Origin of the sequence: Actinoplanes subtropicus (assembly GCF_000721705.1) — a bacterium.
Lineage (GTDB): Bacteria > Actinomycetota > Actinomycetes > Mycobacteriales > Micromonosporaceae > Actinoplanes > Actinoplanes subtropicus.
On sequence record NZ_JOJL01000047.1, the window covers coordinates 1 to 54424 of the forward strand.

Genomic DNA, 54424 nt, shown 5'->3' on the forward strand with positions numbered 1-54424 from the left:
CCAGCGAGACGATGTTCGCCCGGTGCCTGGCCAGCACGTCACCGACGGCGGCGACGATGCCGGTGCGGTCCTTGCCGTACACGATCAGGGAAGCCTGATCGCTGGGCAGCATGGTGATGGGTTGCGGCGCCAGTGGGGCGAGAGTCACCTCGGCTGTCCTTTCGATCTGCGGTTCGCGGTGCGATGAGCGGCAGGGAGTCAGCCGGCCGCCGGCCGGGCGATCGGCCAGGCGCTGGCGATGTCCGGGTCTTCGCCCTCCAAGGCGATCGCCAACGCCTTGAGCTGGCCGATCAGTTCGTCGCGGGCGCCGTCGGGCAGCAGATCGGTAAACAATGCGTCCACCTCGGCGATCCGTTGCCGGCCCTCGGCCACACCGGCCAGGCCCATCTCGGTGAGCTCGTGCAGGACGACCCGCCGGTGCACCGGGTGCGGGCGCCGGCGTACCCAGCCGGCCCTCTCCAGTTGCGCCAGCGCGGTTGTCACGCTCTGCGGGGTCAGATGGAACCGGCGAGCCAGCTCCGACGCCGACATCAGGCCCAGCTCGTCGAGGTGGACCGCCAGTCCCAGTTGGGTCAGCGTCACGTCGAGACTGTCGATCGCCGCCTGGGCCCGCCGGTGCACCGCCTGCTGTGCGCGGTAGACGACGTACGGGAGGCCGTCCTGCCAGTTCGCCATCGAGTGTCTCCGTTCATCGGCACATTGCAACAGGCAGCTTACTTCATTTCAAGGGCTTTAATAGTTTTCAGGTGTCTGTTAACTTCGCCGAATGACTTCCCTGGACGAAGAGATCACCAAGGCCGGCGGCGCGATGCAGCTGTTGCGCCAGGGGCGCTCCGGCGCCTACCCGTTCCCGATCCAGCCCGAGTTCACCAACTGGCGCGACGAGCAGGAGGCGTGGCGCAACTCGGCCGCGCTCATGGACCTCTCGCACCACATGACCGACCTGATCGTGCGGGGCCCGGACACATACCGGCTGCTGGAGCGTCTCGGCGCGAACAGCTTCAAGGGATTCGGCCCCGACAGCGCCAAGCAGTTGATCACCTGCCGCCCCGACGGCTACATGATCGGCGACTGCATCCTGTTCGGCATCGCCGACGACCACGTCCGCATCGTCGGCCGCCCGCCCGCGCTGAACTGGGTCGAGTTCAACGCGGTCACCGGCGACTGGGACGTCGAGGTTCGCAAGGATCTGCGGACCGTGCAGAACCCGAAGGGCCGCGAGCTGTTTCGGCTCCAGTTGCAGGGCCCGCACGCCGCGGCGATCTTCGAGAAGGTCAACGGTGGCCCGATGCCGGACATCCCGTTCTTCCACATGGGCCGGTTCAAGGTCGGCGCCCACGAGGTCCGGGCACTCAACCACCGAATGTCCGGCTTCCCCGGGTACGAATTCACCGGCCCCTACGCCGAGTTCGAGGCCGTCCGCGACGCCATCGTCGAGGCCGGCGCCGAGTACGGGCTGCGGCTGATCGGCTCCCGGGCGTACGCGTCGGTCGCCACCGAGTCGGGCTGGATCGCCAACACGTTGCCCGCGACCTACACCGGCGACGACACCAAGGCATTCCGCCAGTGGCTGCCGGCCCGCTCCTTCGAGGGCAACCTCGCCCTCGGCGGCAGCTGGGTCGCCGACGACATCGAGGACTACTACCTCACTCCGTGGGATCTCGGCTACGGCCACGTCATCAAGTACGATCACGACTACATCGGCCGCGAGGGCCTCGAGGCCCGGCGCGACGAGCCGCACAAGCGCAAGGCGTGGGTTCTCTGGGACCGCGACGACGCGGCCAAGATCGTCGCCAGCTACTACAACCCGGGCACCGAGCGGTTCAAGTACCTGGAGATGCCGGCCGCGTTCTACACCGCCTGTCAGTTCGACCGGATCGAGAAGAACGGCGAGCTCGTCGGCGCCGCGATGCTGACCATCTACTCCGCCAACGTACGCGGATGGATCTCGCTCGGGCCGATCGCACCGGAGGCGGCGGACGGCGACCGGGTCGAGATCGTCTGGGGGGAACCGGACGGCGGCTCACCGAACCCGGCCGTCGAGCGGCACAGTCAGACCCGTGTCAAGGGCACCGTCATCTCCCGCCCTTTCCCGCAAGGGCACTGATCGCCATGGGCCCTCTACAGGACGGCATCGACCGGACCGGTCACCCATGAAGCTGCTCTGGGAGCCGAACCGGAGCAACCGGTCGTGACCATGGACCTCGTCGCAGCCGAGAAAGCGGCCCGCGACTTCCTGAGCGCTCTCGACATCTTCACCGACGACGAAACGATGAGCGAGACACCGCGGCGGATGGCCAAGGCGTACGCGGAGTTCTTCACCCCGCGGCCGTTCGACCTGACCACGTTTCCCAATGACGACAATTACGACGAGCTGGTGGTGGCTCGCGACATCCCGTTCCACTCGGTGTGCGAGCACCACCTGCTCCCGTTCCACGGCCGTGCCGCGGTCGGCTACCTCCCTCGCGGACGCATCCTCGGGCTGTCCAAGCTGGCACGCGTGGTGGAGAAGTTCGCGCTGCGCCCGCAGGTGCAGGAGCGGCTGACCAAACAGATCGCCGATTGGCTGCAGATCCAGCTCGATCCCAAGGGCGTCGGCGTGGTCATCGAGGCGGAGCACACCTGCATGACGCTGCGCGGTGTGCAGGCCATCGGTTCCACCACGGTCACCTCGACGATGCTCGGCAGGCTGCGCAGCGATCCCCGCTCGCGGCAGGAGTTCCTCTCCGTGGCCCGGCACTGATCTCCTCTCGGTCCCACCGGCGTCTGGCGCCTTGCCCCCGGCTCCGGACGCCGGTGCCGCGCTAAATCGAGTCAGTACAGTTTCTGGAGGTACGCCATGACATCGGTACCCGCCGCCCCGGTAGCGGCACTCACGACGCTGTTGCAGGACTTCTCGCTGGAGATGACCGGTAAGGACGTCGACGACCTCGCGGCGGCACGGGGAGTCATCCCAGCCGGCACCCGAGTCAACGTCACCTTCCTCGGGAACGAGGACCTGGCGATGCGTCTGTCGGCCGCGCGTGCGGTCAAGGCCACCGGCCTCGTCCCGGTCCCGCACATCTCCGCCCGCCGGCTGACCTCCGCCGAGATGCTGGCGGAGTTCCTCACCACCATGTCAGCCGAAGGGCTGGCCGACAGCGTCTTCACCGTCGGGGGCGACCCCGCCACCCCGCACGGCCCCTACGGGGACGCGCTCTCGGTCATCCGCTCCGGGCTTCTCGAGACGCACGGGGTGCGCCATGTCAGCATCGCGGGCTATCCGGAGGGACATCCGGACATCCCGGCCGAGGTGTTGTGGCCGGCCCTGTCCGACAAATACGCGGCCCTGCAGGTACGGCATTTGGCGGGCGACATCATCACCCAGTTCGGTTTCGACGTCGACCCCGTGCTGGACTGGATCGCCGCGGTCCGCGAACGCGGCGTGCACGCCCCCATCCGCATCGGCGTGCCCGGCCCGGCCGGCATCCGCCGGCTGATGCGTTACGCGGCCCGATTCGGCGTCGGCACCAGCACCAGCATCGCCAAGAAGTACGGCTTCTCGATCACCAACCTGATGGGCACGGCCGGACCGGACCGCTTCCTGCGCGCCCTGGCCACCGATTACCACCCGCAGGTGCACGGCGAGGTGAAGCTGCACTTCTACACCTTCGGCGGACTGCGGGCGACCGCACAGTGGATCGCCGACTTCCGGAAGACGAATTGACATGATGACCACCCGGGAAGCGCCCGTCCCGTCCGCCGCACCGGCCGTCAGGCCCGGCCGGGCGGTGCTCTCGCGCGCGGTGCTCCGGCCCAGCGAGGACCGCGGCATCCGGCACGCCAACCGGACCATCGTCGTCGCCTCAACCCGCGGGAGAACCCAGCCATGACCACTTATATCGACGGCAAGGCAATCGCGTTACGGGTCCGCGATCAGGTGACCGCCGACGTCGCCGCCGCCTACCCCGACCCGGACACCGCGCCCGGGCTGGCCACCGTTCTGGTCGGCAACGACCCGGCCAGCGCGGTCTACATCGCAGGCAAACGGCGAGCGGTCCGCGAGACCGGCATGCGGGATCTCCACCGATTTCTGCCGGCCACCACTACCCAGTCCGAGGTCGCCGCCGTCATCGACGAACTGGCCGCCGACCCGGCAGTACACGGAATCCTGCTGCAACTGCCGCTGCCCGCCGGCCTCGAAGCCAACCCGCTGATCGACCGCATCCCGGCCACCAAGGACGTCGACGGCCTCACTACCCAAAGCACCGGGTTACTGTCCCGCGGTGAGTACGGCCTACGCCCCTGCACTCCCAGCGGCGTCATCGAGCTGCTGGAGACCGAGGGCGTCAAGATGCGCGGCGCACACGCGGTCGTTGTCGGCCGCTCGGCGCTGGTCGGTCACCCGATGGCCGAAATGCTGCTGCAGCGCGACGCCACCATCACCATCGCCCACCAACTCACGACGAACCTGGCAGCGGTCGCCCGAACGGCGGACATCCTCGTCGTGGCCGCCGGCGTCCGGGGGTTGATCGGAGCCGAGCACGTCAAGGCGGGGGCTACCGTGATCGATGTCGGCATGCACCGCACTGCGAACGGCCTGTCCGGCGACGTGCGTACCGAGGAGCTGGACGGCATCGCCGCCCGCGTGACCCCCGTACCCGGTGGCGTCGGCCCGATGACCATCGCGATGCTGATGGTCAACACGCTCCGCGCCGCCCAGTGGGTGCGTTGACCTCGGCCGGAGCCCGAAGCCGCACGACGCCCGGCGCATCGTAAAGATGCGCTCGGTGGGCTGTGCCGGGTGATCGCCGTGTTGATACCGTCCGGCGTCGCCCCACTTTCGCCGTTGGGAGTTCGCATGCCTGTGCCCTTGCCCGACGAGGACGGCGATCTGCGCGTCGGATCGCCCGCCGACCATGCGGCCGGGCGCGCGGCGGTCCAGGTCAGCCTGACCCGGGCGGTCCGGCAGATGGGCGTCGCCAAGGCCGCCCGCAACCTGCTGGCGCTCAACCAGTCCGACGGCTTCGACTGCATGAGCTGCGCCTGGCCGGACCCGAGGGGTCACCGGCACACCGCAGAGTTCTGCGAGAACGGCGCCAAAGCGCTGTCGTGGGAAGGGGTCCGGACCACCGCCGGGCCGGAGTTCTTCGCCGCGCACACGCTCGACGATCTCGCCGCGCAGACCGATCACTGGCTGGAAAGCCGTGGCCGGCTCACCCATCCGATGGTGCGCCGGCCAGGCGCGGACCGCTATGAGCCGATCTCCTGGGACGACGCGTTCGCGCTGATCGGCAGTCATCTCGGCGGGCTGGCAGGCCCGGACGAGGCGGTCTTCTACACCTCCGGGCGCGCCAGCAACGAGGCCGCGTTCACCTATCAGCTGTTCGCTCGCGCGTTCGGCACCAACAATTTGCCGGACTGCTCGAACATGTGTCACGAGTCGACCTCGGTCGGGCTGGCCCGGACCATCGGTGTCGGCAAGGGTTCAGTGTCGTTGAACGACCTGCACGAGGCCGACCTGATCGTGGTCTCCGGTCAGAACCCTGGCACCAACCATCCGCGGATGCTGTCGGCGCTGGAGACCGCGAAGCGCAACGGGGCACGGATCCTGGCGATCAACCCGCTGCGCGAGGCGGGCCTGCTGCGGTTCGACAACCCGCAGAAGGTACGCGGACTCGCCGGCCGCGGCACCGACCTGGCCGACCGCCTCCTGCCGATCCGGTCCAACGGCGATCTGGCACTGTGGCAGGCGTTCGGACACCTGCTGCTGCTGGCCGAGGACGCGGCTCCCGGAACCGTGCTGGACCGCGACTTCATCGACCGGCACACCACCGGCTTCGCGGCGTGGGAGCGGCACATCCGGCAGCTGGACCGCGACGCCGTACTGCGTGCGACCCGCCTGCCGTGGTCGGAGATCGAGGCTGCCGCGGCGATGCTGGCCCGCGCCGAACGGGTCGTGCACTGCTGGGCGATGGGCATCACCCAGCACCACAACGCGGTCGCCACGATCAAGGAATTCGTCAACGTCGCCCTGCTGCAAGGCATGATCGGCAAGCCGGGAGCCGGCCTGTGCCCGGTCCGCGGCCACTCCAACGTGCAGGGCGACCGCACGATGGGCATCTGGGAGAAGGCGCCGGAGACGTTCCTCGACGCGCTGCGCGACGAGTTCGGCTTCGAGCCACCCCGCACGCACGGCCACGACGCGGTCGGCACGGTCCGGGCGTTCCGCGACCGGCGGGCGAAGGTCTTCGTCGGCCTCGGCGGGAACTTCGTGGCGGCTATGCCGGACACCGAGGTCACCGCCGAGGCGATGCGCGGCGCCGAGCTCACCGTGCAGATCTCCACGAAGCTCAACCGCAGCCACGTCGCCGCCGGCCGCACCGCCCTGATCCTGCCCACGCTCGGACGCACCGAGCGGGACCTCACCGGTGGCCGCGTCCAGCGCGTCACGGTCGAGGACTCGATGTCCGAGGTGCACGCCTCCCGCGGTCGCTCGGCGCCCGCTGGACCGCTGCTGCGCTCCGAGGTGGACATCGTCTGCGGCATCGCGCGCGCCACACTCGGCACCCGCCACGGCATCGACTGGGCCGGCTTCGCCGCCGACTACGACCAGATCCGGGTACGCATCGGACGGGTGGTCCCCGGCTGCCAGGATTACGCCGAGCGGATCCGCCGAGGCGCCTTCACCATGCCGCACGGACCCCGCGACTCCCGGACCTTTCCCACGCCCGAGGGCAGGGCGGTCTTCACGGTGAGCCCGCTGCAGGTCCTCGAGGTGCCGGCCGGCCGGCTCGTGCTGCAGACGGTGCGCAGCCACGACCAGTTCAACACCACGGTGTACGGCCTCGACGACCGGTACCGCGGTATCCGAGCAGGGCGGCGCGTGGTCTTCATCAACGCCGACGACCTGTCCGAGTTGGGCTTCGCCGACGGCGACGTCGTCGACCTGGTCTCGGAGTGGACCGATGGCCGGGTCCGCCGGGCCGAACGTTTCCGCCTGGTGTCCTACGCCACGCCGAAAGGTTGCGCGGCGGCCTACTTCCCCGAGACGAACCCGCTGGTCCCGCTGGACTCCCAGGCCGCCGAGAGCGGAACCCCCACCTCGAAGTGGATCGTCATCCGCCTGGAACGCCGCTGACCCGATCCACCTCCCGTTCCGCCTGCCCCTCCGGCCCGGCCACAGCATGGGGCCGACCGCGGCGGGGGCGTAGGCCGACGGCCGGGCCGGCGACCTACGCCGGCAGGATCAGCCGCGCCGGTAAGCGGTGCGGGCGTGCTCGTTGAACGGGGCGGGCTGCACCGTCGCCCGGATCCGCGGGAACTCGATGTCCACGCCGGCGCCGGTGGCGTCACCCCAGACGACCTCGACGGCGGTTCCCGGCACGGCGTGCTCGAGGCCGATCAGCGAGAGGGAGACGACCGCGTGATAGGGGTGCAGCGAAGCGGTTTGGTAGGTGCTGCCGACCAGGTCACCCCCGGCGGTCTCGATGCGTTGCCGGGCATAGCTGAGCACGAAGCCGGGATCGCCGCCGGCGCCCAGCACGCGACGAACGTCGTCGCTGTCGAAAACCAGGGTGACCTTGGCGAAGCGTACGTTTTCCTTGGCTTTGACCAGCGCGTCGCGACCGATGAAATCGTGATCGAGGTGGATCAGCTTGCCGTAGCCCAGTTCGTAGGGCGTGACGTAGTAGTCCTCGATGTTCTCGTAATAGAGGCTGCCGTGCAGCGGCCGCTGTCCCTCGATGCCGTAGAACGGCAGCCAGCGGCGGTAATCGGCCAGCTCAGGGTCGGTGTAGACAGCCGGTATGGGCGACGGGATCCAGCCGCTCTCCACCGACGCGGTGGTGTAGGCCAGCGCGCCGACGTGCACGATGCCGAAGGGCTCACCGGCCTGGAGCAGAGTCTCCTTGACGTACGCGCCGTCGGCCCAATCGCCGATGAACTCGTACCCGGCCTGCCCGGCCATCCCGTGCCGCAGGGCACGGAAGCTCCGGCCGCCGAGCGTGACCGGCGTGGTGTGGAAGAACTTGGTGGGCGGCAGCGGGCCGCCGAAGACGCTTTCGATCAACTGCTGCGCGAGCGGGCCTTGGACCTGGAAGCGGAACAGCGTGGGATCGCCGCCGCCGGGCCGGTACGCCGTGGAGGGGTCGCAAGTGAAGGACACATCGTATCCACCCTGCTCGCCGTGCCACTGGACCCAATGCTGCGAGGCGGGCACCCCGCTGAGCGTGTACTTCTGCGGGCCGAGTCGAGCGAGGATACCGTCGGTGATGATGTAGCCGTCGCGGTTGACCGGGACGATCTGCTTGGCCTGGCCGATCGCGAACTTCTCGTAGTTGTTGGCGCTCACCGCGGCGAGCAGCTCGGTGGCATCCGGGCCTTCGATGAACAGGTCGTACATGTGATGCGAGAGGTCGGAGATCGAGACGCCCTCGTGCCAGGCGGTCTGCTCCTGCCGCCAGCCGACATATTCCCTCTGCACGACCTCCGGCGTCCACGGCGCCGCGCCGGGCTTCCACAACATCCTGACCGTCGAGCCGGCCTTGTCGATGCCGTCCTGAAGACTCGGTGCTCCCATATCTGCTCCTTCCGGGCCTGTTATGCGTAATATCGCATATGCGGTGAATTAAGCTAGTTATGCTTTCGCGGGAAGCGCGACGCCGAGTTGCTCCGCCGCCGCCTGCAACTCGGCCCAGACCTTCGGGTTGACCGGGACACCGTTGGCAGCTCGCTCCTCCGCCGCTGCGGCGCTGTGCTCGCCCGGGTAGCGGATCGCCGCCGCCGGGTCGGCAGAGGGCAGGCCGTGCAAGGTGTCGAGGGTCTCGGTGACCGACGCGGTGAACGTGGCCGGATCACCGAACGCGGCCGGATCGAGGACGACGAGCAGGGCGTTCTGCCGGTGCGCCCGCCCGCCTGGGTCGGCGCCGTGGAAGGACGACAGGATGGGTGCGCCGACCAGGACGCTCGTGAGCAGTTCGAAGGCCAGCGACATGCCGGCGCCCTTGGCACCGCCCAGCGGCAGCGGCATGGTCGCCAGCGCGGGATCGGTGGTGGCGGTGCCGTCGGCGGTCGCGGCCACCCCTTCGGGCAGTTGCCGGCCGTTGTTGCGGTACTGGGCGATCTTGCCGAGCGCGATGCCGGCCGTGGCCATGTCGAGGAGCACGGCGGGTCGGTCACCGGTCGCCGGGACGGCGATCGACAGCGGGCTGGTGGCCACCGCGACGCCGGTCACGCCGGGGTAGCTCATGTTCGGCATGCCGGCCACGAACGCGATGCCGATCAGCCCGGCGTCGGCGATGCGCGAGGTGTAATAACCGATCGCGCCGGTGTGCACGGTGCGGCGGACCCCGACCGCGCCGATCCCCCGGCTCCGTCCCCGGCTGACCGCCTCGTCGGCGGCCGCGGTCAGCGCGACCGGCCCGGGCGCGCGATCGGCGTCCAGGACCGCGACACCGGCGGCGCCCGCGGTGAATCGCATCCGCGCGTTCGCGTTGGCCTCGCCGGAGGCGAGCAACTCCAGATACCGCGGCACCCGAGCGACGCCATGCGAGTCGACGCCGCGCAGGCTGGCCCAGACCAGCACATCGCTGATCGTGCGGGCCCGGCCGGGATCGGGGACCACCTCGGTGAACAGCGCGGTGACGAATTCGGCCAGGTCGGCGGCCGGGATGACGACGGGCACGGCGGAACCCCTCAGCGGGAGACGCGGACGTTGACAATCGCGGTCGTGCCGGCGCGCACGGACTTGAGCGCCCGGTCGAGGGCGGCCGCGAGTTCGGTGGCCCGCTCGACGGTCTCGCCATGCATGCCGAATGGCTCGGTGAAGGCGGCGAGCTCAGGTTGGGCGCTGAGGCCGCTGCCGAGGAACTCGCCGGTGTCCACGGCCGCGCCCCGCGGGTAGAAGCGCAGGTGGTTCAGCTTCATCGAGCGGTACTCGCGGTTGTTGAAGACGACGACGAGCAGCGGCAGGCCGTTGTCGCGGGCGGCCTGCAGCGACGGGATGACCGGGTTGTAGAGGAACGCGCCGTCGCCGATGGTCAGCACCACCGAGCGGTGCGGGGCGGCCAGTTTGACCCCGAGCGCGACCCCGATGCCCTGGCCGAGGCCGCCCTGCACGTAGAAGTACGAGTCGGGAGCGGTGCACCGCAGGTGCCGCTGGACGACCCGGCTGTGCGTGATGGTCTCGTCCACCACGATCGCGTCGTCGCCGGCCAGAACGTCGCGCAACGTCGCGGCGACCAGCACGGGGTCGATGCCGCCGGCCGCGGCGGCCTTCTGCTCCGCCGCGCGGACGGCCTCGGTCTCGGCGTGGTGGGCCTCGACCCGGGGCGGGCGAGTGGGTACCCCGGCGTTACGGGCCAGCGCGCGCAGCGTGGTGGCTACGCCGCCCTCGAGGTACGCGTCGGCCCGCAGCACCTGGTAGGCGATGTGCGGCCGCTGCGGCACGTCGTCGATCACCACGATCTTCGCCCGGGCCGGCGTGCGGCTCGGCGGGTAGAACGGCGCCCGGCAGCTGACCAGGATGATCAGGTCCGCGGTATCCATCCAGGGCTCCAGGTCACCGCCGGCATGCAGCTGGTGATCGCGCGGGAAGTTGGCGCAGACCGCCGAGGTCGGCTCCACCACGGGAATCGCGAGCGCCTCGGCGAACTCGACCAGCGCTGCCATGCCGCCGGGCTCGCGGCCGGCGGTCTCGGTGACGATCACCGGGTTCACCGCGGCGCCGATCAGGTCGAGCACCGCCGTGATCTCCTCGGCGGGGCTGACCGTGGTGCCCGCCGCCGCGACCGGTTTGACAGGTCGCTCCGGCCACGGTTCGAGCAGCACCTCGAGCGGGATGTTGAGGTAGACCGGACCGCTGGGGGCGCGGCAGGCTAGCTCGGCGGCCCGGGTCACCATGGTGGGCAGGGTGTGCACACTGGCCGCCTGGTTGGCCCATTTGGTGAACGGCGCGGCGATGGTGTGCGGGCCGCCCACCACCGACAGGTTGCGATACCACTGGCCGCCCGGGTCGGGCCCGGGACCGTCGCCGTAGGTGGTGGACTCGGAGGAGGCGACCACCATGGGCACGCCGGCCAGCAGCGCGCCGTGGATGGCGACGGAGCCCTGCAGCAGGCCGGGGCCGGCGTGCAGCAGGACGCCCTGGGCGCGGCGGGTGACGAGGCCGTAACCGGTGGCCATGCCGACGGCGACCGTCTCGTGCAAGAGGTCGAGGTACTTTGGGCAGGGCAGGCCGTCGCGGTGCCGGCGAGCCAGCGACTCCCAGACCGGGGCCCATTCCGAGCCAGGCGAGGAGAAGACGAAGTCGGCCCCCGCCGCGATGAAGGCGGCCAGGACGGCATCGCCGCCGTCGGTGGTCACGCCCGCGCCGGTGCTCACGACGCCGCCGGGATCGGCCAGTCGAGGCACTCGCAGATACCCCGGCCCATGATCAACTCAAGCTCCTCGGCGGTGAAGTCGAAGTGCTTGGTGAATTGCTCGATGGTTTCCACATAGCTGAGGCCGTGGCCGAGCAGGCGGGTGATGTCGGTGCCCCAGAAGCAGCGCTCGGGGCCCATCTTGTCGACCATCTCGCGTACGTACCGCTCGATGTTGAGGTTCGGGAACGGGTGCGTCGAATACCCCGGCAGGGCCGACACCTTCACGTAGATATTGGGATGCTCGTGCAGATCGGCGGTCTCCTGCACCCAGTAGCCGATGGCGTCGTCGACACAGCGCGCCATGATCCCCATGTGGTCAATTATGATCTTGAGTCCGCGGTGGCGGGCGGCGATCTGACCCAACTCGGCCTTCCACACCGGCGCGTGCACCATGGTCGGGATGTTCAGCTCCTCGGCCACCGGCCAGTACCAGTCGTTAGTGCCGTCGATCATCCAGTTGCGGTCCTGCGGGCGGTGGAAGGTGAGGCGAGTGCCCTTGACATACGGGTTCTGCGCGAAATCGCGCAGCATGGCCGTACCCTCCTCGGGCTTGTTCTGCGGGATCCGCGCCATGATCCCGAACCGTTCGGGGTACGCCTCGCACGCCTCCAGCGCGTAGTCGATGCGATCGCCTTCCCAGGACGGCGGCAGGATGAGGGCCCGGTTGACGCCGGCCTCGTCCATCAAATGGAGGCATTCCTCATAGCTGAACGGTTCCTCACGGTGGCCGTTGAGGCGGATCCGCTCGCGGGCGCCGGGGACCCACGGACGGTCCGGGGTCTCCTCCTTCCAGATGTGCACCTGGGAGTCGACGACGAACATGGGCCTCTTCCTTCCTCTTCCGGCTGACGTGCCGGATGTGTCTTGACGCTAGTTCGGCAGTCCGGCGGTGCGGAGTCCACGGCGCGCAACCGCTTCTTGCGTGGCGCGTGTGCTTCCCTGCGGACGCGACTAACCGCCGTCGAGCACGTCCACCACGTGCTCGGCGATAGCCATGCTGGAGGTGGCAGCCGGCGACGGAGCGTTGCGGATCGCGATCACGGCGCCCAGCCGGTGGATCCGGAAATCGTCGACCAGGCTGCCGTCCCGATCCACCGCTTGGGCCCGCACCCCCGCGCCGGCCCGCACCACGTCCTCAGCGCCGATCGCGGGGACGTAACGCCGCGCGATCCGCATGTACGCCCGCTTCGACAACGAACCGCGCAACTCGCCGATCCCGGTGCGCCAGTGCCGCGCCACCATCCGCCAGGTGCCCGGCCAGGCGGCGATACCATAGACGTCGCGCGGCGACAGATCACCCCGCCGATAGCCCTCGCGGGCCGTGGCGAGAACCGCGTTCGGGCCGACTTCCACGCTGCCGTCGACCCGGCGGGTGTAGTGCACACCGAGGAACGGATACCGCGGGTCGGGAACTGGATAGATCAGGCCGTGGACCAGACCGGCTTTCTCCGCGACAACCCGCATGTACTCGCCGCGGAACGGAACGATCCGCGGCGCTGGCACGTCTCCGGCCGAACCCGCCACCAGATCGGACTGGAGGCCGGCGCACAAGATCAACTCATCCACGCGCACCGGCTCCGCGCCGCTGAACACGGCGAGACCAGCACCGGCCGGCGCGACTCGACGGACCGGGAACCCGAACCTGATCTCCCCACCGGCCGCCACGATGTCTCCGGCGAACGCGCGGGCAATCGCCGGATAGTCGGTGATCGCGGTCCTCGGCGAGTGAAGCCCGGCCAGCCCGGCGGCGTGCGGCTCGATCTCCCCTATCTCCTCCGGCCCGACGCGGCGCAAGCCGGGCACCAGATTCACCCCGGCACGCACGGCCAGCGCGCCGAGCCGGACCACGTCATCCTCGGTGACCGCCACCACCAACTTGCCGCACTGCTCGTACGGCAGCCCCCGGCCGGCGCAGTACTCCCGCAACATCGCACCACCCCGGGCGCACAGTCGCGCCTTGAGGCTGCCCGGCCGGTAGTAGATGCCCGCATGAACCACCCCGGAGTTGTGGCCGGTCTGATGAACCGCGACCCGATCCTCCTTCTCCAACACCACCACCCGCTCCCCCGGCCGGCGCCGAGCCAGCTCCCGGCCGACTGCCAGCCCCACGATCCCGGCGCCGACAATCCCGACCGTCCGCTCGGCCACCTCAGTCACCCGCCCGCACGGATCGCGACGGACTTGACGCGGGTGTAGAAGTGCAACGCCTCGGTGCCCTGCTCCTTGAACGGGGAGCCGGATTCGCGGAAGCCGCCGAACGGGTGGTGCACATCCCAGCCGGAGGTCGTGGTGTTGACCGCGACCTGGCCGCATTCCACCTCCTCGGCGAACCGGTACGCGGCCGCCAAGCTGCCGGTGAACACGGCCGCGGCAAGTCCGTAGCGGGAATCGTTCACCTCGGCGATCGCCTCCGCCAGCGCACCGGTCGGGCGGATCACGAGCACCGGGCCGAAGACCTCGTGGCGCCAGACGTCCATCTGGGTGGTGACGTCGGCCAGGATCGTCGGCTGGACGTAGCAGCCGTGGGTCAGTTCTCCGGCCGGCGCTTCGCCGCCCACCTCGACCCGGGCGCCCTGCTTGACCGCGCCGGCGATGTCGCGCAGCACGCCGTCCTGATGCGCCCGGCTGACCAGCGGACCCACCGCGGTCTCCGAGTCCTGGCCGGGACCGAGCCGCAGCGCCGCCACCCTCTCCCGAAGCATGGTCAGGAACGGGTCGTAGACGGCGCGTTCGACCAGTACCCGGCTGGTGGCGGTGCAGCGCTGACCGGCCTGGCCGAAGGCGGCAGCCACCACGGCGGTGGCGGCGGCCTGCAGATCGGCGTCGGCCAGCACCACGGAAGCGTTCTTGCCGCCCAGTTCGGCCTGGAAGCGGACGTTGCGCGGCGCGATCCGGGCCCGCAGCGTCTCGCCCACCTCGTTGCTGCCGGTGAAAGTGACGGCGGCTATCCGCGCGTCGTCGAGCAGGGCGCCCGAGATTTCGCCGACATGACCGGTGACCACGTTGAGCACGCCGGCCGGCAGCCCGGCATCGTGCAGCGCCCGGGCCAGGCAGAGGCCGGAGCCGGGCGTTTCGGAGGCCGGCTTGAGCACCACGGCGTTGCCGGCGGCGAGCGCGGGGCCGACCTTGCGGGCCGGGGTGAGCAGCGGGTCATTCCACGGGGTGACGGCCAGGACCACGCCGATCGGCTCGCGATGGTACGAGGTACGCGTGTCCGGGCGGGCGTCGTGCACCAGCGACCCGTACGCCTCCCGGGCCTGCGCGGCGTAGTACTCGAGGAAGTCGGCAGCCTTCTCGACCTCGCCGCGGGCCTCCTTGACGGTCTTGCCGTTCTCGGTGACCACGCACCGGGCGATCTCCGCGGCCCGGGCACGCAGCAGGGTGGCTGCCTGGCCGAGAATCTTCGCGCGGGCCAGGGCGGGGGTGCGCCGCCAGGTCGCGAAGCCGGCCTCGGCGGCGGCGTAAGCCCCGGTGACCTCCGCTGCGGTGAGCGCCGGCACGCGGGCGACGGGGCGCCGGACGTCGGTCGGGTCGAAAACGTCCAGCCACTTCCCGGACGCGAACCATCGCCCGCCGACGAGTGTCTCCAGGGATTGCACAACATCACCACTTTCGCAGTCAAGGCCGAACACTAGAAACGCGATCGTGGGTCGACAACGTGGTTCGCGGCATGCATTGCTTGCGGGTTCCGAACTCTGTGGCGGGCGTTTCGACCTCGTGGAACTGAGGTCGGAACGACGGCCGCCGGCATCTGCGGCGATCGTTTCGAAATGGATCAGTTTGCGCTCGCGGTCCTCAGGACAGGGCCTCGCGGACCCGGATGACGGCGGCGTTGAACAACTCGGGCGCCTCCCAGTACATCGAGTGCGGCGCGCCCGGGACCAGCTCGAGCCGGGAGCCCTTGACCAGGGCATGCGCCCGCCGGACCGTGGCGGCGCTGAGCACGGCGTCCTTCTCACCGGCCAGGAACGTGACGTCCAGGCCGGAGGCCACCACCTCGTCGACGGTCGGCCCGCCGGTGGTCAGGTTGCGGAGGTCTGCCATCTTGGCCACGTTGAACGTGCCCATCTGCTGGAACAGGAAGGTCCGGGCCGGTTCCCGCTCCTGGAACTCCCGGCTGAGCAGCCGGTCGAGGACCGGCAACCGGATCGCCGCGGCCCGGTCCACGTTGACCGACTCGGACAGTTCCGGGTCGGCGAGGCCGCCGAGCGAGTGGGCCAGCACCACCCCGGCCACCCGGTCGGGCCGGCTCAGCCCGGCCCGCAGCGCCGCAACCGCGCCGATCGACTGGCCGACCAGCAGCACGCCGCGCAGGTCCTCCTGGTCCAGGACGGCGAGGACGTCGCCCGGGAAGTCCTGTCCATCGAACTCCGGCATGGACGAGTCGGAGTTGCCGAAGCCGCGCAAGTCGACGGTGACCACCGTGTAGCTGCCGCGCAGGGCGGCGACCTGCTGCCACCAGGCGGCGTGGTGGCCGCCGGAGCCGTGCACGAACAGAACAGCCGGGCCGCGGCCGTGCCGCTCGTAGTAGATCGAGGTGCCCTCGGCGCTCGCGATACTCATCAGGCGGACCGGTTTCCGTGGTAGACGAGCTCGATCATGGTGTGGTCGGGGTCGTGGATATAGCAGAACTTCGACCGGTTCTCCGGCCGCTCGATCGGGCGGGTGTGCCGGATGCCAAGCTCGGCCAGATGGGCGAGGAAACCGTCCCAGTCGTCCACCTCGATGGCGAAATGGTAGGGCGCCATCCGGTCCATCTCCTCGACCGGGGTGAAATGCAGGTCGAAGTCGCCGCGCGTCATCAACACGACCTTGGTGTTGCTCTTCGGCGTGATCGACTTGAGCCCGAACACTTTCGCGTACCACTCTTTGGTGCGTTCGGGATCGGTGGTCGGGAAGTTCACGTGGTGGATGTAACGAGGCTTGTTGCTCATCACCGGCGGCCTTTCAGACTTCGGTTGTTACGGGGTGGGGACAGCACGACGACGCGGCTGATCTCGATGCGGCGGTGCCTCATCAGTCCACCAGCAAGTGCGAGATCCGCTTGGTGACCAGGTAGCCCTCGAGGCCCTCGGGACCGCCCTCCTTGCCGTAGCCCGAGGACTTGACACCCCCGGACGGCGCCTCGGGCACCGACCCTCCGCAATGGTTGATCGACAGGATGCCCGCCTCGAAGCCCCGGATCAGCCGCTCGGCAGTGGCCGATGAGCGGGTGAACCCGTACGCGGCCAGGCCGTACGGCAGCGAGTTGGCCGTCGCGAGCGCCGCATCGAGGTCGGTGAACGCGACGATCGGGGCGATCGGTCCGAATGGCTCCTCGCACATGACCCGGCAGTCGTCCGGCACGCCGGTGAGCACGGTCGGCGGGAAGAAAAAGCCGCGCCGGTCCAGGCGCTCGCCGCCGCGAACCAAGGTGGCGCCCCGGCCCACCGCGTCGGTGACGAATTCGTCCATCGCCTTGAGCCGGCGCTGGTTGGCCATCGGGCCCATGGTGACCCCGGCATCCAGCCCGTTGCCGACCACGACCCGATCGGCGGCCGCCACGAACGCCGCGACGAACTCGTCGTAGACGTCCTGGTGCACCAGCAATCGGCTCGGCGAGGTGCACACCTGCCCGGCGTTGACGAATTTGGCGGCCGCCACCTTGCGGGCCGCGGCGACCGGGTCGGCGTCCGCACAGACGATGACCGGTGCATGGCCGCCCAGCTCCATGAGGCACGGCTTCATCTGCGCGCCGGCCGCGGCGGCCAGCAGCTTGCCGACCGGGATCGAGCCGGTGAAGGCCACGAGCCGGGTGATCGGGGACGCGATGAGGTGCGCCGACACCTCGGCGGGCTCGCCGAAGACGAGGTTGAGCGCACCGGCGGGGACGCCCGCCTCGGCGAAGCAACGGACCAGCTCGCAGGCCGTGCCCGGAGTCTCCTCGGACGCCTTGATCACGATCGAGCAGCCGGCCGACAGGGCCGCGGCGATCTTGCGCATCGGTGAGCCGGCCGGGAAGTTCCACGGCGTGAACGCCGCGACCGGCCCGATCGGCTCGTGCCGCACGGACAGCACCGTGTCATCGGCGGAGGGGATGATCCGGCCGTAGGCGCGGCGGGCGTCCTCGGCGTCCCAGCGCAGCGCGTTGGCGACCCGCAGCACCTCGCCGCGCGCCTCGGCGAACGGCTTGCCCTGCTCGCGGGTCATCACCCGGCCGACGTGGTCGGCCCGCGCGGTGAGCCGGTCAGCGGCGTCGTGCAGGATCGCCACCCGCTCGGCGATCGGGACGGCCCGCCAGCGGGCGAAGCCATCCACCGCGGCTTCCAACGCGCGGTCGAGGTCGGCCGGGGTGGCCAGCGGCACCTGCCCGAGGACCTCCTCGGTGGCCGGGTCGAGCACGCTCGCGGTGCGCTCGGCGCCGCTCCACTCGCCCCCGATGTAGAGGCCGAGGTCGGCGTACGTGTCGGTCATGGATTTCTCCGTTCAGGATGTCCAGCGTCGCCGCATCCGGGTGGCGGCCGGTGCGCAGCACACGACTACTTCGACGGGGGCTCGAACGCCGGAATGGGGTTGGCCGAGAACCAATCCGTGAGGAATCTCAGGAACACCTCGACCTTGCGCGGCGCCTGCTGGGCCGGCCCGTAGATGGCGTAGAGCGACCGGCTCGGCACCGGCAGCTCCGGCAGCAGTACCCGCAGCGTGCCACTCATCAGGTCGTCGTACGCCGGGCGATGCGGGATCAGGGCGATCCCGCGGCCGTGCACGGCCGCCTTCTGCAGCGCGATGTACGAGTTCGAGGTGAACGCGACGTTGCGGATCTTGTGCAGGGTGCTGTCGTGCCCATGCCCGATCCGCCACACCGGGTCGTTCGAGTGCACCAGGCAGTCGTGGCTGCCCAGATCGTTAGGGTTGGTGAGTAAGCCGTGCCGCTCGATGTAGCTCTCCGCGGCGCAAAGCACGAACGGCAGAGACGCGATCCTCTTGAGGCGGACGCTCGAGTCGCGCAGGTCGCGGGTGTGGAACGCGACGTCGAAGCCGGAGTCGAGGAAGTCGTACGTGCGGTCGGACATTCCGCCCAGCTCGAACCGTACGGCGATCTTGGGGTGCGCCACGGAGAACGCCGCGATCGCGTCGCCGAGGTCGAGACTGCCGATCCATTTGGGGCAGATGATCGACAGCGGGCCCTCAGGCCGATCGTGCAGCTGCGCGATCTTCTCGTCCTCGGCGTCGATGTCGTCGAGGATCCGGTTGGCGAACTCGCTGTACCGCTGGCCCGGCTCGGTCAGGCTGACCGACCGTGCGGTCCGGTTGACAAGCCGGACGCCGAGCTGCTTCTCCAGATCAGCCACGTGCCGGGAGATGAGCGAGCCGGAGGTGCCCAGCTGCTTGGCGGCGCCGGCGAAGCTGCCCACCTTGGCCACCGTCACGAAGCTCCGCATGACGAGTATGCGGTCCATGGTTCCTCCCCAGCTTCGGCCGCGTCGTGACAAACACGCGGCCGAAGCGTCAGATCGCTAACTCCCGGAGGTGTCGGTCACCCGGCGGTAACCGCGGACGTCCGGAAACGGTGGCTCCCGGTCCGGCTGCAGATCCACCTGAAAGGCGTTGAGACACATGCCGAGCATGCTGAAGTTGCCGAGGGACCCGACCGCGTCGACCAATCCCTGCGGGCCGAAGTACGAGCGCGCGCGCTCGAAGGTCTCGTCGGTCACGAAATGCTCATCGAGCAGTTCCCGGCAGAACTGAAAGAAAGCCTCGTCCTCGGGATCGTCGAACTCCGGTGTCCTTCTCGCGGCAATCGCCTCGACCGCGGCGAGCGGGATTCCGGCCTCCACCGCCTTGCCGGCATGCGCGTTCCACGAGTACTGGGCGTCCCAGTGCCGGGCGGCCATCAGCAGCGACAATTCCCGTAGCCGCAGCGGAAGGCTGGACTCGAAACGGACGAAGGCCCCGAGTGCCTCCACCCGGTCACATAAGTCCGGACTGTACAACCACACCTGGAAAGGCCCGCGCACGGCGCCCCGCCGTCCCGCGATTCGTGCCCTCATCTCCTGCTGCCGTTCGGTCATCGCATCCGGCTTGATGACGGGAAGTCTCATCGGCGACCAGGCCCCTTGCCTTGTGATCCCGAGCACGCGGGATGGGTGTTTCGTACGAACGTAACAACCCGGTGGTATCAGCTCACACCTCATTGAGCGCAAGGTAAGGCTGCAGTTCCCGTATCGGTGGCCGACGGATGTCCGGCCCTACCCTCGAGACCTCGGCTGTCCGAGCGGAAGGGAAGACCATGACCGTGATCATCAAGGCCTCGCAGGTCGCCACGCTCGACCGGGGCGCGTCGATCGCCACCACCCCGCTGGTCACCACGGCTACCGCGGCCGGCGAGAACCGGATCACCAGCGGAATCAGCGTCTACCCGCCGGGCACCGGCGCCCCGATGCACTCGCACAACTGCGACGAGCACGTGACGATCCTCGACGGCGAGGCGGAGGTGCTCGTCGACGGGACCGTGACTCGGTTGAGCCGGTTCGACACGACGTACATCCCGTCGCCCATCGCGCATCTGTTCCGCAACGTCGGCGACCAGCCGCTGCGGATCCTCTGGGTCTACACCTGCGGCCTGGTCACCCGGACCTTCACCGAGACGGGCGTGACCGTGGAACACCTGTCTCCGCAGGACCGGATGAGCCAGGACCACTGATTCGCCGAGCATGGCCTCCGAGCGTGGCTGCCGGACAGGCGGATTCGTGGTGCACGAATCCGCGCCCTGAAACGCGCCAGCACACCCTTGGAGCGCGAGCATCTCGCGTTCGGCGCCGCACGCGCCGGCGCGGCAGCGCGAATATTCGTGACGCTTAGGTTGCGCCCATGTGACCTACGCAACAGGCAGCATCATGGCACCGGATGGGCTCCTCCTCGCGGTACCAATCTCCCCGCCTCACCGCTCGGCGATCAGCCGCGGCGAACGGCGATCCGGGACCGCTGGACGACCTGAGGATTGCACACCATCCGGCACCAGTGATCACCAGAGAGGAGAGGTCGGATGGAGGTGTGTTTCCGGCGGCGAAGGATCCGTGCGACTTTGCTCGCGCTCAGCGCGACCACAGCCATGATCATCGCGGGCTGCGGCGCCACGTCGTCGACCGCCGGCGCGAGCGGGATGCAGTCGACTCAAATGACGCTGCGTATCGCCTACAACCCGAACCCGTCGAACACGACCATCGTGGTCGCCGACCAGCAAGGCTTCTTCAAGAAGTACGGCCTCGACGTCGAACTCACCACGACACAGGCGTCCGCGGCGCTGATACCCAGCATCGGCAAGCAGTTCGACCTGATCACGGTCACGCCGCCGTCGCTGCTGCAAGCGGCCGCGCAGGGCATGAAGCCGATTCTGGTGGCGGCGCAGGACGTGGAGAACGCCACCGACCTGCGCGACAGCTACCTGATCGGAGCCAAGGGCATCTCGTCCGTCTCGGATCTGAAAGGTAAGACGATCGGTGTGCCGGGCTTGAGCGGCAACCTGTACGAAGGCACCGTCATCCTGCTGAAGAAGGTGGGGTTGTCGAAGACCGACGTGAAGTTCCTCCAGGTGCCCTTCTCGGACATGGCCGGCGGTCTGGGCGCCGGCACGGTCCAGGCCGTGGCGACGATCCTCCCGTACCAGAACCAGCTGCTCGGCATGGGCTTGAAGGACATCGGCGACCCGACCGACGTGACCGGCACGGGTGCGGAGGCACTGTCTGTCGGCTGGGTCGGCTACGCGCCCTGGATATCAGCGAACAAGAAGGCGGTCGACGCCTTCAACAAGGCGCAGGACGACGCCCTGGCCTGGATGAAAGCCAATGAGAACGCAACCCGGCAGATTCTCGTCACGCAGTTCCACCTACCCGAGGTTGTCGCAAAGACGTACCCCATCACCCAGTTCGTGTCGTTCCAGACCAAGGAGTCGCACCTGCAGGCCTGGATCGAGCCGATGAAGGCGATCGGCGACCTGCCCGCCGACTTCAACACACCGGCCAGTGAACTCATCTACCAGCAATAGGCAAGCGACCGACCGCCGGGGCGGAGCCCATCCCGCCCCGGCGGCGCAAGGAGCTCGACGGACAACGGAGCGAAACATGCGTAAAGGCCCTGTGGCGCCCGGCCGTTTGACCGCTTCCGACGACACCGCGGCCGGTAGTGTCGTCTTCGAACTGAGGGACGTGGATGTCGCGTTGCCGGTCGGCTCCCACGATCGCGACATCCTCCATCACATCGACGCAACGGTCCGCTCCGGTGAGATCGTCGGCATCATCGGTCCCTCCGGGACGGGCAAGACCACCCTGTTGCGGGTTCTCAGCGGACTGGTCCGGCCGACCTCCGGTACAGTCCTGCTGGGTGGCGAGCCCGTCACGGGGCCGTCACGGGACGCCGTCACGGTCTTTCAGGACTACGCCACGGCCCTGTTGCCGTGGCGCACCGTCGCTCGCAACGTCGGCTTGCCCCTTGAGGGTCGAATGAGCAAGGCCCAGCAGCGTGACCGGGTGCACGAAGCACTGCGGATCGTCGGTCTCACCGGGCACGACCGGGAGTATCCGTGGCGTCTGTCCGGTGGCATGCAGCAGCGGGTGCAGATCGCCCGCGCGCTGGTCGTCGAGCCGCATGTGCTGCTGATGGACGAGCCGTTCGGCGCACTGGACGCGATCACCAAGGGCTCGCTGCACGACCAACTGATGCAGGTGCAGGCCGCAACCGGCCAGACCATCATCTTCATCACCCACGACGTGGACGAGGCCGTGTACCTGTCGGATCGCGTCGTGGTGATCCACGGGTCGCCCGGCTCCATCGTCCACGATGTCACGACGCAGCTGCCGCGCCCGCGCGATCAGATCGCCACACGTGACCTTCCGCGCTTCCACCAAGTCCGGCACGAGCTTGCCGAGGTGTTGCGCTATGGGCGCCTGGCTTAGGCGAACGAGCCGGTCCGCCAACTGGGCCGGTGTCGTCGTCGCCGCCGCCGTCCTGACGATATGGCAGCTGCTGGTCACCCTGCGCCTGATCGGGGACCCGCCGCTCCCCGGCCCGATCGAGATCTGGCGCGGATTCCAGGAGCTCACCGTGCCCGGCGGTGGTATGTGGCCGGCCATCGGGCACACCGTTCAGGTCGTTCTCACGGCCTGGTCCATCGGCGCCGGCTCAGGTTGCGTCCTCGGTCTGCTTCTGGCGGCGAACCGGACGGTCGCGTCGTGGGCTGTGGCCACAGTGGACGTGCTGCGCTCGCTGCCCGTGGTCGCGCTGATCCCGATCGCGATCCTGCTCTGGGGCACCGGCAACCTGACGGAGGTGGCCCTGGGGGCCTATGCGGCGCTCTGGCCCATGCTGATCAACACTGCCGGAGGTGCGCGAGCTGTGACGCCACGACTGCGCGACGTCGCCCGCACGATGGTCCTGTCGCGCCCGGCGACGCTACTCAAGATCGTGCTACCCGCGACCGGGGCGTCCATGCTGGTCGGCGCCCGGCTCGCGCTGTCCACCACTCTGGTCGTGTGCGTCGTCAGCGAGATGCTGGGGCTGCAGAGCGGCATCGGCAACCAACTGGTCCTGGAACAGGGTGCGATGCAACCGGCTCGCATGTGGGTCTACGTGCTGGTCACCGGCGTCCTCGGCGTCGTCGTCAACGCCGGACTCATCCGGGCCTTCCGTGTCGCCTTCCCCGGTATCGCCGGCACGATGGGACGGAGGGGCAGGTGACCCTACGGACTCTTCGAGGGCTTCTTCCGGTTGCCCTCGTCCTCGCGCTGTGGCAGGTGTTCGGTGACAAGGAATCCGTCAGTGCTCCTCCGCCGTCGGTCTGGTGGTCGGCGTTCACCACGATTCGGCAGAGCGGGGCTTGGTGGCCCGCCCTCGGCACGACTCTGCGGTTGTTCGTCACCGGACTGACTCTCGCCACGGCACTGGGCGTGCTGCTGGGCGGCGCGCTGGGCGCGTCGCAACGCCTGAACCGGGCGCTCAACCCCGTGCTCGAGTTCATCCGCGCCACGCCGGCAGCCGCGGTCGTGCCGGCAGCACTCCTGCTGTTCCATGCGTCAGCACGCACTGAGGTCGGCATCATCGTCTACGGATCGATCTGGCCCGTCCTGCTCAACACCGCGGCCGGGCGGGCTGCGCTGCCGGCGATCCGACTCGAGATGGCGCGGAGCCTGCGACTGTCCACGGGGGAGCGATGGCGCAAGGTGGTACTACCCTCACTGCTGCCGGACATCGTCGTCGGCATTCGCGTGGCGGCGCCGGTCTGCCTCATCGTGACGCTGCTGGTGGACTTCCTGGTGGCGACCGGCGGCCTCGGCTACGTGCTGGTCATGTACCAGCAGAGTTTCCAGGTCTCGAGCGCGTTCGCACTGCTGGCCACGATCGGCGGGGTCGGGATAGTGATCAACCTGCTGATCGGCGGTGCGGAACGCCTCATCCTGCGGCGCTGGCCGGCGCAGCGCGGCTGACCCCGATCGACCATTCTCCTCGACCTGCCGAGCCATGCCTTCGGCACGCCGGACCGTTCCCACCGGCCGAGGCGAGATCATAACGTCCGGGATGCGTCATTCCTCGCACGACCCCCGTCAGTTCGACGACAACATATTCGAGGTTCAGGTTGTGCTCGCGGGCCATATCAGACCTCATTGTATTTGTCCCAGCGCGGCAGAAAAGATTCGAGTGCACCGCTCCCGTATTGGCATATCCAGCCGCCTTCACGTGCGGATATATACAGATCGTAGCGACCCGGTAACGCTGCCGTGCCAGTATCCGCATTGACTCTTTCCGGTCGTGCTGCTCTACTCATTTTCGCACCAAGGCCCGGCGTTATTCGTTCGAATCCGACCCCTATCGCGGACAGTCTCCCGCGGGGCGGAAATTGACATTAACATCCCCGGCTTCGGCGCGTCACGCCCCCCTTGAGGAAAGGAGAAACTCATGAATGTCGCCGTTTCGCCCCGTCAGGTGCTCATCGGGTTACTGATGGCTCTGGCACTCGTGGCCGGCGCGGTCGGTGCCGTGGCAGCCACCCATCAGGGCTCTCGAGCCGGCATCTCGGCGACCACCGGTGTCGGGAACGCCGACGCCAGCGGCCCCAGCGGCCGCGGCGCCGGCCACTGACTCTCGACTCCCTTGACGGCACCGCTGCCGGCCGGCCGGCAGCGGTGGCGTGGCCGACGGCTCGATGGCCACGTCGCAGGCGCCGGCCTGCCCGTCGCCGGCACCGACTGTCCGGACCACGTGAGGAGCCCCGGCCGTGAACCCCCTCGCCCCGCCACCCTCCCCGCCCGGACCTGCGGCCGGCGCCCCGCGGACCGGCAACGACCCGAGCCTGCCCCGCAGCGCCTACTTCGTGGGCCCGGTGACGGACTTCCTGGCCGTCGGCGGCGCGGCCCTGATGGTCTTCGCCTTGTTCCTGGCTCTGCCGCGGCTGGCCACCGCTCCTGCCGTGGGCTGGCTGGTCGCGGTCGGCTTGTGGGTGTGCAACTATCCGCACTTCGCCTCGACGAACTACCGGCTCTACAGCTCCCGGACGTCGCGGCGTGCCTACCCCGCCACGGCGTGGCTAACCCCCGCGCTGCTGCTGGCGGCCGTCGTCGCCTGCTTTCTGCGCCCGGCCACCGCCGCCGACCTGGTGCTGATCTACTTTCTCTGGTCGCCTTACCACTACAGTGCCCAGGCCATGGGGGTGGCGATGGTCTACAGCCGGCGCTGCGGGCTGGACCTGACCCGGGCCGAGCGCCGTGTTCTCGCCGGACTCTCCCAGGTCAGCTTCGTGACCGCCACCGCACACATCCAGGCCGACCGCCACACCTACCACTACTTCGGCGTCGCCTACACCGGGTTGGGCATCCCCGGGCTGGTCCCGCGGTTGCTCGACGTCGTGCTGTGGGCCAGCCTGCTGGCCGTCGCCGCCGTGATTGCCCGGCGCGCCTTGACCGGGCGCCGGATGATCCCCTTCATCGTCCTGCTCCCGCTGATCACCCAGTTTCTCTGGTCCACAGCGGCCACCCCGGGCTACTACGCCGTGATCATCCCGTTCTTCCACTGCCTGCAGTACCTGTTCATCGCGTGGAACTACCAGCTCGCCGTGGCGGCCGCCGCACCCGACCGGAGGCGGTCGACCCGGTTCGCCGTCACCGAGACCGCGCGCTGGGCCGCCCTCAACGCGGCCCTAGGTTTCGCGCTGTTCTGGTGCCTGCCCTACGCCGGCCACGTCCTCGGACGGTCGCTGGCGTTCAGCACCGCGGTCATCCTGGCAGCGGTCCAGATCCACCACTTCTTCGTCGACGGGGTGATCTGGAAACTACGCGCCCCATCCACCCGCCAACCTTTGATGTCGACCCTGTCGGACGTCGCCGGACGTGCGCCCCGGGCTCGGCCATCGGGCAGGGCGCTGGCCGCGTTGGCAGCCGGCGCCTCGGTGGACCCTGACCTGTGACGGGAGACGTCCGATGACCTGGCCACACCTTTTCCTGGCGCTCGTCGGCTTGATCCTTGCGGTGACGGCGTACGTCTGCGCCTTCCGGCTGCGCCCCGGCTGGGTCAGCTCGGCCGGCCTCGCCCTGGTGCTGGCCGGAGCCTTCATCACTTTCACCGGCACACCCACCGACATCCGCGCCCAACCGGCGGTGGGACTGGCCTTCTTCGTCGCCTGGATCGCCCTGTTCCGGCTCATGGGACGGTTCGAGAGGCCGCGGTGACCCCGGCACCACGGGCGGCACCGCGCCAAGCAACGCCGGCGACGACCGACCCGGCCGTCGCCGGCTCCAGGCGCGGACGCTCCGGGATGCGGCGCCGGCGGGCCCGGCGCCGCCTCGTGGTGCTGGCGGTGGCGGTGACGCTTGTCGTCGCCACCGCGGCGACGGCGCAGACCCGGTGGCCGGTGGAGCTGATCACCGCGACCGGCGCCGGCGTGGCCGACCCGGACGGCGCTGAGACCCTGCCGGCGGACGCGGAGGCGGCGCTGACGATCAATCTGCCCCTGCGCGATCTCGCCGCCGCCGAGCGGCTCGCCGCGCAGGTCTCCGACCCCGCCGATCCCGGCTATGGCCGCTTCCTGACCCAGGCGCAGTTCACCGATCGGTTCGCGATCCGGCCCGACCTGCTGGCCAGGCTTCGAGACTGGCTGTCGCACGAGGGCCTGACCATCACCGCGACATCGCCGTCCCGGCGGTGGGTCAGGGTGCGGGCCCACGTCACGGTCCTCGAACGGGCCTTCCGGACCACCTTCCGGCCCGCGCCGTCAGCCACGGTCGGCTGGGTTCCCTCGCGGCCGCCGACCGTTCCTCGGGAACTCGCCGGCGCGGTCGAGTCCCTGGGCGGCCTCACTCCCCTCGACCCTGGCGTCACCGAGACGACGGTCCCAGGCCCACCGCCGCCCGCGTTCCGCCGCCCGGACATCTGCTCGCCGGCCCACGGCTTGCGCCGAGCCGAGGACGACCCCCGCACCCGGCAGGTACCGCCTTCGTACGCGGGCACTCCGCTGGCCGTCTGCGGTTACACGGCCCGGCAGTTGCGTGCCTTCTACGGCGCCTCCGCGCTGACCGCCGCGGGCGTGGACGGACGCGGGGCAACGGTCGCCGTGATCGGCGCCTACCGCTCGCCAACCCTGGAGCAGGACACCCAGCGCTGGGCCGCACGCCAGGGGGAGCCGGTCCTGCGCCCCGGCCAGCTGCGAGTGCTGCCCCCGGCCCGGTTCTCCTACGGCTCCGCTGACCACCGCAATGGGGACGCTTGCGACGAGCCCAGCTGGTACACCGAGCAGACCATGGACGTCGAAGCGGTGCACGGGATGGCTCCGGGCGCCGACATCGCCGTCGTCCCGGCCGTCAGCTGTCAGCTCTCCGACCTGTACGAGGCCGTCCAGCGCGTGCTCGACGAAAGCCTCGCCCCGATCGTCAGCTGCACCTTCAGCACCCCCGCCGACGCCCTGACCGGCGCCGACCTGGCGTCGGCGCACGCGACCTTCGTGCAGGCCGTCGTTCAAGGGGTCGGCCTCTACGCCTCCAGCGGCGACGCCGGCGACAACCTGATCCGCCGCGGGGCCAGGACCGTCACCTACCCGGCCGCCGACCCCTGGGTGACCGCGGTCGGCGGGACCTCGATCGGCGTGTCCGCCACCGGCGCCCGAATCTTCGAAGTGGGGTGGCAGACGGCGGCGTCGGAACTGGTCGCCCGCCGGCGGACCACCGCCGCCTCCGACGCGTTCGACGCCGGCGGCGGGGGCGGCGTCAGCCGTACCTTCGCTCAACCGGCCTACCAGAAGGGCGTCGTCCCAGCCGACGTCTCCCAGTACTTCGGCGGCACACCGGGCCGGGCCGTACCCGACCTGGCCGCCGTGGCGGACCCCACCACCGGCTACCTGATCGGCCAGACCCAGCTGTTCCCGGACGGCCGAAGCACCTACGTCGAGCTACGCGTCGGCGGCACCAGCCTGGCCACACCCCTGGTCGCCGCTGTGATGGCCCTCGCCCAGCAGGCCCGAGGCATACCCCTCGGCTTCGCCGCTCCTGCCCTCTACCGGCTCGCCGGCACCCCCGCCTTCCATGACATCGTGCCGGCGCCCCACACGATCGCCGTCATCACCGCGTCCTACCGCAACGACCGGGACCCGAGCGGGGGCACCCAACTGCAGCTGCGCACGTTCGACACCGCTCAGACCATCCACACCCGCGCCGGCTACGACGACGAAACAGGACTAGGCACCCCCGATGCGCGACCCCTCGTCATGGCGCTGGCGCGGCAGGCCGCCGGCGCTGCTTGAGCTGAGGTGGCGGCGTCTCACGTGTTTCCGGTGAGTTCGATGCGGGCCGGAGCCTGTCCGGTCGCCGGATCATGTTCGTCACGGAACAGGTGATGGGCGACGTCCAAGGCCAGCCGCACGGTCAGGGAGTCCATCTCGGCCGCGCGCCCCAGCAGTTCCACGGCTTGCTTCACGCGGTAGGCGACCGTACCGCGGGCGATGTGCAGTGCCTGAGCGGCTTGAGCGCGGCTTCTCCTGCAGGTGAGGTAGACACGCAGGGTCTCACGGAGTTCGGCAGATCGGCGGCCGGGTTCTCCTAGCCCTCCGAGAGTGTGCTCGACGAAGGCGCGGGCCGCGCCCGGATCCCGCATGACCAGTGCCAGCATCGCCACATCGGTGTAGGTGCAGAGCCAGGAATCGCCGTGTTCGCCGAAGAACTGTTCACTCACCAGTGCCGCCTCATGACTGCGGCGGATGCCGTCGAGCCCCACGACCACCCGTCCCGCGCAGGCTCGCAGCCCGGGTGGCGGCGACAGCAGGGCACGGGCCGTGTCCGGGAAGGAGGGGCCGATGGGACAGTCCCATCGCGTCCACATCCACAATCGGCCTGCTCGCTCGGAAAGCAACATGGGCGGCCCGCCGCGGAGCACGTTGCTCAGGGCTACCGCGAACCGAGCCAGGTCATTCGACGATAACGGGCTGGCCGGGTCACTGGAGAGGAGCACGGCAAGGTGGCGGTCCGCCGGATCGATCCCGAGCACCCGTTCGGCCTGGTGCGGCAGCACGCAAGCGCCGGCCAGGATGTCGTGCACCAGTTGGCGGGCGGCGTCGCTCAAAACACCACGGACATGGCGGCCTTCCTCGAGCCGGTAGACGTCGGCGATCGCTTTGCTGTTCGACTCCGCACTGGCGGCGGCAAGGTCGGCCAGTTCCCGGTTGCGGCGGATCTGGCGGTCGGCGTCCACCAGTTCCTCCCGGCCGGTGAGCACCTCCCCCATGACATGGGTGTGCGCCAGCCAAACGCTTCGCAAAACCGTGCCCAACGGAACCAGCCGCCCGGCAAGAACCGAGATCGCCTCGCGGACCTCTTCCGGCAACGTGGCCGAAGACTGCCTGCCCACCTGCGGTGATCGGCCCACGGCCTGCCGCACAGCGAGTAGACTGTAACGGCACACAGTCGTCAGGGCCCGCAATGTCACGCCGTCCAGGCTCTCCCCGGGAATCTGACTGACGATCGACTCGGCCGTCCGGGCAAGACCCGACCCTTCCGATGCCCGATCGACCGGCGCCGGGGCACGCTCAGCGGCGGCGTCCGATAACAGGACCGCCTCACCGGACGACCGTCGTGGGTTACGAGCGCGTCGGTTTGAATCTGGCATGCTCATGGCTTGATAGATCCTCATCGATCATCAGCAACACCTGATCTGGTGGAAATGAGGCGCCAGCCCCACACGCGTCAGGGATCCGGGCACCCTTGGGCGGCTTGCGCCCGTCCGCCGGCCCCGCGCTCGACCAACCAGCAAGCGATCAGACGGGGCCGGGCGACCAGCCGGGCCCCGTCCGCAGCAGTAATCGGAGCTCAGGACTACAACTCGTTGCCCCAGTAGTAGCGGGCAACGGTCTCGACGATCTGCAGCTTGTCGCGCTGCCGATCCGCGTTGAACCGGGTGCCCGCGTGGAACGGGCCGTTGGTGGACAGCGCGATGCTGTCGATGTCCATAACGGTGGCCGCCTTGTCCACCAGGTCCACCAGTTCGTCCGCGGACTCCATCTCGGGTGTGCCGACATCCACGATGCCGAGAGCGACCACGCAGTCGGGACGGAGCTCCTCGATCGGGAACCGGCCGGCGTCAGCGGCCAGGTACTCCACGCACAACCGCTCGAACGGTTGACGGTCTAGGAAGCCTGCGAGGGTGCGGGTGTCATAGCCCTGGCCCGTGTCCAACTCGCCGCACGTGGTGATATCCAGCGCGACCCGGAAGTCGGCGGGCGCGTCAAGGTCGGACAGCACGGCCCCATCGGTGCTCAGGATCAGGTCCAGCGTCGCGTCCGGATCGATGCCGAGCCCGCGGGCGCGCTCTCGTCCTGCCACCGTGAGCAGGAAAGCGATCACCGGGTTGTGCAGTTGCACGTACTCGATGCCCTGCGCGGCGAGCGCGGCCACCTCGTCCCGCACGATCGCGGCCAACTCCTGCCCGCTGCCCTCGTCACCGGTGGCGCATAGGGCCGCGACGTATCCGGGCGAGGGCAGCGCCACCACGCGGTTGCGCTGCTTGCAGTGGGCGACCAGGAACTCGGCCTCGCGCTGCGCCAGGCGTTCCCGCGGGACCGGCGATCCGCCGAGCGCCCGCCGCACGGGGGTGAGGCGCTCGCCGAGCAGCTCGGCGATCGGACCGCCCTCAAGCGCCGCGGCGAAACCGTCGACGTGGTCGTAGAACACCGACAACGGGCTGCGACGCCGGTACTGCCCGTCACCCATGGCGATGAGCCCGAGCCGGCGCTGCAGGCGCAGGGCGTCGCGGATCGCGGAGTCCTCGGCGGCGCGCAGCCCCGCATCGTCCAGCGCGCCCCGATCGTGATCGGCCCGGGCCTGAAGCAGGTCGGCCGGGGGCACCAGGCCGACGTGGTGGTCGATGTGATACCTGAAGTCGTCAGCCATGTGGGTTCGTCTCCTGCTCGGTGCCGGCCCAGGCCGGGAAGTCGTTAGCGAAGCCGGCGGAGGTCACAATCGCCTCACACACGATCTGGTCCTCCTCGGGGCTGCCGCCGGCCACGCCCACGCCACCGAGGATCTCGCCATCTCTTTTCAAGGTGTAGCCGCCCAGAGTGGCCACGATCGGGTGGTGGCCCATCCGGGCCACCTGACTGAAGAAGACCGGTTCGCCGTTCGCCCAGCCGCGCAACATCTTGGTGGGGCGCTGCATGACCGCCGCCGAGTACGCCTTGGCGATCGCGATGCTCGGGGTCAGCGGTCGAGCTCCGTCCATCCGCTCCACGGCGACCACGAAGCCGCCGTAGTCCACCACGGCGACGCTCAGCGCCTTGCCCAGCCGCAGCGCGTGCTGTCGAGCGTCCTCGATCAACGCGCGAGCCTCCTCCAGAGTCGGTCTGCTCATTGTTGCTGCGCTCCCGTCGCCACAGTGGAATACACCCGGCACAGGAAGCGCTCCAGCGCCGGGTTGAACAATTCCGGGTTCTCCCAATACATCGCATGTGGGCCGCCGGGAACCAGCTCCAACATCGCCCCGGTCACCCGCTCGGCGGCCGCTTGCACGGTCTGCGGGCTGAGCGCGGGGTCGCTGTCACCGGCCAGAAAGCACATCGGGATGCCAGAGTCGATCACCTCCGGCACGGTCGGTCCGTCGGCACCCAACGGACGCAACTGGGCGATGCCGGCGGCATTGAACGTACCCATCTGCTGGAACAGGAAGGTGAAATCGGGACGATCGCGGCGGAATTCCGGTGTGAGCAACCGGTCCAACAGAGGCAGCCGCTCGGCCCGCTCCCGATCCCCGCGCACCCGCGCGCTCAGGTCCGGGTCGCTGATCGCGCCGATCGACTGCGCGAGCACCACACCGGTGACGCGCTGCGGAGCGCGCAGCGCTGCCCGTAGCACGGCAGCACCGCCGATCGACTGGCCGACCAGCACCGCGCGCTGCAGTTGGGCCGCGGAGACCACCGCGGCGATGTCATCGGGAAGTGCCGCCGCATCGAAGCCGGCGATGTCCGTGTGCGAGCGGCCGAAGCCACGCAGATCCAAGGTGACGACCGTGTACCGATCACGCAGCCAACACACCTGCTGCCACCAGGACGCGTGATGGCCGCCTGAGCCGTGCACCAGCACGACGGCCGGACCGCTGCCGTGCTGTTCGTAGTAGATCCTGGTGCCGTCCGGGGATATCGCGTAGGTCATCAGTCTCGGTCCATTCGCCAGCTGTTCTCTCGGGGGCGGACCGGATGCCACACGAGTTCGATCATGGTGTGGTCCGGGTCGAAGATGTAGCAGAACAGCGAGTCGTCCGACGGGCGCTTGCCGGGCCGCGTGTGCCGCACGCCCAACACCTTCAGATGCCCCAGGAAACCTTCCCAGTCCTCCACCTCCACCGCGAAGTGGTACGGCGCCATCCGGTCCATGTCATCGACCGGCGTGAAATGCAGCGAGAAGTTGCCGCGAGTAAGCAGCAGGAGCCGAGAATTGCTGTTCGGATTCATAGACTTCATTCCGAACACGTCCCCGTACCACTTAGTCGTGCGTTCCGGATCACTGGTCGGGAAGTTCACATGATGGAGATACGCCGGAAGGGTGCTGCTCATTCCTGCTCCTCAACGATCGGATTGCTTAACACGCCAATCCCGGTGATAGCGATGCCGATCGTGTCACCGGGCACCATCTCCACCGTCCTGTCGGCCCCCATCCACAGCACATCACCGGGATGCAGGGTGATATAGCGCGATATCTCGGTCAGGTATTGATAAGGATCGAAGATCATCTCTCCGGTGCCGAATTCGGCAACCGGCGTGCCGTTGACCAGCACGCTGGTCCGAGCGGACAACGGGTCGGCGTCGGTCTCGATCCACGGCCCCATCGGCTTGAAGGTGTCGCTGTTCTTGGCCCGCCAGAGCGTGCGGTCGGTACGCTGCCAGCCACGGGCGCTGACGTCGTTGCCGATCGACCAGCCGAACACCGCGTCGGCCGCCTCGTCCCGGGAGCAACGCCGCAGCGTGCGCCCGATCACTACGACCAGTTCGCCCTCGGCCTCGAACTCACCCGGGCAGTCGGCGGGCTTCACCACCGGCCGGCCATGGCCGATCAGCGCGCTCTGCGCCCGATAGCCGACCTCGGGCCGCTGCGGCAGCAGCGCTGAGCTCCCCCGCCGTTCGGCCGCCTCCCGGACATGCCCGGAGTAGTTGTACCCGACGGCGTAGAACGTCGGGGGGACCACCGGCGGCAACAGGCTCGCCTGCGCCAGGGACAGCCGCTCGCCGGTCCGCCGGTGGCTGCCGAACGGACTGCCGTCGACGAGCTCGATCACGTCGTCGACGATCACGCCGTACGAGGCACCCTCGGCGATGCGAACCCGGCACCACTTCATCGGGACTCCCTTCTCGGGCACCCACCACATCTGCGGCTGTACCAAGATCGGCCGGTCGGGTCAGGTCGTCTTGTCGGGATTCTGGGCCGCACGGATCCCAACCGCGGCGCCCCGATGCGCAGCCTTAGCGTGCACGCCGCGGCTGCACCGCCGATGGGTCGCCGGTCTCACGCTCCACCCGCTCGTCGGCGTCCACGGTCAGTCGCTCCAGCAACCGCTCCAGGGCAGGAGCGGCGGCGATCAGACAATCCCGATCTGGCGCCGACAGCCCGCCCAGAGCCCGGGCCAGCGCGTCGCTTCGCCCGCGACCGAACTCGGCCAGCTGCTGACGCGCCCGTGCGGTCGGCGCCAGGGACACCGAGCGCCCGTCCGCGCTGGAGGGCTGACGCTCGATCAGCTCCGCGGACACCAGTTCGCGCACGATGTTGCTGACCGTCGGACGGGCCAAGCCCAGTTCCGACGCGACCCGCGCCGGCGTGGCCGGGCCGCCCGACACCAGGGTGCGCAGCAACGTGGCATGGGCTTCGGTCAACGTCCGCAGCCCGGCGGACCGCCCTGACCGGATCAAGACCCGCCGCAGCCGCTCCATCAGCTCGATCAACTGATCGCCCAGCTCGCGGTCGGGCCGGCTGATCCGCGCGGGTCCACCCATCTCGCCGCTCCCCGGTGCTCGTCACAACGCGACAATATCGTTTTGCCCACGAAACTAGCTACGGCTTCGACCGTCAAGGCGGGACCGAGCGTGCATCCTTAACTTGCAGTGCGTGACACGTCGCCGCGCAGTCACTCGGTGCTAGCTTGACGTGCTCGCTCCCGAGCCGAAACAGGCAACTCGCTGCGAGAACCGGCCAGGTCGCCACCGCCTGGACGGCTCACGACCGCAGCACCGCCCCGCCCGGCTCAGCCGGGCCCTGGCGAGAGCGGATCTTCCGACGAGCGCACACGAGCAGTACTCACCTGAGCAGAGAGGCATCCCGATCATGGACTTCACCCTCGAGGCCTTCCGCGTGCCGCCGCCGATGAACGTCCCAGCGATGCTGTTCGGCCAGCCCGAGTACACGGACTGGCTGGACGAGAGCATGTCGTGGAAACGGACGTGCTATATCGGGGACTGGTCGTTTCTGCCGCAGACCCACTTTCGCGGGCCGGGGGTGCTGGACCTCTTCTCGGACTTCTCGGTGAACTCCTTCGCGCGGTTCCCGATCGGCTCCTCCAAGCACGTGGTCCACCCCAATTCCGAAGGGAAGGTGGTCCACGAAGGGATCTTGACCCGTCTGGGCGAGGAGGAATACGTCTGCCACGCCGAAGCCGGATTGTGGGTCCGCTTCCAGTTGGAGCGCGGGGACTACCGGGCCACCGCCGAAGCCGACGACTGGTTCGTCTTTCAGGTCTCCGGTCCCACGTCGCTGCCGTTGCTTCTGCAAATGTGCGGTGACGACGCCCTGTTGGATGTGGCGTACATGCATGCCCGCCCGGTCACCCTGGCCGGACATCAAGTGTGGGCGCTGCGCCAGGGCATGGCCGGCGAGGTCGGCTTCGAACTCCAGGGCCCCCGCGAGATCGCCAAGCAGGTCTACGACGCCATCGTCGAGGCCGGGCAGAAGTTCGGCATTCGCCGCCTCGGTTCCCGCACGGTGCCGATCAACCACCTGGAGAACGCCGTTCCCACCCGAAGCCTCGACTACGTCCCCGCAGTCTTCGGGCCGGAGTGCGCGGACTACGTGGAGCAGGTCATGTCGCCGCGGATGTACCGTCATCCGCACCCGTCCATCGCCGGCAGCTTCGAGGGCCGATCCCTGGACGACTACTACCGTGACCCGGTCGAATTGAACTGGACCCGGAACATCAAGTTCGATCACGACTTCCTCGGCGCCACCCCGTTGCGCGAATTGGTGGACCGCCCCGTGCGGACCCTTCGGACCCTGGTGTGGAACTCCGACGACGTGGTGGAGATCTACCGGTCGTTCTTCCGGGAGGGCCCGGCCCACACGTTCCTGGACATGCCCCGGGACACCCGGGGATTCATGTGGGCCGATCAGGTCGAGCGCGATGGCGCACCGGCGGGAGTGTCCACGTCCTGGGGATACAGCTACTACTTCCGCCAGGTGATGTCGCTGGCGGTGATGAACGTGGCCGACGCCGAACTGGGCACCGAGGTGCAGGTTGTCTGGGGCAACCCGGGAGACCCCCAGATCCGGATCCGGGCAACCGTTGCCCGGGCGCCGTACAAGCCGGACAACGGCCGCGGCGACCTCCGCCAGCATCTGGCGTCCCTGGGACACCAGGCGTGAACCCGCTCTCCTGCGCCCCGGACGCCTTCGCACCGGTCCGGGCTGCGCCGCTGTGACCCGGATCGACTTTCACGTGCACGTGCTCACTCCCGGTTACGAGCAGACCCTCGCTCCCGCGCCGCGGCCGCCGCAGTCGATCAGCGGCTACAAGCGGTTCATGGAGCGGTACGAGATCGACGCCGCGGTCCTGTCGATGGGCGACGCCCTGCAAGCGCGCACCGCGAGCGCCGCGCGGACCGGGAACGAGGAGTTGGCCGATGTCGTGCGCGCCGAGCCCCACCGGTTCGGCGCGCTGGCGATCGTGCCGTTCACCGCGCAGGACCCGGAGGTCGCGATCACCGAGATCGCATATGCGCTGGACACGCTCGCCCTCGACGGAGTGGCGTTGTTTTCGAACCACGCGGGAACCTACCTGGGAGACCCCGCCTGGGAACCGGTATTGGCGGAGCTGAACCGCCGCGGGGCGTACGCGTTCGTGCACCCCGCGGTGCCCGCCAACGGCTTGGTCTTCCCGCAGTACCCCCGCTGGCTGTTCGAATATCCCTTCGACACCACCCGGGCGCTGGCCCACCTGATCTACAGCGGCGCTCTGGAACGGTACCCGCAGCTGCGGTTGCAGTTCGCCCATCTAGGCGGCAGCAGTCTGTTCCTGGCACACCGGCTGGCCTCGCTCGCCGAACGTGAGCCGGAAAAAGCCACCCGTGCGCCGAAGGGGGCGATGGAGTACCTGCGCCGGCAGTACTTCGACACCGGGCTGTCGAACAATACGGTCGCACTCGCCTCCACGCTGAAGGCGACCGCACTCGACCACATCGTGTTCGGCTCGGACTGGCCATATCTCGCCGAGCCCGCCGGCTCTGATCCGAGCGACGACTTCGACGAGTTGGACCCAGCCGTCCGTGTGAAGATCGACGTCGAGAACGCCGCAGCCCTGGTGCCACGCCTGCTGCACGGCCGGTGACGTCGTCACCAGCGGCCCCGGGGGACTCCTCCGTTCATCGAGCGGCCGGCCCACCTGCATCAGCGGCCGGCCGCCCCGAGGAGGCGAAGGCAACCTGCTTCCAGCTGCCCTCGCCATGGACCCATACCTGCAGGGCGTGCAGTTCCACCAGCCGAGGCTCTCCGCCCGGCTGCGCGGCCGGAAACGTGTTACGCAGCGCACCGGTCATCACGGCGACGTTTCCATAGACGCACACTCTCAGATCGTTCCCTCGAGTCGTCAGCCGTGGGCGGCCCTCGACCCCCGCGAGATAGGTGGCCTTGTCCTGAGTGAGGCCTGAGGCGTGCGTGTGGCTGAGATCGTCGGCCAGCAGTCGATCGAGGGTGGTGATATCGCTCGCCGAGATCGCCGTACAGCGCTCGCGCTCCAAGCGAATCAGCTCCTCCTCGGGTGCGCTTTCCATAAAATGATCAGCTCCTGACAGCTCATCGCGGGTCCGGCCCGGCCATGCTCGCACCGGCAGGGTGATACCGGTCAGAACGGTTCGTTCAGCAATGCTTGCTCGTCCGGCAGGGGCGGGCGGCGGCACCGGATTTATGCTCGCCCGGTGATCTCATCCAAGTCATTTTCCCCAGAAGACACCCTTATCGGCTGGATCGGCGCGGGCGTGATGGGTACGTCCATGTGCGGGCACCTCCTTGCCGGCGGGTTTCCGGTACTGGTCTGCTCCCGAACGCGAGAGCGGGCCGAGCCGCTGCTGGACCGCGGTGCGAGCTGGGCCGAAACCCCGGCGGCGGTGGCCGGTGAGGCCGACGTCGTGTTCACCATGGTCGGCTATCCCGCGGATGTTCGCGAGGTCGCGCTCGGCGCTCGTGGTGTCCTGACGTCCGCCCGTCCCGGTTGTGTGCTGGTCGATATGACGACCAGCGAGCCGTCGCTGGCGCGCGAAATTCATGCGGCGGCAAAAGAGCGAGGGCTGGACGCGGTGGATGCTCCGGTCTCCGGCGGCGACGTCGGCGCGCGAAACGCCACGCTATCGATCATGACGGGTGGCGACGCCGACACCGTCGAGCGGCTGCGACCGCTGTTCGGCCTGCTCGGCAAGACCGTCGTCCATCAGGGCGGCCCGGGTAGCGGCCAGCACGCCAAGATGGTCAACCAGACCTTGATCGCCACCGGGCTGATCGGGGTCTGCGAGGCGTTGCTGTACGCGCACAAGGCGGGGCTGAACCCGGAAACCGTGCTCGAGTCGGTCGGCGGCGGCGCGGCCGGATCCTGGTCGCTTGCCAACTACGCGCCCCGGATGATGCACGGCGACTTCGCGCCCGGCTTCATGGTCGAGCACTTCATCAAGGACATGGAGATCGCCCTGGCCGAGGCCCGCCGGATGGACCTGAGCCTGCCGGGGCTCGCGCTGGCCCACGAGTTGTATCTGGCGCTGCGCGCACAGGGTGGCGGCCGCGATGGCGTGCACGCGTTGATCCGGGCGCTGGCGCGGCTGTCCGCGGTCGACTGGACCGCATGAGCCCTGGGCAGGGCAACGATCGTGCACCCTTTGGTGAACCCGCGCGACGGTGGGCTCTGGGTATCGTCCGAGCCATGACCTTTGGACTGGGCACATTCGCTGCCGAGGAGTCTGACCCTTTCCCCGGGCTCGTGACCGGCGACCGGGTCACGGATCTGCGTTCGCATTTCGGTGACCGGGTGACGGTGCTGTCGCTGCTGCAGGACTGGGACCGGTCGCTGAGCCGCCTCGACGACCTGACCTCCAGGTCCGCCGGGAGGCCGCTGGACGAGTTGCGGATCCTGCCGCCGATCAACCCGCCGGGAGCGTTCCTGTGCGCCGGCGCGAACTACCGCATGCACATCATCGAAATGCGAACCGCGAACGCCATCGCGGCCGGCAGGGACGGTGAGCAGGCCAGGGCCGACGCCACCCGGGCCATGGACGAGCGAGCGGCGAACGGGATCCCGTTCATGTTCATCGGCTGGCCGGGTGCGGTGATCGGCGCCGACGATGACGTGATCATCCCTGGGGACACCGGCGTCAAACATGACTGGGAACTCGAACTCGCCGTCGTGATCGGCCGCTTCGCCCGCTGCGTGTCACGCGCGGAGGCGATGGACTACGTCGCCGGCTACACGATCCTCGACGACCTTTCCACCCGCGATCGGATGCACCGTACCGACCTGCGCTTCACCGACTTCCTGGCCACCAAGGGCCGCCCCACGTTCAAGCCGATTGGGCCGTGGATCACCCCGGCACGCTTCGTCGCGGACCCGCACGACCTGCGCATGACTCTCAAGGTCAACGACGTGGTGATGCAGGACGCCAAGTCCGACGACATGATCTTCTCGGTCGACCGGTTGATCGAGTACGCCTCCGGGGTCACGGACCTGCGTCCCGGCGACATCATCGCCACCGGCTCCCCGTCGGGAAACGCGGCCGAGCACGGCGGACGCTTCCTTCGTCCCGGAGACCTCCTCGAGGCGACGATCGAAGGGCTGGGGTCGCAGCGCAACCGCTGCGTCGCCGCCGCCGTCTCGCCCCACGGACCTGATTTCGGCGCGGCGTTCACCGCTCCCGGCGCGTGACCGTCGGGAATCTGCGAAGGGGAGACAGGTCTATGGCATACGTGGTAACGGCTAAATGGACCGCCAAGGACGGGGAGGAGGAGGCCGTCGCGAACGTGATCCGGCAGCTGCTCGGCCCGACTCGCGCGGAGCCCGGGAACCTCGTTTACCAGTGCCACCGGGATCCGGACGATCCGCGAGTGTTCTTTCTGTACGAGATTTACGTCGACCGGGGCGCTTACCTGGCTCACGGCGCCTCGCCGCACTTCCAGGCCCACGCCGTAGCTGAGGGAATCCCTCGGCTAAGCAAGCGCGAACGGGCCTTCTACGTGACCTGGGAGGGCGAGTGACGGCGTGGCCGGCTACACCGGCACCCGGAATCACCATGGCTGCGCTCACTTGAGATTGATGGAGTAACGATGACGATCGATCGAATCGAAGAACTCGTGTTCGGCGTCACCGACGTGCTGGAGTGCGCCAGGTTCTACGAGGATTTCGGGCTGGAGCCCGTCGATGTCAGCGAGGACCGGGCCACCCTGCGCACGATGGTCAACCAGCGCATCCACCTGCGGCGCGCGGATGATCCGTCCCTGCCCCCCTTCCTGGCGCCGCCCAAGAACAACGGGTCTGGGCTGCGAGCGGTGACCTGGGGCGTCGACTCGCAGGAGTCACTCGATGGCCTCGCGGCGAACCTGGCCACCGACCGCGAGGTCCGCCAGGACTTGGACGGCTCGATCCACACCTTCGACGAGACCGGCTATGCCATCGGATTCGCGGTCAAGGACGCCGTGGACGTGGCGTTCGAGGCTCGCGCGGGCAATGTGACCGGGAGCGTCTCGCGCTGGAACGCCGAGCTGACCGGCTATGGTCGCGCGCGGCCGATCCGGGTGTGCCATCTCGCGCTGGACATCCCCAAGGACGGCAGGGAGAAGGCACTGGCGTTCTACACCGAGCGGCTCAACTTCCGTCCGGTCGACATCGTGCTCCGACTCGGCACCTTCCTGCAGGCCGAGGGTGACTGGGATCAGCACAACTTCCTGCTCATGCACCGCGGGGACTGCTACGGCATCAACCACGCGGCCTACGAGTGCCGCGACTTCGACGAGGTCATCGAGGGCGGCAACTACATGCTCGGCAAGGGCTGGAAGGAAGCCCGCTACGTGGGGCGGCACAGCTTCGGGTCGAACATCTACCGGTTCTTCTACACTCCGTCCGGTGGCCGGGTCGAGTACGTGTGCGACATGACCCGGGTCGACGAATCGTACGAGACTCCTCGCATCTGGGAAGGCGACGCCCCACACCACGTCTGGCAGCTCAAGCCGCCGAGGGCCCAAGACGGACCGCGGATGGACGACGAATTGAAGTCGTCCACCGGCTCGGCCGCGGCCCCGACGCTGCCCGCCACGCCCGGGGTGGCTCCGTGACCATCACCCCGCGGGACAGCGATGCCGGCGACGGCGCCACCGAGGCCGCCGGGTCAGTAAGGCAGCGGCAAGAACGCAGATACCCGCCACGCCGCCCGATGGTGGTGGTGGAGGTCGGCTCACCGACCCCCCGAACAGTCCGCGTGGTCGTCCAGGGGGATCTGGCGGACTGGCCGGAACCTGGTGCGGCGGCACACACGAAGGTGTTCCTGCCGGACACTCCCTCGGGGCCCGTCATGCGCACCTATACAGTGCGCCACTTCCACCGAGCCGAGGGCCTGGTGACAATCGACTTTCTGCTGAACCCCGGGCTTGGACCGGCCACCCAGTGGGCTGCGCGTGTCGTGCCCGGCATGCGGATGGAGTTGGGCGGGCGGTCCCGGTCCGCCTTCAGCCCGGACCCGGACGCCGGCCGCTATCTGTTCGCCGGGGACGAGTCCGCCCTGCCCGCTATCGCCACCTGCCTGGAGTCCCTTCCCGCCTCCGCGCACGCCTGCGTCATCGCCGAAATCCCCGATGAGGCCGAGGCGCAATCGTTCACCTCACCGGCGACCGTCACCGGCCAGTGGGTCCTGCTCGACGGTGACGGCAGCGCTCTGAAAGGCGAGGTGATCGCAGCCGCGCGAGCCGAACGGTACGACCGGATCTGGGTCGCCTGCGAGGCCGCGACCATGCGCGCGATCCGGCGCGCCCTGCTCGACGAGGGTGTGCCGACCGACCGGCTCACCACGCGGGGGTACTGGAAACGCGGCGAATCCGACCACTCCGACCACGACACCGGCGCAGACGTTTCCTGACCCGGCCAGGGCGGCACCGTTGAAGCGTGGCTGCGAGAACGGACTCCGATGGATCGACTCCTGGTCATGCGTAGCTTCGTGACCGTTGCGGACAAGGGCAGCTTCGCGGGAGCGGCGAAGTCGTTGGGCACCTCCGGATCGCTGGTCTCCCGGCACATCGCGGATCTGGAGCGGCAGGTCGGTGCCCGGCTGTTGAACCGCTCCGCGCGCTCGATCAGCCTGACCGAGTCCGGGGTGGCGTACCGCGATTTCGCCCGCCGGATCCTGCAGGAGATCGAGCAGCAGGACCAGGACATCGCGCAAATGCAAGACCGGCCGGAGGGCATGTTGTCGATCATTTGCCCCAAGTGGATCGGCAGCCTCGACATCGGCGACGCGATCGCCGCCTTCGCGGTCGCTCACCCGAAGATCACCGTGCGCTTCGAGTTGAGCGCCACTCCCACTTCGGAGCGGACCTACGACTTCCTGGACAGCGGCTTCGACGTCGCTTTCCACACCCGCGACCTACGCGATTCGGCGGTACGACTGCGCCGGATCGCGGGCCTGCCGTTCGTGGTGTGCGCCTCCCCCGGCTACCTCGCCCAGCATGGCGATCTGCAGTATCCGAACGACCTCGCCGACCACGACTGCCTCGTGCATGTGAACGACTCGGTCTGGCGAATCGGACTCGGACCGTCCAGCACCCTGCACAAGATCCGCAGGGTGGCGTTCGTCTCGAACTCGTACATCACGCTGCAGAAGGTAGCCGTACACGGCCGCGGCATCGCGCTGCTGCCACAGCGTGCCGTTTACGACAACCTGGCAGAGGGCAGCCTGGTCCGCCTGCTGCCGGACATCCCGGTCCCGGAACGGTCGCTCTACGCGGTGTTCGGTCCCGGCGGCCGGGTTCCCCGCAAGGTGCAGGTCGTCCTGGACTTCCTGTCCATCTGGTTCAAGAAGAATCCGATTTCGCAGCCGGGCGCCTGACCGGGCCGGCGCCCTTGCACGCCGCGCAAGAAAGGCGTTCAGCATCGAGGGTGCTCACCGCGTTGAAGCGGTCAGGCCGCGTTCCTAGCATCGAGACACCCGGGTGGCCACGGCGCGAACCACCACAACTCCCTGTTTGCCCGCAGACCAAGAACCATGGACGCAAAGGACATCGCATGTTCATCGTCGACTCTCAGATCCACATCTGGAAGGCAGATACTCCTGACCGTCCCTGGTTGCCTGGCGCCCACGAACGGGTACGGCTCAACGGCCACCCGGAGAACCCGTTCGGCTACGAAGAATGCCTCGAACTGATGGACGAGGCAGGTATCAACCGGGCCATCATCGTGCCACCGTCCTGGGAGGGCGATCGCATCGACTACGCCCTCGAAGCCTGCGAAAAGCACCCCACGCGCTTCGCCGTCATGGCGCGCATTCCGCAGAACAAGCCGGCCGAAGCCACCGCGATGCTCAGAGACTTCAGCCAGAATCCCTACATCAAGGGCACGCGATTGACCTTCCACCGACCGATAGACCGAAACTGGATGATCGACGGGACCAACGACTGGTACTGGCCGCTGGCCGAAGAGCTCGGAATTCCGACCATGGTGCATGCCCCGATCTGGAAAGCGGAGCTCGGCGCGATCGCGGCTCGGCACCCGGCCCTTAAGATCATCATCGACCACATGGGCATCATGGCCCGCTGCGTGGACGACGGGATCGGCTTCTGGGTCACCGAGACCGCTGATCTGCACACACACCCGAACATCTACGTCAAAGTGTCGGCCATCCCGGACTACTCCTCGCAGCCTTTCCCGAACCTCAATGTCGAGAAGTACGTCCGGGAAGTGGTGGACAAGATGGGCGCCCAACGCTGCTTCTGGGGTACCGACATCACGCGCCTGCTCGGCCGTGGGATCACCTACACCGACGCGGTCGAGCAGTTCACGCAGCACTTCGCATTGACCCGGGAGGAGCTGGAGTGGATCATGGGCCGTGGCATTTGTGAGTGCCTCGACTGGCCGATCGACGAGTAGGCCGGATTGCCGCCTGTCGTGGACCCGAACGGTGGTCCGCTCGGCTTCGGCGAGGACCTGATCGACGATGGCCGGGTACTTCCCGTCGCGGTGCCGGATCAGGTACCTGACCTTGCGCCTGGCGCCGTCGAGAGCCGCGGCCCACGACCCGCTCGGTGAGGAGGGCCGGGTCAGCGCACCCAGCGCTCCACGCGCAGGTCGGTGTTCGAGCCGACCAACAGGGTGGCGCTCGCCTCGGTCCAACCGGCGTCCTTGAGGCGCTGCTCCGCCGCCACCACCGGCAGGCTGTTCTGTTTCAGCACGACCCGGACCAGCCACACGACAGTGGACGAGGTCTGCGTGGTGAACAGCGTGGGCGGCAGGACGAGGTCCTGGGACAGGCGCGGTTCGAGCGAGAGGTACGTCTTGAGGTCGAGCGAGGTGCGGCCGTCGGCGGGCACGATGGGCTCGCCGGTCCGCTGCTCGGCGGCGAGCAGTCGGATCGCGGCGGGTGACGGCTCCTTGGCGGCGTCGTTCGCGTGTTGGAGCACCCCGACCATTGACAGGGTGACGAGCAGCGCGCCCGCGGCGGTCCGCAGTCGGGCGGAACGCAGCGCCGCGACCCCGAGCGAGGCGGCTACCACGACCCCCAGCAGCGTGAAGAGGAGGTAGCGCGGGAAGTAGGCGGGTGACACGAGTTCGAGGCCGGTGATGAGCAGCAGCGGCACGGCGACCCAGCACAGCACGAAGGCCCGTCGGGGGCCGCGCCGCAGGCCGAGGAGGGCGGCGGCGAGCGCGACGGAGAGCGCGACGAAGCCCTCGGACCAGTCCCGGACGGCATCCACCGGCAGCCACAGGCCGACCGGGGCGGGGGATGGCGCGCCGTACGCCCCGCCGGCCATCGACCAGCCGACCAGCAGCGCCGCCGGCAGGCTCCCGGCGGCCAGGGCGAACGCGGCCCGGATGCCGGCCCGGCGGCGCAGCGCCAGGGCCGCGATCGCGAAGCCGGCCAGCACCGGCAGTGTGAACCAGTGCATGAGCCCGGCCACGGCGGCGGCGCTCCCGATCCGGAGCAGGCCGGTTCCGGTGCTGAGCCAGCCGGCGAACCACAACGCGCACAGCGCGAGCGCGAGCATGGCGGGGCCGTAGCTGCGAGCCTGGATCGCCTGGTCGACCAGGAGCGGTCCGGTGGCGCAGAGCAGCCCGCAGAGCAGCCCGGCGCCCGGCCCGGCGAGGCGGCGTACGAGCTCGGCGAGGACGGCGACCGCGCCGGCCGCGCACAGCAGTGAGGGCAGCCGCAGCGCGAACTGGCTTGTGCCGAAGGCGGCGCACCAGAAGTGCAACGCCACGTAGTAGGGGGCGTTGAACGAGGGAGGGACGTCCATCAGGTACGAGATGACGCCGACCCGGTGCCAGACGCCGTTGAACAGCGTGCCCAGGGGCACGCCCGCGGCGAGTCGGCTGTATGCCTCGTCGTACCACAGGGGCAGGTTGCGGGCGAGCTGGGCGAGGCCCAGGACGAGCAGGACAGCTGGTGGCACCGCCCGGGCCGGCGCCGGGCGGCGCCACCAGCGTGGGGCCCCGGCCCTAGCCGGCAACGGCACGGGCGTCCTTCGGCTCGCCGTTGCGGGTCTTCGCCGCGTACACGACAGCGAGCAGGAAGACCGTGCTGCTGACCAGGCTCACCGCGTCCTTGCCGAAGCCCGCGCCCCACGGGCGCGGCACCCAGAGGTAGTCGGCGAAGGAGGCGCCCAGCGGGCGGGTCACCACGTAAGCCGACCAGAACGCAAGGACCGAGTTGAGCCCGAGGAACTTGTACGCCAGCAGCGGCAGCACGATGAGGACGCAGAACCCGAGGCCCGATTCGAGGAAACCCCAGCCGAGCGTCGAGGCGAACATGTCACCGACTGCGGTGCCGAGTGCGAACGTCGCCATCACCGTGGCCCAGTAGAAGGTCTCGCGGCGGCGGGTCGTGATGCTGTGGATCGACAGGGTGCGTTCGGAGAGGTACCAGGTGCCGAGCGAGGCCGCGACGAGCACGCTGAACGCGATGGTGGTGTCGACGAAGGTGAGGCCGAGGCCCTTGCGCAGTCCGTCGGCGACCATCGTGCCGAAGACGCTCACCATCGCCACCGCCGTCCAGTAGGGCCAGGCGCGATAGCGGTCGGTGCGGAACTGCCACCACAGCGAGGCGACGAGGGCGGCGCCGCCGACCCCGAGGGCCCACCAATCCAGCCTTTCCATGAGGTCGTCGGAGACGCACTCGCCCATGCCGGTGGTCAAGATCTTGATGACCCAGAAGAGGGCGGTCGCCTCGGGGACCTTGCTGAACGGCGTTCGTGCTCGCGCGCCGGCGGCGGGCGCCGCGGACGTCTGGGGAATGTTCATGCGTTTACCTCGCAAGGGACAGGGTGGAAGGGGACCGGAAGAGCCACTGCCGAAGTAGCGTGAAGCGGGCCACGGTTGCGCCCGCGTTGGCCAGCACGAGGGCGGCGAGTTCGGCCCATCGGTCGGCCGGGCCGAGCAGTGACTGCTCGGCCGCGAGCAAGCCGGCCGAGACGACGGCGCCGGCCGCGAGAACGGCCAGCGCGCCGCCGTACAGGCGCCTCGCGGACACCTTCGCGCCGAACGTGTACCGCCCGTTGAGCCAGGTGGTGGGCACCGCTACGACCAGGCGCGCCACCACGTTGGCGGCCTGTGCCGGCAGCGCGAGACGCAGCAGCACGTAGGCGCCGAGGCAGGCGGCGGTGCCGACGGCGCCGATGACGAGGAACCGGGTGACCTGCCGGCTGGTGGCCGCGTTCACGCGCCGGCCCGCCGGCCCTGGCGCGCCGCCCACCACAGGGTTCCGGCGGACTGCCGCAGCCGGGCCCGCGACGTCCACGCCGAAGTGCCCTCGGTGCGTTCGTCCCGGCGAACTGGCACGCTGGTCAGCGGCAACCCACTCAGGCCGGCGGCGGCGACCACGCTCGGCGCGCCGCGCTGCAGCAGGCCCGCGACCACGGCGTCGCGGAGCGGGCGGTTCATGGCGAGGAACGCGCCGGCGTCGACCGGCAGGCCGATCAGCGCGGCGAGAACCCGCCGGTGCAGCGCGCCGGTGACCCGGCGGCCGAAGGGCTGGTACGCGCCCCGCCGTCCCGCGAATACGCCCGCGACCCGCTCATTGTCCAGGGTGGACAGCAGCAGTGGGATGGCCTCGGGCGGATCCTGGAGGTCGGCGTCCAGGCATACCCACACGTCCGCGTCCGTCTCGGCAGCCAGGCCGTGCACGATGGCTCGGTGTTGGCCGCCGTTGCGGGGCAGGTGACTCACCCGCACGCGGGGCTCCGCGGCGGCGAGGCTCGCGGCGACGGCACCGCTGCCGGCGGGACACGCGTCCACCACCAGGCGCAGCGTCCAGGCGCCGGTGAGCGCGGCGTCGAGGCGGGTCGCGAGCGCGGGCAGCGTCGCCGCGTTGCGGTAGACGGGAACGACGACGGCGACATTCATCGGTCGCTCCAGCAGCGGGCGAGACCCTCGGCCAGGTCTACGCGGGGCTTCCAGTCCAGGTCGGCGCGAGCTGCCGCCGGGTCGCAGACCCAGTCGCTGGTGTCCCATCCGCGCCCGGGGTGGGCGCCGGCGCGGGTCGCGATGCGCTGCCCGGTCACCCGTTCGGCGGTGGCGACGAGTTCCTCGTTGGCGGTTTGCACACCGGTGCCGATGTTGTAGACCGCACCGGGAGCGAGGTCGTCGCGGCCGGCGGCCCGCACGCACGCGTCGACGACGTCACCCACCCATACCCAGTCGCGCCGCAGGCCCGGCCCGGTCAGTGCAAGCGTGGTGCCGGCGTGGGCCGCCGCCAGCACTGCCGGGACGAAACGGGAGGGCTTGTCGCCGGGCCCGTACACCTGGAAGGCGCGCAGCACGCACGACCGGATCCCGCGTTCGGCCGCGACCGCCGTGAACAGCAGCGATCCGGCGGCCTTGGTGGCACCGAAGTATCCGCGCGGCCGCAGCGGCGTCAGCTCGTCCATCGGCGAGGTCTGGGCGGCGTACTCGGTCGACGAGCCGAGCCGGATCACCGCCCGGCAGCCGGGCGGCACGGCCTCGACCAGCCACATGCCGGCGACGGCGTTCACGGTCGCGGTGGCGGTCCGGTCGGCGCCGTCGCCGGCCTGACGCGCGGCGGCCAGGTGGAACATGACCTCCGGCCGCGCGGCGACGACCGCGGCGCGGACCGCGTCGGGGTCGGTGAGGTCGCAGCCGGTCCGGGTCAGCGCGGTGACGTCGGCGCCCTGTTCGGCGAGGCGGGCCACGAGGTGCCGGCCGACGAACCCGCCCGCGCCGGTAACCAGGACCCGCCGGCGGCCAAGGCTGGTCACCGTGCAACCGCAGGGGCTCGCCCGACCGCAGCGGTCTGCCCGACGGCCCGGATCAACTCGGTCCGGGCGCGATCCCGGTCACCTGCCGACCGGCCGGCCAGCCCGGCCAAGTGCGTCCGCATGACGGCCACGGCCGGAGCGAGCGGCTTTCCGGCCGTGTCGGCCAAAAACGAGCGCCGCAGAAAAGTGAAGTCCGCCCGGAGGCGGACCAGTTCGGCGGCGATCAGCCGGCTCGGCACCGGCGCGCCCCGATCGGGCAGCGTCAGCCCTGCGACACCGAACAACGGCCCGGTCACCCAGGATCGGACCTCGTCGGCCGTGCCGTCGACGAGCGGCTCGAAGAGGTTGTCGCTGCCTCGGTCGATGCGCAGGTCGTTGAGTCCCAGATAGACCCGGGAGAGCGGCCGCCGGCCCAGGCCCGGCGCCGCGGCGACGCCGGCCCGGGTCTCGATCAGGATGCCCAGGCCGCACCGCCCGCCGACGAATCGCAGCGCCCGGTCCACCTCGCCGGTGCCGGTCACCATCGGCAGCAGCACCTCGTCCGCGCCCGCGTACACGGCCGCGTCGATCTCCCGGCGCGTCCACGGCCCGAAGCCGTTCACCCGGCAGAGCACCCGCGCCGCGGTGGCGGACCGGACCCGCTCGAGATCGGCGAGCGTGTCACCGTTGATCTGGGTGTCCTGACCGGCCTGCCGGCGGCGTTTGCCGCGCCGTTCCCAATCGACGACGAATCCGTCGACGCCGGCCCGGGTCGCCTCGGCCACCACCTGGGGATCGGTGTGGAAGAGGAAGAACGCCGGCGCCTGCCCGCGTTGGGCCGTGGCCGCCTCGTGCCCGGCGTCGGCGATGCCGAGGGTCATGGCTGATCACTCCGTCTCCTGGTACTGGCTGCACCGAGGATCGACGGCGAAATTGGACGTCAGCTTTGCTCCGGCCATGAGTTCGCTATGAGCACCTACGGCACGTAGGAGCTGGTGAAGGACAGCAGCGACTGTCCGAAAAGGATGAGCGGCGCGGCGATCGCTGCCACGAGACGCAGGCGCGGCCGCTCGGCGAGCACGGCCGCTGCAGCGAGCAGCAGAGGCAGGGCCGAGCACGCGTACCGTTCGAACGAGCCGAAATTCCGCGCCGTGACCGCGAGGAAGACGGTAGCGGCGGCGAAGACGGTGAACGACACGGGCAACCGGCGGGCTGACACGACCAGGAGCGCGAGCGCCACGAGGATCCAGACGACCCGGATCAGCGCCGGCCAGGGCGTCTCCACCGCCCTCACCAGCGAGGTGAACGGGTTGACCAGCACCCCGCCGCGCAAGTCGGCCGCAGTCTGGACGCGAAACGGGGTGAGCGGGTCGCCGTACGCATGCCAGGCCCACCCCAGGTACGCGACCAGGCCGGCCGCCGGGGCGCAGGTGGCGGCCAGCCGGGCAACCAGGCCGCCCGGCGTGGCGGCCCGCAGACCCCGGGCGGCCTCGATGGCGGTCGGCAGGCAGAGCAGCACCCCGGTCGGCCGCAGTGCCCCAGCCACCAGCGCGGCGGCCGCACAGGCCCACCAGCGGCCGCGGCGGGCACCCAGCAACACCACGCACACCAGCACCCCGAACAGCGCCTCGGTGTAGCCCATGGCGAGGACGAACCCGGCCGGGGCCAATGCCACCGCGGCCGTCGACAGGTCAGCCGCCGGGTTGCCCAGGCCCGCCGCGAGCGCCACCCGCCGGGCCAGGAAGAGGTAGAGCAGGGCGGCCGCGTTGCCGATGACCACGAGCATGACGCCCGGCGGGGCGAGAACCAGCGCGGCAGACCATCGGGCCAGCAACGGCAGCACCGGGAAGAACCGGATCGCGCCGGCGGGACTGGCGGCGTACCCGTGCACCGCGATCGTTTCGTACCAGTACCCGTCCCAGGCCAGTAGGCTAGCGTGCCGGTGCGCCGGGATCAGCAGGGCCGTGAGGAGCGCGACCAGCACGATGACACGCGAGACGAGCCAGGCCCACAACACCGATGAGCGGAACACAGCAGGCATCCTAGGGTCGCGGTGGCCCGCGATCGGCTACGCCGTGCTGCTCGCCGCGCAGGTCGCCGTACGATTGCACTCGGGCTCGGCGCTCTGGCTCGACGAGGCGCTCTCGGTGAACATCGCCCGGCTGCCTCTGCCCCAGTTGTTCGCCGCGCTGCGGCACGACGGCTCCCCGCCGCTCTACTACTTTTTGCTGCACGGCTGGATCGCGCTCTTCGGCACCGGCGACGACGCGGTCCGGGCCCTATCCACGGTCTTCTCGGTCCTGGCGCTGCCGGTGGCGTACCTGGTGGGCCGCCGCCTCGCCGACCGGTTCACCGGCCTGGCCGCCGCCATGCTGATGGCGGCCTGCCCGTTCGCGATCCGCTACGCCACCGAGGCCCGGATGTACGCGCTGGTCATGCTGCTGACGCTGGCCGGCCTCCTGCTGGTCCTGCGGGCCCTCGAGCGGCCCCGCCCGGCGCGCCTCGCAGCGGTCGCGGCGGTCGCCGGCCTGCTCGCGCTCACCCACTACTGGGCGATATTCCTGCTCGCCGCCGGCGAGGCCGTCCTGCTGGCGCGCGCATCGCGGCAACACGGCCGCGGGCCCTGGCTCCGGGTCGCGATCGCGATCGCGTCCGGGGCAGTCCTCTTCCTGCCCTGGCTGCCGTCGTTCGTCTTCCAGGAGCGCCACACCGGCACGCCGTGGGCGCCGGCGCCTACCTGGCACGACGCGGTGAACACACTGCGCCAGTGGAACGGTCCGGGTCCCGCCGGCATCGTCCTGGCACTGGTAGTCGCAGCGCTCACGCTCCGGGCGCTGCCACGCCCTGCGGCGCGGCAACTGCTGTTCCTCGGGCTGGGTGCGCTGGTCCTGGGCCTGGTCGTGAGCAGAATCGGAGGGGCCGGGTACGCGTTGCGCTACAGCGCCCCGGACGTCGCGGCGGTCCTGCTCGTCCCCGCCCTGGGCGCGGCGCGCCTGGCCGGCCGCCGGGGCGCGGCAGCACTCACCGTGGTGGCCATGCTCGGGCTGGGCGTCGCGGTCCTCTCGCCGCTGCTCGGCTCGCGCACCCAGGCGCGCCACACGGCCGCCCTGCTCCGCGCCCACCTGCGCCCCGGCGACCTGGTCGTGTACTGCCCCGACCAACTCGGCCCGGCGGTCGACCGGCTGCTGCCGGCCGGCACCGACGAGGTGGTGTACCCGACGATGAGCACACCCCAACGCGTCGACTGGGTCGATTACGCGGCGCGCAACGCCGCCGGGTCACCGGGCGCCTTCGCAGCCGCCGCGAGCGCACGCGCCACCGGGGAGGTGTGGCTCGTACGCGCCGACGGCTACCGCACCTTCGGCACCCAGTGCGCCGAACTCGACCAGGATCTCGCCGCCCTGCGCGGCGGCCCGGCCGGCATCCTGCAGCGGCCGGCGGCGAGCGGCGAGTCCGAGTGGCTGGAGGGCTACGCGGCACCCTCCTGAACGGCTCCCACCACCGAGAGCGGCACCGGAAGGGGCAACGGCAGCACCGGCGCCGCACGGCCGGTGCCCCGCACCTGATCGTCGCGCACCTCCTCGTGATAGTCGTCCTCGACGTTGACCGCCCACACGTCGTGCACCGGTGCCGCGCCGAGCACGTTCCGCGCCGCCAGCAGAGCGGTCATCATGCTGTGGTCGGTGTTGTTGTACCGGTGCATGCCGTTACGGCCGACCGGCTGGACGTCCGGCAGATTGGCCTCCAGCCAGCACCGGATCACCGCAACGTTGGCCTGGTAACGCGCGTCGTAGACCGGGTACGCCTTCGGCATCCGCACCACGTATCCCGTGCCCGCCGCCCCCTCCGGCACCAGCCCCAGGTGGGCGAGGTCGCGCTCGGCCAACTCCACCAGCGCCTCGTCGGAGGCCGTCCACAGCTCACCGCCCTCGTCGACGAAGTACTCGAGGCCGAGGCAGGTGTGGCCGTCCTTGACCAGGTACGGCGACCAGGAGCCGAAGTTCTGGACCCGGCCGGCCCGGACGCCCGGATCGTGCAGGTAGATCCAGTTGTCCGGGAAGGCGAAACGCTCCGGCACGACCAGCGCCACCGTGAGGAAGTCACGGTGCCGCAGGTCGCCGGCAGCGCGCAGCACCTCCTCGGGCGGGGCCGGGCTGAGCGCACCGACCAGATGGCCCAGCGGCATCGACGAGATGACGTGCTCGACCGGGGTGCGGCGCTCGATGCCGCGCTGCCGGCTGACCACCGCTTGGACCCGGCCGCCGGCGTGCTCGATCCGCACGACCGGCGCCTTCAGATGCACCGGCACGCCCATCTCCGCAACCCGGTCGCGGGCGCGTTCCCACATCATCCCGGGACCCAGCTTCGGGTACTGGAACTCCTCGATGAGGCTCGTGATGTGCTCGCCGCGGCCCGGGAGCAGCGCGTTGCGGACGGCGCCGAGCAGCGACAGGTTCTTGATGCGCTGGGCGGCCCAGTCTGCCTGGATGGCGGTCGCGTCGACACCCCAGACCTTCTCGGTGTACGTCTTGAAGAACATCCGGTAGAGCCGCCAGCCGAACCGGGCCGCGACCCAGCCCTCGAACGTGCTCTGGTCGGCCGGCGGCTTCACCCGTACCCAGGCGTAGCTGGCCATGCAGCGAGCCGCCTCCAGCACGCCCAGGTTGCGCAGCGCATTGGCCGGTTTGAGCGGGTAGTCGAAAAGCTTGCCCCGGTAGAAGATGCGGCTCATCCGGGGCCGCCGCAGGAAGTCCTCGTCGCTGAGCAACTCGTGCCACAGCGCCTCCACTTCCGGCACCTTCGTGAAGAACCGGTGGCCGCCGATGTCGAACCGCCAGCCGTCGCGCTCCACGGTCCGGCTGATCCCGCCGACCGTGTCGTCGGCCTCGAACACCTCCACCTCGCGACCGTACCGGGCCAACTCGTACGCCGCGGTCAGGCCCGCGGGCCCCGCGCCGACGACACCCACCCGGCCCTCATCTTCCGACCGGCTTCGCCGCACCATCTCGCTCCTTGGTCATCCATCAGTCCGCTTCGGCGGAGCCCGTGCCCCCGCGCGGCGCAGGCCGCGCGCTCCTCACGGCAGATGGTGGCCAAACATGCTGTCCGTGGGCTTTGTGTCTTCTGCCTACAAGCTGTAGGTATTCCGCGATCCCCACTCCGATGAGTTTGACCTTGGCCGCGGGGAACCTGATTGAACTCGCGCGCATGCCCCGAGTCGCCCACGCATTGCGATGCGCCGCAGTCGCGCTGCTTCTCGCCGCCGCGCTGGCGCCCGAGCCCGCGCCGGCCCACCCGCTCCCGCGGATGTTCAACCGCCTGGCCGCCACGCCGCCGAGGGGCTGGAACAACGACGACGCCTACGGGTCTCGACGTGACCGAGGCATTGGTCCGACAGACCGCTGACGCGATGGTCGGCTCGGGCCCGCGCGACGCCGGCGGGCTGCGGAGGACCTCGATGCCTTCGCCGGTGAACACCTCGTCGAACATGGTCGTGTACCTGGTGTCCCGGTCGCGGATCAGGAGCCGGAACTGCCCGGCCCGCTCCGCCAGGTCCAGATCAAGTCGCGGGCCTGCCGAGCCACCCAATGCCCGTTGGGACGAGCCGTGACGCCGAGGACATGCACCCGGCGGATGGCGATCTCCATCAGGCACGCACGTAGATACGTGTTAACCCGATCGTGTCCACATGCAAGAAATCGCAGGCCAGGATCACCTTGGCTTGAGCGCTCAGGAACTGCGTCCAGGTCGGCCCGGTGCGCCGCGGCGCAGGATCCACCCGGCCTTGGTCAGGATGGACCACACCGTACTGGCTGCCAACCGGTAACCCAGGCCGACCAGTTCGCCCTGGATCCGGCGATGGCCCCAGCACGGATTCTCCTTGGCCAGGCGCAACGCCAGCGCCCGAATCTCAGCCTGAACCGGCGGGCGGCCGGGCCGGCGCCGGGGATCGGTCCACTCCCACGCGATCACCGCGCGGCGCCAGCGCAGCAACGTGGCCCGGGATGACCAGGAACGTGGCCACCGCGGGCGAGGCAGCAGCCGGGAGCCTCTTTGACGCGCAATCAAGGGGTCGCTTGTTGACCTCTACGTCGTCGCGCGGCTGCGGAGCGTTCGGCAAGTCGTGCATGTTGGTGGTCCGGGGCGCGCTTGGCCATCGCCGCCCACGCTTCCTCCGGCAACACACCTGCGGGATCGACCTGCCGCTCGAAACGGCACAGGAACGTCTCGTACCGGCGGAGGTACGAGCGGCGCGGTCGGCGGTCTTCGCCCAGGACGCGCGCGGCGATGCGGGCCCGGCGACGACGCTGCTGCGCCCGTCATGCCCACCTCTCCCCACGCTGCCCGTCTGGTTCGGGCTTGGAGTCACGGTCAGACACGCTCACCGATCCCCCATCCGGGCCTGAACCTGCTAGGCCCGCTCGGCCGCCGCGCTCGCGCCGTAGTGACGTGGCATGTCCTCCGAGGTCCAGCCGAGCACCAACATCAGGTCACCGGTGTCGCCGCCGGCCAGCTTCCATTCGGCTTCTTCGAGCTGTGCGGTCAACCGCTGAGGCCTTGGATCGGTGGATCCCGGCCGTCTGCGTCTACGTGACCCGCGCCGGAGTTGCCCTGCGGATCGCCGACCCTCGGAACAGCGACCAACGGAACAGCGACCAACGGAACAGCCACCCACGGAACAGCCACCCACGAAACAGCCACCCACGAAACAGCCACCCACGAAACAGCCACCCACGAAACAGCCACCTGAAGTTCCACCCCGGGACCGGACACCGGAGTTTCATGCCGCGAGGGCGATGGGTGGACGATAGCAGATACGTGCTTCGCGTGGTGTCTGGTAATTCG

54 protein-coding genes are annotated in these 54424 nt (G+C 69.6%); 24 read left to right on the forward strand and 30 right to left on the reverse strand.

Annotated features, from left to right (window positions below; genetic code table 11):
- Positions 1-198 precede the first annotated feature (198 nt).
- Complete coding sequence (locus tag IH26_RS0145890) at positions 199-675, reverse strand: MarR family winged helix-turn-helix transcriptional regulator (RefSeq protein WP_030442613.1); 477 nt, start codon at positions 673-675, stop codon at positions 199-201.
- Positions 676-766: 91 nt separating this feature from the next.
- On the opposite strand from IH26_RS0145890, the gene IH26_RS0145895 reads away from it, so the two are divergent.
- From IH26_RS0145895 to IH26_RS0145920, 5 genes are all read left to right on the forward strand, one after another.
- Positions 767-2107, forward strand: coding sequence for a glycine cleavage system protein T (locus IH26_RS0145895; RefSeq protein ID WP_030442614.1), 1341 nt, complete (start codon positions 767-769; stop codon positions 2105-2107).
- Between the two features lie 90 nt (positions 2108-2197).
- Entirely contained in the window at positions 2198-2743 is a 546-nt protein-coding gene (gene folE / locus IH26_RS0145900; protein ID WP_051809767.1) for a GTP cyclohydrolase I FolE, read from the forward strand.
- A gap of 96 nt (positions 2744-2839) precedes the next feature.
- Positions 2840-3706: a methylenetetrahydrofolate reductase gene (locus IH26_RS0145905; RefSeq protein ID WP_030442616.1), complete on the forward strand. Its 867-nt coding sequence runs from the start codon at positions 2840-2842 to the stop codon at positions 3704-3706.
- Positions 3707-3868: 162 nt separating this feature from the next.
- A complete protein-coding gene (locus tag IH26_RS0145915; protein WP_030442617.1) occupies positions 3869-4714 on the forward strand; it encodes a bifunctional 5,10-methylenetetrahydrofolate dehydrogenase/5,10-methenyltetrahydrofolate cyclohydrolase in 846 nt (281 codons plus the stop codon).
- Between the two features lie 126 nt (positions 4715-4840).
- Complete coding sequence (locus IH26_RS0145920) at positions 4841-7120, forward strand: FdhF/YdeP family oxidoreductase (protein ID WP_030442618.1); 2280 nt, start codon at positions 4841-4843, stop codon at positions 7118-7120.
- Positions 7121-7228: 108 nt separating this feature from the next.
- Here the strand turns inward: IH26_RS0145920 and IH26_RS0145925 are convergent, their stop codons facing one another.
- The 11 genes from IH26_RS0145925 to IH26_RS0145975 form a co-directional block, all read right to left on the reverse strand.
- Positions 7229-8560: an aminomethyltransferase family protein gene (locus IH26_RS0145925; protein ID WP_030442619.1), complete on the reverse strand. Its 1332-nt coding sequence runs from the start codon at positions 8558-8560 to the stop codon at positions 7229-7231.
- Between the two features lie 57 nt (positions 8561-8617).
- A complete protein-coding gene (locus tag IH26_RS0145930) occupies positions 8618-9664 on the reverse strand; it encodes an Ldh family oxidoreductase (RefSeq protein ID WP_030442620.1) in 1047 nt (348 codons plus the stop codon).
- A gap of 11 nt (positions 9665-9675) precedes the next feature.
- A complete protein-coding gene (locus IH26_RS0145935) occupies positions 9676-11391 on the reverse strand; it encodes a thiamine pyrophosphate-dependent enzyme (protein ID WP_245665987.1) in 1716 nt (571 codons plus the stop codon).
- Positions 11358-12224, reverse strand: coding sequence for an amidohydrolase family protein (locus IH26_RS0145940; RefSeq protein ID WP_030442622.1), 867 nt, complete (start codon positions 12222-12224; stop codon positions 11358-11360). Before IH26_RS0145940 ends, IH26_RS0145935 begins: the two co-directional genes overlap by 34 nt.
- 129 nt (positions 12225-12353) lie before the next feature.
- Complete coding sequence (lhgO, locus tag IH26_RS0145945) at positions 12354-13550, reverse strand: L-2-hydroxyglutarate oxidase (protein WP_030442623.1); 1197 nt, start codon at positions 13548-13550, stop codon at positions 12354-12356.
- Between the two features lie 5 nt (positions 13551-13555).
- A complete protein-coding gene (locus IH26_RS0145950; protein WP_030442624.1) occupies positions 13556-15001 on the reverse strand; it encodes an aldehyde dehydrogenase family protein in 1446 nt (481 codons plus the stop codon).
- A 196-nt stretch (positions 15002-15197) separates the two neighbouring features.
- The gene (locus tag IH26_RS0145955; RefSeq protein WP_030442625.1) at positions 15198-15965 is read right to left on the reverse strand and encodes an alpha/beta fold hydrolase; all 768 of its coding nucleotides are present in this window, start codon (positions 15963-15965) and stop codon (positions 15198-15200) included.
- Complete coding sequence (locus IH26_RS0145960) at positions 15965-16336, reverse strand: VOC family protein (RefSeq protein WP_030442626.1); 372 nt, start codon at positions 16334-16336, stop codon at positions 15965-15967. The genes IH26_RS0145955 and IH26_RS0145960 overlap by 1 nt, the downstream gene beginning before the upstream one ends.
- Before the next feature lie 82 nt (positions 16337-16418).
- Positions 16419-17855 (reverse strand): NAD-dependent succinate-semialdehyde dehydrogenase, encoded by a 1437-nt coding sequence (locus tag IH26_RS0145965; protein WP_030442627.1) that lies wholly within the window; start codon positions 17853-17855, stop codon positions 16419-16421.
- A 65-nt stretch (positions 17856-17920) separates the two neighbouring features.
- Positions 17921-18841, reverse strand: coding sequence for a LysR family transcriptional regulator (locus IH26_RS0145970; protein WP_030442628.1), 921 nt, complete (start codon positions 18839-18841; stop codon positions 17921-17923).
- Between the two features lie 57 nt (positions 18842-18898).
- On the reverse strand, positions 18899-19483 hold the full coding sequence (locus IH26_RS0145975) for a carboxymuconolactone decarboxylase family protein (protein ID WP_034217535.1): 585 nt from the start codon (positions 19481-19483) through the stop codon (positions 18899-18901).
- Positions 19484-19671: 188 nt separating this feature from the next.
- Here IH26_RS0145975 and IH26_RS0145980 point away from each other — a divergent pair, with 188 nt between their 5' ends.
- From IH26_RS0145980 to IH26_RS0146020, 9 genes are all read left to right on the forward strand, one after another.
- Positions 19672-20085 carry a cupin domain-containing protein gene (locus IH26_RS0145980; RefSeq protein WP_030442630.1) on the forward strand — a complete coding sequence of 138 codons (414 nt, stop codon included), beginning with the start codon at positions 19672-19674 and terminating at the stop codon, positions 20083-20085.
- Between the two features lie 381 nt (positions 20086-20466).
- On the forward strand, positions 20467-21426 hold the full coding sequence (locus IH26_RS0145985; RefSeq protein ID WP_030442631.1) for an ABC transporter substrate-binding protein: 960 nt from the start codon (positions 20467-20469) through the stop codon (positions 21424-21426).
- Positions 21427-21502: 76 nt separating this feature from the next.
- On the forward strand, positions 21503-22333 hold the full coding sequence (locus IH26_RS0145990; protein ID WP_030442632.1) for an ABC transporter ATP-binding protein: 831 nt from the start codon (positions 21503-21505) through the stop codon (positions 22331-22333).
- Positions 22317-23114, forward strand: a complete 798-nt coding sequence (locus IH26_RS0145995) for an ABC transporter permease (protein ID WP_051809743.1) — start codon at positions 22317-22319, stop codon at positions 23112-23114. The genes IH26_RS0145990 and IH26_RS0145995 overlap by 17 nt, the downstream gene beginning before the upstream one ends.
- Entirely contained in the window at positions 23111-23860 is a 750-nt protein-coding gene (locus IH26_RS0146000; protein WP_169789917.1) for an ABC transporter permease, read from the forward strand. The genes IH26_RS0145995 and IH26_RS0146000 overlap by 4 nt, the downstream gene beginning before the upstream one ends.
- 469 nt (positions 23861-24329) lie before the next feature.
- A complete protein-coding gene (locus IH26_RS0146005; protein ID WP_030442635.1) occupies positions 24330-24512 on the forward strand; it encodes a hypothetical protein in 183 nt (60 codons plus the stop codon).
- Positions 24513-24648: 136 nt separating this feature from the next.
- Positions 24649-25833, forward strand: coding sequence for a hypothetical protein (locus IH26_RS0146010; protein WP_157437748.1), 1185 nt, complete (start codon positions 24649-24651; stop codon positions 25831-25833).
- Between the two features lie 13 nt (positions 25834-25846).
- On the forward strand, positions 25847-26095 hold the full coding sequence (locus IH26_RS0146015; RefSeq protein WP_030442637.1) for a hypothetical protein: 249 nt from the start codon (positions 25847-25849) through the stop codon (positions 26093-26095).
- Positions 26096-26181: 86 nt separating this feature from the next.
- Positions 26182-28158, forward strand: a complete 1977-nt coding sequence (locus tag IH26_RS0146020) for a S53 family peptidase (RefSeq protein ID WP_051809747.1) — start codon at positions 26182-26184, stop codon at positions 28156-28158.
- 17 nt (positions 28159-28175) lie between these two features.
- On the opposite strand, the gene IH26_RS0146025 is transcribed toward IH26_RS0146020, so the two are convergent.
- From IH26_RS0146025 to IH26_RS0146055, 7 genes are all read right to left on the reverse strand, one after another.
- Complete coding sequence (locus tag IH26_RS0146025; protein WP_169789918.1) at positions 28176-29288, reverse strand: PucR family transcriptional regulator; 1113 nt, start codon at positions 29286-29288, stop codon at positions 28176-28178.
- Positions 29289-29722: 434 nt separating this feature from the next.
- Positions 29723-30796, reverse strand: coding sequence for a uroporphyrinogen decarboxylase/cobalamine-independent methonine synthase family protein (locus IH26_RS0146030; protein WP_030442640.1), 1074 nt, complete (start codon positions 30794-30796; stop codon positions 29723-29725).
- Complete coding sequence (locus IH26_RS0146035; protein WP_030442641.1) at positions 30789-31253, reverse strand: GlcG/HbpS family heme-binding protein; 465 nt, start codon at positions 31251-31253, stop codon at positions 30789-30791. The genes IH26_RS0146030 and IH26_RS0146035 overlap by 8 nt, the downstream gene beginning before the upstream one ends.
- Complete coding sequence (locus IH26_RS0146040; RefSeq protein ID WP_030442642.1) at positions 31250-32050, reverse strand: alpha/beta fold hydrolase; 801 nt, start codon at positions 32048-32050, stop codon at positions 31250-31252. Before IH26_RS0146040 ends, IH26_RS0146035 begins: the two co-directional genes overlap by 4 nt.
- Complete coding sequence (locus IH26_RS0146045) at positions 32050-32451, reverse strand: VOC family protein (protein ID WP_030442643.1); 402 nt, start codon at positions 32449-32451, stop codon at positions 32050-32052. Before IH26_RS0146045 ends, IH26_RS0146040 begins: the two co-directional genes overlap by 1 nt.
- Positions 32448-33230, reverse strand: coding sequence for a fumarylacetoacetate hydrolase family protein (locus IH26_RS0146050; protein WP_030442644.1), 783 nt, complete (start codon positions 33228-33230; stop codon positions 32448-32450). The genes IH26_RS0146045 and IH26_RS0146050 overlap by 4 nt, the downstream gene beginning before the upstream one ends.
- 124 nt (positions 33231-33354) lie before the next feature.
- A complete protein-coding gene (locus IH26_RS0146055; protein ID WP_051809749.1) occupies positions 33355-33882 on the reverse strand; it encodes a MarR family winged helix-turn-helix transcriptional regulator in 528 nt (175 codons plus the stop codon).
- A 328-nt stretch (positions 33883-34210) separates the two neighbouring features.
- Here IH26_RS0146055 and IH26_RS0146060 point away from each other — a divergent pair, with 328 nt between their 5' ends.
- Together IH26_RS0146060 and IH26_RS0146065 are read left to right on the forward strand one after the other, a co-directional pair.
- Positions 34211-35521 (forward strand): aminomethyltransferase family protein, encoded by a 1311-nt coding sequence (locus IH26_RS0146060; RefSeq protein ID WP_211268882.1) that lies wholly within the window; start codon positions 34211-34213, stop codon positions 35519-35521.
- A gap of 52 nt (positions 35522-35573) precedes the next feature.
- Positions 35574-36482, forward strand: a complete 909-nt coding sequence (locus IH26_RS0146065; RefSeq protein ID WP_030442647.1) for an amidohydrolase family protein — start codon at positions 35574-35576, stop codon at positions 36480-36482.
- Positions 36483-36516: 34 nt separating this feature from the next.
- On the opposite strand, the gene IH26_RS0146070 is transcribed toward IH26_RS0146065, so the two are convergent.
- The gene (locus tag IH26_RS0146070) at positions 36517-37050 is read right to left on the reverse strand and encodes a nuclear transport factor 2 family protein (RefSeq protein ID WP_157437750.1); all 534 of its coding nucleotides are present in this window, start codon (positions 37048-37050) and stop codon (positions 36517-36519) included.
- 18 nt (positions 37051-37068) lie between these two features.
- Here IH26_RS0146070 and IH26_RS0146075 point away from each other — a divergent pair, with 18 nt between their 5' ends.
- The 7 genes from IH26_RS0146075 to IH26_RS0146105 all read left to right on the forward strand — a co-directional run bounded on the left by IH26_RS0146075 (position 37069) and on the right by IH26_RS0146105 (position 43259).
- The gene (locus IH26_RS0146075) at positions 37069-37986 is read left to right on the forward strand and encodes an NAD(P)-dependent oxidoreductase (protein ID WP_211268883.1); all 918 of its coding nucleotides are present in this window, start codon (positions 37069-37071) and stop codon (positions 37984-37986) included.
- A gap of 74 nt (positions 37987-38060) precedes the next feature.
- Positions 38061-39056, forward strand: a complete 996-nt coding sequence (locus IH26_RS0146080) for a fumarylacetoacetate hydrolase family protein (protein ID WP_063763877.1) — start codon at positions 38061-38063, stop codon at positions 39054-39056.
- A gap of 32 nt (positions 39057-39088) precedes the next feature.
- A complete protein-coding gene (locus IH26_RS0146085) occupies positions 39089-39385 on the forward strand; it encodes a putative quinol monooxygenase (RefSeq protein WP_030442651.1) in 297 nt (98 codons plus the stop codon).
- Positions 39386-39454: 69 nt separating this feature from the next.
- The gene (locus IH26_RS0146090) at positions 39455-40459 is read left to right on the forward strand and encodes a VOC family protein (protein ID WP_063763879.1); all 1005 of its coding nucleotides are present in this window, start codon (positions 39455-39457) and stop codon (positions 40457-40459) included.
- A gap of 98 nt (positions 40460-40557) precedes the next feature.
- Positions 40558-41256: a siderophore-interacting protein gene (locus IH26_RS57320; RefSeq protein ID WP_063763881.1), complete on the forward strand. Its 699-nt coding sequence runs from the start codon at positions 40558-40560 to the stop codon at positions 41254-41256.
- Between the two features lie 66 nt (positions 41257-41322).
- A complete protein-coding gene (locus IH26_RS0146100) occupies positions 41323-42222 on the forward strand; it encodes a LysR family transcriptional regulator (RefSeq protein WP_245665988.1) in 900 nt (299 codons plus the stop codon).
- 176 nt (positions 42223-42398) lie between these two features.
- Positions 42399-43259: an amidohydrolase family protein gene (locus IH26_RS0146105; protein WP_030442655.1), complete on the forward strand. Its 861-nt coding sequence runs from the start codon at positions 42399-42401 to the stop codon at positions 43257-43259.
- Between the two features lie 170 nt (positions 43260-43429).
- Here IH26_RS0146105 and IH26_RS0146110 read toward each other — a convergent pair whose 3' ends face one another.
- The 7 genes from IH26_RS0146110 to IH26_RS0146140 form a co-directional block, all read right to left on the reverse strand.
- Positions 43430-44842, reverse strand: coding sequence for a glycosyltransferase family 39 protein (locus IH26_RS0146110; RefSeq protein WP_157437751.1), 1413 nt, complete (start codon positions 44840-44842; stop codon positions 43430-43432).
- Entirely contained in the window at positions 44826-45626 is an 801-nt protein-coding gene (locus IH26_RS0146115) for a COG4705 family protein (RefSeq protein ID WP_051809756.1), read from the reverse strand. Before IH26_RS0146115 ends, IH26_RS0146110 begins: the two co-directional genes overlap by 17 nt.
- A gap of 4 nt (positions 45627-45630) precedes the next feature.
- A complete protein-coding gene (locus IH26_RS0146120) occupies positions 45631-46044 on the reverse strand; it encodes a GtrA family protein (protein ID WP_169789919.1) in 414 nt (137 codons plus the stop codon).
- Entirely contained in the window at positions 46041-46727 is a 687-nt protein-coding gene (locus IH26_RS0146125; protein ID WP_030442659.1) for a glycosyltransferase, read from the reverse strand. Before IH26_RS0146125 ends, IH26_RS0146120 begins: the two co-directional genes overlap by 4 nt.
- Positions 46724-47599 carry an NAD-dependent epimerase/dehydratase family protein gene (locus tag IH26_RS0146130; protein WP_030442660.1) on the reverse strand — a complete coding sequence of 292 codons (876 nt, stop codon included), beginning with the start codon at positions 47597-47599 and terminating at the stop codon, positions 46724-46726. Before IH26_RS0146130 ends, IH26_RS0146125 begins: the two co-directional genes overlap by 4 nt.
- A complete protein-coding gene (locus tag IH26_RS0146135) occupies positions 47596-48459 on the reverse strand; it encodes an aldolase (protein ID WP_051809757.1) in 864 nt (287 codons plus the stop codon). Before IH26_RS0146135 ends, IH26_RS0146130 begins: the two co-directional genes overlap by 4 nt.
- A gap of 95 nt (positions 48460-48554) precedes the next feature.
- Complete coding sequence (locus IH26_RS0146140) at positions 48555-49562, reverse strand: hypothetical protein (protein ID WP_157437753.1); 1008 nt, start codon at positions 49560-49562, stop codon at positions 48555-48557.
- Between the two features lies 1 nt (position 49563).
- Here IH26_RS0146140 and IH26_RS64135 point away from each other — a divergent pair, with 1 nt between their 5' ends.
- Positions 49564-51066 carry a glycosyltransferase family 39 protein gene (locus tag IH26_RS64135; RefSeq protein ID WP_157437754.1) on the forward strand — a complete coding sequence of 501 codons (1503 nt, stop codon included), beginning with the start codon at positions 49564-49566 and terminating at the stop codon, positions 51064-51066.
- Here the strand turns inward: IH26_RS64135 and IH26_RS0146150 are convergent.
- The 3 genes from IH26_RS0146150 to IH26_RS64140 all read right to left on the reverse strand — a co-directional run bounded on the left by IH26_RS0146150 (position 51048) and on the right by IH26_RS64140 (position 54125).
- Positions 51048-52583, reverse strand: a complete 1536-nt coding sequence (locus IH26_RS0146150) for an NAD(P)/FAD-dependent oxidoreductase (RefSeq protein WP_051809763.1) — start codon at positions 52581-52583, stop codon at positions 51048-51050. The genes IH26_RS64135 and IH26_RS0146150 overlap by 19 nt on opposite strands.
- Positions 52584-53308: 725 nt before the next feature.
- Positions 53309-53572: a helix-turn-helix domain-containing protein gene (locus IH26_RS54855; RefSeq protein WP_051809765.1), complete on the reverse strand. Its 264-nt coding sequence runs from the start codon at positions 53570-53572 to the stop codon at positions 53309-53311.
- A 418-nt stretch (positions 53573-53990) separates the two neighbouring features.
- Positions 53991-54125: a hypothetical protein gene (locus IH26_RS64140; protein ID WP_281179846.1), complete on the reverse strand. Its 135-nt coding sequence runs from the start codon at positions 54123-54125 to the stop codon at positions 53991-53993.
- Positions 54126-54424: the final 299 nt, after the last annotated feature.

What these genes read in the sequence shown, in the direction of transcription:
- IH26_RS0145890 (WP_030442613.1), bottom strand. Translation starts at nt 675, where the DNA reads ATGGCGAACTGGCAGGACGGCCTCCCGTACGTCGTCTACCGCGCACAG.
- IH26_RS0145895 (WP_030442614.1), top strand. Translation starts at nt 767, where the DNA reads ATGACTTCCCTGGACGAAGAGATCACCAAGGCCGGCGGCGCGATGCAG.
- folE (WP_051809767.1), top strand. Translation starts at nt 2,198, where the DNA reads ATGGACCTCGTCGCAGCCGAGAAAGCGGCCCGCGACTTCCTGAGCGCT.
- IH26_RS0145905 (WP_030442616.1), top strand. Translation starts at nt 2,840, where the DNA reads ATGACATCGGTACCCGCCGCCCCGGTAGCGGCACTCACGACGCTGTTG.
- IH26_RS0145915 (WP_030442617.1), top strand. Translation starts at nt 3,869, where the DNA reads ATGACCACTTATATCGACGGCAAGGCAATCGCGTTACGGGTCCGCGAT.
- IH26_RS0145920 (WP_030442618.1), top strand. Translation starts at nt 4,841, where the DNA reads ATGCCTGTGCCCTTGCCCGACGAGGACGGCGATCTGCGCGTCGGATCG.
- IH26_RS0145925 (WP_030442619.1), bottom strand. Translation starts at nt 8,560, where the DNA reads ATGGGAGCACCGAGTCTTCAGGACGGCATCGACAAGGCCGGCTCGACG.
- IH26_RS0145940 (WP_030442622.1), bottom strand. Translation starts at nt 12,224, where the DNA reads ATGTTCGTCGTCGACTCCCAGGTGCACATCTGGAAGGAGGAGACCCCG.
- IH26_RS0145955 (WP_030442625.1), bottom strand. Translation starts at nt 15,965, where the DNA reads ATGAGTATCGCGAGCGCCGAGGGCACCTCGATCTACTACGAGCGGCAC.
- IH26_RS0145960 (WP_030442626.1), bottom strand. Translation starts at nt 16,336, where the DNA reads ATGAGCAACAAGCCTCGTTACATCCACCACGTGAACTTCCCGACCACC.
- IH26_RS0145965 (WP_030442627.1), bottom strand. Translation starts at nt 17,855, where the DNA reads ATGACCGACACGTACGCCGACCTCGGCCTCTACATCGGGGGCGAGTGG.
- IH26_RS0145970 (WP_030442628.1), bottom strand. Translation starts at nt 18,841, where the DNA reads ATGGACCGCATACTCGTCATGCGGAGCTTCGTGACGGTGGCCAAGGTG.
- IH26_RS0145975 (WP_034217535.1), bottom strand. Translation starts at nt 19,483, where the DNA reads ATGAGACTTCCCGTCATCAAGCCGGATGCGATGACCGAACGGCAGCAG.
- IH26_RS0145980 (WP_030442630.1), top strand. Translation starts at nt 19,672, where the DNA reads ATGACCGTGATCATCAAGGCCTCGCAGGTCGCCACGCTCGACCGGGGC.
- IH26_RS0145990 (WP_030442632.1), top strand. Translation starts at nt 21,503, where the DNA reads ATGCGTAAAGGCCCTGTGGCGCCCGGCCGTTTGACCGCTTCCGACGAC.
- IH26_RS0145995 (WP_051809743.1), top strand. Translation starts at nt 22,317, where the DNA reads ATGGGCGCCTGGCTTAGGCGAACGAGCCGGTCCGCCAACTGGGCCGGT.
- IH26_RS0146005 (WP_030442635.1), top strand. Translation starts at nt 24,330, where the DNA reads ATGAATGTCGCCGTTTCGCCCCGTCAGGTGCTCATCGGGTTACTGATG.
- IH26_RS0146015 (WP_030442637.1), top strand. Translation starts at nt 25,847, where the DNA reads ATGACCTGGCCACACCTTTTCCTGGCGCTCGTCGGCTTGATCCTTGCG.
- IH26_RS0146020 (WP_051809747.1), top strand. Translation starts at nt 26,182, where the DNA reads ATGCGGCGCCGGCGGGCCCGGCGCCGCCTCGTGGTGCTGGCGGTGGCG.
- IH26_RS0146030 (WP_030442640.1), bottom strand. Translation starts at nt 30,796, where the DNA reads ATGGCTGACGACTTCAGGTATCACATCGACCACCACGTCGGCCTGGTG.
- IH26_RS0146035 (WP_030442641.1), bottom strand. Translation starts at nt 31,253, where the DNA reads ATGAGCAGACCGACTCTGGAGGAGGCTCGCGCGTTGATCGAGGACGCT.
- IH26_RS0146040 (WP_030442642.1), bottom strand. Translation starts at nt 32,050, where the DNA reads ATGACCTACGCGATATCCCCGGACGGCACCAGGATCTACTACGAACAG.
- IH26_RS0146045 (WP_030442643.1), bottom strand. Translation starts at nt 32,451, where the DNA reads ATGAGCAGCACCCTTCCGGCGTATCTCCATCATGTGAACTTCCCGACC.
- IH26_RS0146050 (WP_030442644.1), bottom strand. Translation starts at nt 33,230, where the DNA reads ATGAAGTGGTGCCGGGTTCGCATCGCCGAGGGTGCCTCGTACGGCGTG.
- IH26_RS0146055 (WP_051809749.1), bottom strand. Translation starts at nt 33,882, where the DNA reads ATGGGTGGACCCGCGCGGATCAGCCGGCCCGACCGCGAGCTGGGCGAT.
- IH26_RS0146060 (WP_211268882.1), top strand. Translation starts at nt 34,211, where the DNA reads ATGGACTTCACCCTCGAGGCCTTCCGCGTGCCGCCGCCGATGAACGTC.
- IH26_RS0146080 (WP_063763877.1), top strand. Translation starts at nt 38,061, where the DNA reads ATGACCTTTGGACTGGGCACATTCGCTGCCGAGGAGTCTGACCCTTTC.
- IH26_RS0146085 (WP_030442651.1), top strand. Translation starts at nt 39,089, where the DNA reads ATGGCATACGTGGTAACGGCTAAATGGACCGCCAAGGACGGGGAGGAG.
- IH26_RS0146090 (WP_063763879.1), top strand. Translation starts at nt 39,455, where the DNA reads ATGACGATCGATCGAATCGAAGAACTCGTGTTCGGCGTCACCGACGTG.
- IH26_RS57320 (WP_063763881.1), top strand. Translation starts at nt 40,558, where the DNA reads ATGGTGGTGGTGGAGGTCGGCTCACCGACCCCCCGAACAGTCCGCGTG.
- IH26_RS0146100 (WP_245665988.1), top strand. Translation starts at nt 41,323, where the DNA reads ATGCGTAGCTTCGTGACCGTTGCGGACAAGGGCAGCTTCGCGGGAGCG.
- IH26_RS0146105 (WP_030442655.1), top strand. Translation starts at nt 42,399, where the DNA reads ATGTTCATCGTCGACTCTCAGATCCACATCTGGAAGGCAGATACTCCT.
- IH26_RS0146115 (WP_051809756.1), bottom strand. Translation starts at nt 45,626, where the DNA reads ATGAACATTCCCCAGACGTCCGCGGCGCCCGCCGCCGGCGCGCGAGCA.
- IH26_RS0146125 (WP_030442659.1), bottom strand. Translation starts at nt 46,727, where the DNA reads ATGAATGTCGCCGTCGTCGTTCCCGTCTACCGCAACGCGGCGACGCTG.
- IH26_RS0146135 (WP_051809757.1), bottom strand. Translation starts at nt 48,459, where the DNA reads ATGACCCTCGGCATCGCCGACGCCGGGCACGAGGCGGCCACGGCCCAA.
- IH26_RS64135 (WP_157437754.1), top strand. Translation starts at nt 49,564, where the DNA reads ATGACACGCGAGACGAGCCAGGCCCACAACACCGATGAGCGGAACACA.
- IH26_RS0146150 (WP_051809763.1), bottom strand. Translation starts at nt 52,583, where the DNA reads ATGGTGCGGCGAAGCCGGTCGGAAGATGAGGGCCGGGTGGGTGTCGTC.